Here is a 55,518-nt window from a genome sequence, read left to right as displayed (position 1 = left end):
CTCGCGGCCGACCTGCTCACCAGCGATGTCGACGAGCGCGACCAGCAGTTCACCACCGGCGAGCGCACGACCGAGGGCTTCTACCGCATCCGCCCCGGCATCGAGTCGGTCATCAGCCGAGGCCTCGCATTCGCGCCGTACGCCGATCTGCTGTGGGTCGAGACGGGAGAACCCGACATCGAGCTGGCACGTGAGTTCGCCGCTGCGATCCATGCCGAGTTCCCGGGCAAGCTGCTCGCCTACAACTGCTCACCGAGCTTCAACTGGAAGCGTCACCTGTCGGACGCCGAGATCGCGACGTTCCAGCAGGAGCTGGCTGACCTGGGCTACAAATTCCAGTTCATCACGCTCGCCGGCTTCCACGCCCTGAACCACTCGATGTTCGACCTCGCCCGCGGCTACGCCGATCGCGCCATGAGCGCGTACGTCGAGCTGCAGGAGGCCGAGTTCGCCGCGGAGGCGAACGGCTACACCGCCACCAAGCACCAGCGCGAGGCGGGCACCGGCTACTTCGACGTCATCTCTACCGCGCTCAACCCCGACAGCGCGACCCTCGCCCTCGCCGGCTCCACCGAAGCCGCGCAGTTCCACTGAGCCACTTGTGAAGGACACACGATCATGACCACTCCCACCGCTCCCCCGACCACCAGCCCGACCACGGCTCCGATCCAGACCACGCAGCAGGGTCCGGCAATCGCGGTCACCGGTCCGCTGCGCGACCGCTACGACGAGATCCTCACCCCCGAGGCGACCGCGTTCCTCACCGAGCTGCACCACCGGTTCGCCTCGCGCCGCCACGATCGGCTCGCCGACCGGATGCGCCGTCGGTTCGAGATCGGCAACGGCCACGACCCGCGCTTCCGCGACGACACCGCGCACATCCGCGCGGATGCCGACTGGCGGGTCGCAGGCGCGGGGCCGGGTCTCGAGGACCGCCGCGTCGAGATCACGGGTCCGACCGACCCGAAGATGACGATCAACGCACTGAACTCGGGTGCTCGCGTGTGGCTCGCCGACCAGGAGGATGCCACGAGTCCGACCTGGAAGAACGTCGTCGAGGGGCAGCTGTCGCTGCGCGACGCGATCCGCGGCGAGCTGTCCTTCCGCTCCCCCGAAGGCAAGGAGTACCACGTCACCGCCGAGCGCACACCGACGATCGTGATGCGTCCGCGTGGCTGGCATCTGCCGGAGAAGCACCTGCAGTTCACCGACCGCGCGGGGCGCCGCACGGCGGCATCCGGCTCGCTCGTCGACTTCGGCCTGTACTTCTTCCATAACGCGCAGGAGCTCATCGCGAACGGTCGGGGCCCCTACTTCTACATCGCGAAGATCGAGTCGAGCGAGGAGGCGAAGCTGTGGGACGACGTGTTCTCCTTCAGCGAGGAGTACATCGGCATCCCGCACGGCACCGTCCGCGCGACCGTGCTGATCGAGACCCTGCCCGCGGCCTTCGAGATGGACGAGATCCTCTACGAGCTGCGCGACCACTGCGCGGGTCTCAACGCCGGGCGCTGGGACTACATCTTCTCGATCATCAAGAACTACCGCGGCCGCGGCGCGCGTTTCGTGCTCCCCGACCGCAGCGAGGTCACGATGACGGTGCCGTTCATGCGGTCGTACACCGAGCTGCTCGTGCAGACCTGCCACAAGCGGGGCGCCTACGCGATCGGCGGCATGAGCGCCTTCATCCCGAACCGCCGCGACCCCGAGGTGACCGAGCGGGCGATCGAGAAGGTCTCCGCCGACAAGAAGCGCGAGGCCGGCGACGGCTTCGACGGCACGTGGGTCGCGCACCCCGATCTGATCCCCACAGCACTGGCCGAGTTCGACGCCGTGCTCGGCGACCACCCGAACCAGGTCGGCCGCCAGCGCCCCGAGGTCATGGTGACCGCGTCGCAGTTGCTCGACCTGCACATCGGGCGGCCGATCACCGCGCAGGGTGTGCGCGACAACGTGTCGGTGGCCATCCGCTACCTCGAGGCATGGCTGCGAGGGCTTGGCGCCGTGGCGATCGACAACCTGATGGAAGATGCCGCGACGGCGGAGATCAGCCGTTCGCAGGTGTGGCAGTGGATCCACCAGGACCGCTCCACCGAGGACGGCACCGCGATCACCGCCGACTACGTCGAGAGCCTGATCGCGGAGGTCCTCGGCGAGGTCGACCGGCACGACGGCGACAGGTTCGACGATGCCGCCTCGGTGTTCCGCGACGTCGCCCTGCAGGAGGAGTTCCCGGCGTTCCTCACGCTCGGCGCCTACAGCAGGTTCCTCGTCGAGGAGGCCTGAGACTCTGACGAGGAGCCCCTCGGCTGCCGATGGCGGCATCCGAGGGGCTCCTCGTGCGTGATGCGGAGGACCGCCGGAGCCCGCCGCCGCCAGCGGGCGTAGCCTGAGAACATGAGCGACGTGTGGTCCGACATCTCGTCCGAGTTCCTTCACCTCTACCCGCGAGGGCGCCGACTGATCGCGGTCGCCGGAGCGGATGCCGAGCGCTCGCGTCGAGCGGCGGACGACCTCGCGACGGCGCTGACCGCCGCCGGGCAGCACGTCGAGCGTGCGCACAGCACGGATGCCGATGAAGCGGCGTTGCGCGGCGACGTGATCGCTCCGTTCCGCGCCGGCTCCGATCCGGCGACGGTCCTGATCGTCTCGGGCCCGGCAGCGCTGCTCAGCCCGACGGCGAGGGGCCTCTGGAACTTCATCGTGTGGCAGCTCGCCGGTGATGAGTCCCCGCACTCGATCGCCGGCGCGATCGTCGACGTGACGGACCCGGCGGCTCCGACGCGGCGTTTCGCCGACTACTGCGCGCTGCCTTCCTCGTTCGGCGCGTGACGCCGAGGGGGATTCGCGGGTGCCCCGGTCTCCCCTGACCGAAGCACCCGCACGTCCACCCGCGCCCTCGCGCAGGTGGTCCGTCATGCCCGACGCTTTCGCGCCTGTCCCCCGAACTTCCGGACGGGCGATCCCGCCGCGTCCGGAAGCCGTGACGGCCGATGCGCCAGGAGCGGAGCTCCGTCGCGATCTGCCGTCATGGCCCGCCTGGGGACACGGGCAGGTTCAGGTTAGGAGCGGCTCCGACGATCCGGAAGCGCCGCAGGACGTTGCGTCACCCGGTGCGCTCGGCCCGGCACGCAGAACCCGCGTTGGCACCAGATTCGCGAACATGTGTCACTCTCTGTCGGGGTCGGCGAAGCAGCCGGACAGCACACGGCAGGCCCGCGCGGGCGCGCGCGTCGGTCCGCGACGGACAGCCCCGACCGGGTCGGCCCGATGGGCCGGCCTCGGTCAGGCGGTGGGGGCGGACTGCTCGTCGCTGAGCAGCATCGCCTCGGCGAGACGCGGCGGCTGCGTGCGGGCCGCGAGGCGGAAGGCACTGGGACTGTGCCCCACGTGCCGGGAGAACTGGGCCCGAAGCGCGGACGCGTCGGCGAAACCGGAGCGGGCTGCGACCGCCGCAAGGTCCTGCGGGGGCGTCGACAGCAGCTCTTCGCGCGCCGTCACGAGACGCCGACGCAGCAAGCGGTTCGCGGGGCTCTCGTCGGCACCTTCATACAGGCGGAACAGCTGGCGACGGCTGACGTGCAGGTCGGCGGCGAGCTCTGCGATGCCGAATGCCGGATCACGATGCCGCCGCTCGATGATGCGCCCCGCCTCCGCGCGGAACTCACTCGTCCGGCTGGTCTCGCCGTCGCCGGGGAACTGTCGGAAGAGCCCTCGCACGAGCGCGATCAGCGCCGCCTCGGTGCCGGCGAGCGCCCCCTGACCCTGATCCGGATCCTGCGCCCACTCGAACAGCATCCGCGCGAGTGAGGCTCCCGCTGCCCGGGTGAGTGGGGTGTCCGGGAACATGTCGGCCCCTCGAGCGAGGACGTGCCGATAGCCGGGGAGGGCCGCCACGGGAACGACGACCCCGGTCGAGTTGGTGACCCCGAACTGCTCGACGGCCGATGGGCCCAGGCTCGACATGAAGCCGACGCGGCCGACGCCCATGGCCTGCACCCCCGCCGCGGTGTTCAGGCGCTGCCCGCCCTGCTGCACCATCCCGACGATGATGATGTCCTCGCCCTCGGCGATCGCTCGCTCGTAGCTCACGGTGTGCGCCGTCTCGAGGGTGCTGTAGAGCATGGTCGAGCCGATGGACCTGCGAAGCAGCGCCGCCTCGAACGCATCCGGGTCGTCGGCCTTCATCGCGCCGAAGTTCGACAGCTGCAGCATGCCGATTCGACCGTCGAGGCGAATGACCTGCTCGGAGAACCACGAGGGAAACGCGAACGCCTCGGCGCCTCCGATCGATGACGACCACAGTCCACCCGAGAGCCGGGCGAGCCAGCCGGCCAACTCCGCGTCGTCGATCATTCGCCCCATCGCAACCCCCAGCGGAAGCCCGCCGCGTGCGCATCGGCTGCTCCGTCCCCGCCCTCACCCTAGGTTCGCGCCAGGAGCCATGCAATATACGTTGCGTGCGGCCGCGACAGCGGCGCGCCGCCAGCCGTCGTGCGTGTCAGCGGAACGACGCAGCCACCGAGTTGCGGTGATAGTCGAACACGATGCTGGTCCTGGTCGAGGCGACGCTGCTCTGGGCCGACAGATGCTCGAGCACGAACTCGCGCATCTCCGATGAGTCGGCCACCGCGATGTGCAGCAGGAAGTCGTCATCCCCGCCGAGGAAGAAGACCTGGATCACCTGGGGGAGAGCGCGCACACGGTCGGCGAACTCGACGATGCTCTCGCGCCGAGCGCTAGGCCGAAGGCTCACTCCGATGATGGCCTGCAGGCCGGCGCCCAGCTTCCGCTCGTCGACGCTGGCATGGAAGCCGCTGATGACTCCGCGTTCGACGAGTGCGCGCAGACGCGCGTGCGCGGTCGACGGTGCGACTCCGAGGTGACCCGCGAGCTCGGCGTTCGTCATCCGACCGTCCGCGCTCAGCAGCTGTACGATCCTCGCGTCGATGGCGTCGAGAGCCGGTGCCCGAAGGGTGTTCGGCTGAGGGGTTTCGGGTGACGTCTCCATGCGAACGATTATGCAGGAATCACCCCAAGCGCGAATCTTCTTCAGGCATTCTGTCGAATGATCGAAGTTTCTGCGATTCTGAAATGCACTCACGCAACCGTCACTTGGAGGATCGATGAAGATCGGCGTGCCGACCGAGGTCAAGAACAACGAGAACCGCACCGCGCTCACCCCCGCAGGCGCAGACCGTCTGGTGCACGAGGGCCACCGCGTGCTCGTGCAGTCCGGAGCGGGCGTCGGTTCAGGCATCTCCGATGAGGCCTACCGGATAGCCGGTGCCGAGATCGTCGACACCGCCGAGGAGACCTGGGGCGAGGCGGAGCTGCTCATCAAGGTCAAGGAGCCGATCGCCCAGGAGTACGGGTTCCTGCGCTCGGATCTCACCCTCTTCACCTACCTGCATCTCGCCGCCGACCGAGCGCTGACCACGGCGCTCGTCGACGCGGGCACCACCGCCGTCGCCTACGAGACGGTGCAGCTGCCCGACCGCAGCCTCCCTCTGCTCGTGCCGATGAGCGAGATCGCGGGGCGCCTGTCCGTGACGATGGGATCCTACTCCCTCATGCGATCCGCAGGAGGACGGGGCGTGCTCATGGGAGGCATCGCGGGCGCCCCGCGCGCCAAGACCGTCGTGATCGGCGGCGGTGTCGCCGGTGAGCACGCGGCCGCGAACGCGCTCGGGCTCGGATCACAGGTGACCGTCATCGACATCTCGCTGCCGCGACTCCGCGAGCTCGAGCACCGCTACGGCGGTGCTCTGCAGACTCGCGCGTCGAGCCGGTACGACATCGCCGAAGAGCTCGCGACGGCCGACCTGGTCATCGGATCCGTGCTCATCCCCGGGGCTGCGGCGCCGAAGCTCGTGACCGACGACATGGTCGCGACCATGAAGCCCGGATCCGTGCTGGTCGACATCGCCATCGACCAGGGCGGATGCTTCGAAGGCTCGCGCCCCACGACGCACGACGACCCGACGTTCGCAGTGCACGACTCCATCTACTACTGCGTCGCGAACATGCCGGGCGCAGTGCCCGAGACGGCCACGCGCGCACTGACCAACGCCACGCTCCCCTATGTCTCGGCGATCGCCGGCAAGGGGTGGGAGCGTGCAGCAGCCGACGACGCCGCACTGGCCCAGGGCCTCAACGTCCAGGGCGGCCGCATCACCCTGGATGCCGTCGCGCGCGCGCACGGCATGCACACCGCCTGAGCGGAGAGCATCAGCACGAAAAAACCGTGATTCTTGACGACCATTCACCCGTCATCGGCGGGGTCGACCCGGGTACGCTCGTAGTCGTGACCGAACGCGCTCCTCTCTCCCGCAAGCTCTCCGCCATCGCCGAATCCGCGACCCTCAAGGTCGACGCCAAGGCCAAGGCGCTCAAGGCCGAAGGCAAGCCGATCATCTCGTACGCCGCCGGCGAGCCCGATTTCGCGACCCCGCAGTTCATCGTCGACGCGGCCGCCGAGGCGCTCGCCGATCCCGCCAGCTACCGGTACACCCCGGCTCCGGGCCTGCCCGCGCTGCGCGAGGCGATCGCCGCGAAGACGCTGCGTGACTCCGGCCTCGAGGTCTCGCCGAGCCAGGTCATCGTGACCAACGGCGGCAAGCAGTCGGTCTACCAGGCGTTCCAGGCCGTGGTGAACCCGGGCGACGAAGTGCTTCTGCCTGCGCCGTACTGGACGACCTACCCCGAGGCGATCCGTCTTGCGGACGGCACGCCGGTCGAGGTCTTCGCGGGCGCCGATCAGGACTACAAGGTCACCGTCGACCAGCTCGAGGCCGCACGCACCGAGCGCACGACCGCGCTCGTGTTCGTGTCGCCCTCCAACCCCACCGGATCCGTGTACACGGCCGAGGAGACGGCGGCGATCGGCGAGTGGGCACTCGAGCACGGCATCTGGGTCATCTCCGACGAGATCTACCAGAACCTCACCTATGAGGGCGTCAAGGCGACCTCCATCGTCGAGGCCGTGCCCGCGGTGGCGGGGCAGACGATCCTCGTCAACGGCGTCGCGAAGACCTACGCCATGACCGGCTGGCGCGTGGGCTGGATGGTCGGACCGGCGGATGCCATCAAGGTCGCCGCGAACCTGCAGTCCCACCTGTCGAGCAACGTCAACAACGTCGCACAGAAGGCGGCGATCGCTGCCCTCAACGGGCCCCAGACCGAAGCCGAGCAGTTCCGCGAGGCGTTCGACCGCCGCCGCCGCCTCATCGTGTCCGAACTGTCGAAGATCGACGGACTCGTGGTGCCGAACCCGCTGGGCGCCTTCTACGTCTACCCCGACGTGCAGGGTCTGCTCGGACGCACGTGGGGCGGCAAGACGCCGACGACCTCGCTCGAGCTCGCCGACCTCATCCTCGAGCAGGCCGAGGTGGCCGTCGTCCCGGGCGAGGCATTCGGTCCCTCCGGGTACATCCGCATGTCGTACGCGCTCGGCGACGACCAGCTCCTCGAGGGTGTGCAGCGACTGCAGCGTCTGTTCGCCTGAGGCCGGTCTGCGACGAGATCAGTCCTCGTCGTGGAAGCCGATCAGCCAGCGGATGCCGTAGCGGTCGGTGACGGTGCCGTCGTAGTCACCCCACACGCGCTTCTGCAGGGCGTCGGTCACTCGGCCGTGCTCTGACAGCCGGTCGAACCAGCTCGTCAGCGTCGACGCGTCGGCGGTGCCGAGCAGAGAGAGGAACATCCCGCTCATCTGCACGGCATCGTCGTCCGCGCCGGCATCCGCTCCCGCCAGTTCGACCGGTCCTGAGAGCTGCCCGTGGGCGACCGCATCGGCCGGACCGTCTGCACGACCCGCACTGGCATAGTCGACGAGCTGAAGCTCTCCTCCGAAGACGTCACGGTAGTGCTCCAGCGCTTCGGCCGCGTTTCCGGGAAACAGCAGGTACGGGATCAGTCCGCTCATGCCGCGAGTGTACGGCGAACGGGCGACGTTGTCAGGCGGGCGCGGGCTCGCTGCGTCGCGACTCAGAGCTCGACGCCGAGCAGCACGGGCTCCGGCTGCAGCACGAGACCGAACTCCGAATGGACGCGGCTCTGGATGAATCGTGCGAGCTCCGAGACCTCGGCCGCTGTCGCCCCGCCCCGGTTGGTGAGGGCGAGCGCGTGCTTCGTCGAGACCGAGGCGCGCGAGCGCGGCAGCTTGAACCCCTTGCGGATTCCGGCCTGCTCGATCAGCCACGCTGCGCTCACCTTGACGTCGGGGGCCTCCGGCTTGGCGGGAGGGACATACCCGTCGTACGAGGCGAGCGGGATCACCGTGACGGTATCCAGATCCGGGGTCACCGGCCACCGCGGGCACTCGGGCGGCAGAGCACGGGCCACGACCTCCGGCACGATCGCGTTCTGGAAGAACGAGCCGACGCCATGGGTGTCCGGATCGTTCTCGTCGAGCAGCATCCCCTTCGAGGCGCGGGTGGCGAGGATCCGCTCGCGCACCCAGGTCAGCGGCACCGGGGCGTCGGAGTCCAGACCCAGCGCCCTCCTGAGCTGCTCGCCGCGCACCACCCGCTCGTCAGCGACGAGAAGGTCGACCGTGACCGACAGGATGACGGCCCGACGCTGCGGCACGCTGCCGTAGTGATGCTTGAGCACGGAAGTGCGGAAACCGAGCCCCAGTTCGGATGCCGGCACCACCGACACCTCGCCGGTGGCCTCGTCGATCAGCTCGACCTCGACCAGGGTCTCCTGGATCTCCTGCCCGTACGCCCCGATGTTCTGCACGGGTGAGGCGCCGACGGTGCCCGGGATGCCGCTCATCGCCTCGAGACCGGCGTAACCGTGCTCGACCGCATAGGCGACGAGTTCGTCCCAGCCATGCCCCGCCTGCACACGCAGCCTGATGCGTCCCGCGTGCGGCGAGGGCAGCTCCTCGATGCCGCGGGTGAGGACGCGGATGACCGTCCCCTCGAACGACTCGTCGCCGATGAACAGGTTGGATCCTCCGCCCAGCACGAACCACTCGTCGCCGCGTGACCATACATCGGTGAGCGCGTCGATCAGCTCCGCCGTGGTCGATGCCTCGAGCATGCGCTCCGGGGCGCCTCCCGTGCGCAGGGTCGTGAGAGTCGCGAGCCTCAGCGGCTCGACCTCGTGCACAGCGCCGCCCATCAGGAGGCGACGCGCAGCTGCGCCTTGACGAGGACCGTCGTCTCAGCGAACGTGACCTTGAGATCGATCCGAGTCGACTCGTCGTCGACGGCACCGACGGTCGCGATGACGTGGAGGTCCGCTCCCTCGGTCGGGTGCACCACGACCGGCTTGGTGAAGCGCACGCCGTAGTCGAGAATCCGCGTTCCCGGTTCGAGAGCCGCGACGACCACCGACGACGCGATGCCCATCGTGAGCATGCCGTGCGCGAGCACTCCCGGCAGACCCACCTCGGCGGCGATGTCGTCCCGGTAGTGGATCGGATTGAAGTCACCCGATGCTCCTGCGTACCGCACGAGCGATTCGCGGGTGAGATGGACGGTGCGCTCCGCGACGACGTCTCCGACAGCGAACGGCATCACTCGGCTCCTTCTTCCGCGCCGACCAGCAGCACGCTGGTGGCGGTGACGACGTGCTCGCCGTCGGCATCCGTGATCTCGGCCGCGCTGGTGATCATGGCGTTGCCGCCCATCATGCGGATGCCGGTCACGCGCAGTCGACCTGTGAGCTCGTCACCCGCGACGATGGGGCGCGAGTACGCGAACTTCTGCTCGGCGTGGATCGTGCGCGCCAGGACGATGCCGGAGTCCGGTTCGGCGAGGAGCTGCTGGAGAGTGTGGTCCTGGATGACCATCGCGAACGTCGGGGGCGCGACGACGTCGGCGAAACCGGCTGCGCGAGCCGCCTCGACGTCGGTGTGCTGCGGTGCATCGGCGAAGACGGCACGCGCGAACTCACGCACCTTCTCACGGCCGACGAGGTAGGGGGACGTCGGCGGGAACTCCCGGCCGACCAGATCTTGGTTGACTGCCACCCCTCGATCCTACTTTCTCGGTCATGGGGCACGGTGCCCGCAAGCCGGAACTAAGGGCGTTCAGTCCTTCTTCGTGCGCCCCTTGATCGCCTTCATCGCCATCTGCACCGCGATCACCACGAGGTATGCCGCGAACAGCATGTTGCCCACCGTGGGGTCGATCAGAGTGGCCAGCCAGGCTCCGAGCGCGGTGGTCGTGCAGGCGGAGACCCCGACGATCGCCGCGGCGACGAGATCGACGTTGTGATTGCGCAGGTTGCCGATGGTGCCCGAGATCGCGGTCGGGATCATCATGAGCAGCGACGTGCCCTTGGCCACGAGGTCGCTCGTGCCGAATGCGAGCATCAGCACGGGCACCACGATCACGCCCCCGCCGACACCGATCAGACCGGCGAGGACTCCGGTGCCGACTCCGACCGCGAGCAGCGCGAGCCCGTTGAGCAGCTCCAGCTCGAACTCGGCATCGCGCGAAGGGACGACCAGGAACAGGCTCACGATCACGATCACCAGGAAGCCGACGAAGAACCAGCGCAGCACCGTCTGCGAGATCTTCGGCAGCAGTCGCGTGCCGATCTGCGCACCCACCACGGCGCCTGCCGCCAGGATGAGAGCGGGGATCCACGCCACCGCTCCGTTGATCGCGTAGGAGATCACGCCCACCGTCGCCGTCGGGACGATCGCGGCGAGCGACGTGCCGGCGCCGAGACGCTGATTGAAATGCAGGAAGAGCACGAGCAGCGGAACGATCACTGTGCCGCCGCCGACGCCGAAGAGGCCGGAGAGGAGGCCTGCGATCAGGCCGATTCCGATGAATGCCGTATAGGCGCGAGGCCCTCTGCTCGGGGTCTCTGCATCGCTCACCGGATCAGCCTACTCTCCGCCGCACTGGCACCTCGGTCATGTGTCCTCCATACTCCTGGGACCGGGTCTCCTCCTGTGCGACACTGGATCGCATCAGACGGCGTCGTCGATGACCCGGATCGAAGGAGATCTCATGGTGCGCAGTTCCTATCCCGATGTCGAGATCCCCGCGGTCTCGATCCACCAGTTCCTCTTCGGAGACGTCGAGGAAGACCGTCTCGACGCGGTCGCCCTCGTCGACGGAGTCAGCGGCGCCACCACGACCTACCGTCAGCTGATCGCCCAGATCGACCTCTTCGCGGGCGCGCTCGCAGCGCGAGGGGTGGACGTCGGGACGAAGGTCGGGGTCCTCTGTCCCAACATCCCCGCCTTCGCGACGGTCTTCCACGGCATCCTGCGGGCAGGAGCGACGGCGACCACGATCAACTCCCTGTACACGGCCGAGGAGATCGCGAACCAGCTGACCGATGCCGAGGCGACGTGGCTGATCACCGTCTCGCCGCTGCTGCCGGGCGCGAAGGCCGCCGCGGACGCCGTCGGACTCGCCGACGACCACGTGATCGTCCTCGACGGCGCCGAGGGGCATCCATCGCTGCCTGCCCTGCTCGGCGAGGGTCGCCCCGCTCCCGAAGTGAGCTTCGACCCGGCGACGCATCTCGCCGTACTCCCCTACTCCTCGGGAACGACCGGCCGGCCCAAGGGCGTCATGCTGACCCACCGCAACCTGATCGCGAACGTCAGCCAGTGCCGCTCGACGATCTCTCTCGGTGACGACGACCGAGTACTCGCCGTCCTGCCGTTCTTCCACATCTACGGGATGACGGTGCTGCTGAACTTCGCGCTGCGCCAGCGCGCGGCTCTGGTCACGATGCCGAAGTTCGACCTGACGGAGTTCCTCCGGGTCGTACAGGAGCACCGGACGAGCTGGGTCTTCATCGCGCCGCCGATCGCCGTCGCGCTCGCGAAGCATCCGCTCATCGATCAGTACGACACCTCCGCGATCAAGGTCATCTTCTCGGGGCTGCTCCGCTCGACGGCGCTCTCGCATCCGCAGTGGCCGATCGGCTGGGGTGCACGGTCTGTCAGGGCTACGGAATGACGGAGACGAGCCCGGTCACGCACGCGATCCCGTACGACCGCCCGGACATCGACCGCTCGTCCGTGGGGATGCTGCTCGCGAACACGGAGGCGCGTCTCGTCGCGGAGGACGGCTCCGATGTCACTGCGCCGGCCGAGGGCGCCAGCGAACCCGGCGAGCTCCTGATCCGCGGTCCCCAGGTGATGGCCGGATACCTCAACCGGCCGGATGCGACGGCCGAGATGCTCGACAGCGACGGCTGGCTTCACACCGGCGACGTCGCGACGGTGACGCACGACGGCATCTTCCGGATCGTCGACCGTCTCAAGGAGCTCATCAAGTACAAGGGCTACCAGGTCGCGCCGGCCGTGCTCGAGGCGGTCCTGCTCGAGCATCCGGCCATCGCCGATGCGGCCGTGATCGGCGTGCCCGACGCGGATGGGCAGGAGGTGCCCAAGGCGTTCGTGGTCGCGCAGCAGGGAACAGACCTCGACGCGGATGCGGTGATGGCGCACGTCGCCGCCCATGTCGCGCCTCATGAGAAGGTGAGGCAGGTCGAGTTCATCGACGCCATTCCCAAGTCGGCATCCGGCAAGATCCTGCGCAAGGATCTGCGCGCACGCTGAGTCCAGGCGCCGGATACACGAAGAAGCCCGCCGTCCCTCACGGGGCGGCGGGCTTCTTCGAGTGAGCGAGGTGCTTACTCGGACTTCTTCTCGACAGCGTCCTCGGCGGCAGCCTCGGCTGCCTCACCCTCGGCCTGCGACTCGGCGCCGGCCTCGACGGTCTCGTCTGCCGGAGCCTCCTCGACGGGAGCCTCCTCAGCGGGAGCCTCCTCGACGACCTCGGCCGGCTTCTCAGCCTTGGCAGCCTTCTTGGTGGACTTCGCCTTGGGGGTGACGGGCTCGAGAACGAGCTCGATCACTGCCATGGGGGCGTTGTCACCCTTGCGGTTGCCGACCTTCGTGATGCGGGTGTAGCCACCCTCACGGTCTGCGACCAGCGGTGCGATCTCGGCGAAGAGCGTGTGCACGACGCTCTTGTCGCCGATGACCGAGAGAACGCGACGACGAGCGTGCAGGTCTCCGCGCTTGGCGAAGGTGATCAGGCGCTCGGCGAGCGGACGCAGGCGCTTGGCCTTGGTCTCGGTCGTCTTGATCGACTTGTGGGTGTACAGAGCCGCCGCGAGGTTGGCAAGCAGCAGGCGCTCGTGTGCGGGGCCGCCTCCGAGGCGGGGACCCTTAGTGGGCTTGGGCATAATCGTCTAACTCCTGGTCAGAAAGGTCGGGTATCAGAAGGACTCGTCTTCGCTGCCGCCGTAGAAGTGGGCGCCGTCGAAACCGGGCACCGAATCCTTGAGCGACAGACCGAGCGAGATGAGCTTGTCGCGCACCTCGTCGACCGACTTCTGGCCGAAATTGCGGATGTTCATGAGCTGCGTCTCCGACAGGGCGACGAGCTCGGAAACAGTGTTGATGCCCTCACGCTTCAGGCAGTTGTACGAGCGGACGGAGAGGTCGAGGTCCTCGATCGGCATCGACAGCTCGCTGGAGTTCACTGCCTCCACCGGTGCCGGGCCGATCTCGATGCCCTCAGCCTCGACGTTCAGCTCGCGGGCGAGACCGAACAGCTCGGTGAGCGTCTTCGCAGCCGAAGCGACGGCGTCGCGGGGGCTGATGGCGGACTTGGTCTCGACGTCGAGGACGAGCTTGTCGAAGTCGGTGCGCTCACCCGCACGGGTGGCGTCGACGCGGTAGCTGACCTTGAGCACCGGCGAGTAGATCGAGTCGATCGGGATCTGACCGGCCTCGGCATACTCGTTGCGGTTCTGCGTCGCCGAGACGTAGCCGCGGCCACGCTCGATCGTGAGCTCGAGCTCGAACTTCGCCGTCTCGTTGAGCGTCGCGATGACGAGCTCGGGGTTCTGGACCTCGACACCGGCCGGAGCCGAGATGTCAGCGGCGGTCACTTCGCCCGAACCGGTCTTGCGCAGGTAAGCGGTGATGGGCTCGTCGCGCTCCGACGAGACCACGAGCTGCTTGATGTTGAGGATGATCTCGGTGACATCCTCCTTCACGCCGGGGATGGTGCTGAACTCGTGCAGCACGCCGTCGATGCGAACGCTGGTGACCGCGGCGCCGGGGATCGACGACAGCAGGCTGCGACGAAGCGCGTTGCCGATCGTGTATCCGAAGCCGGGCTCCAGAGGCTCGATGATGAACCGGCTACGGTTCTCGACGATCTTTTCCTCGGTCAGTGTGGGACGCTGTGCAATAAGCACTCTGTGTTCCTTTCGATCACATGCCCGCTATATGACATGTGGTGGGGTGAGGTCTTGAGTTTTGGGAGTCGATGCCCGCGCTGGCGGGCGTCGAGCCGCTCGGACCCGAAGGACCGAGCGGCTCAACAAGCCGGATCAGACGCGGCGGCGCTTCGGCGGGCGGCAGCCGTTGTGCGCCTGCGGCGTGACGTCCTGGATCGAGCCGACCTCGAGGCCGGCGGCCGTCAGCGAACGGATCGCGGTCTCGCGACCCGAGCCCGGTCCCTTGACGAAGACGTCGACCTTCTTGACGCCGTGCTCCTGCGCCTGGCGGGCGGCCGACTCGGCAGCCATTCCAGCGGCGTAGGGCGTCGACTTGCGCGAGCCCTTGAAGCCCACGCCACCCGACGATGCCCAGCTGATGACAGCGCCGGACGGGTCGGTGATCGAGACGATCGTGTTGTTGAACGTCGACTTGATGTGGGCGTGGCCCAGCGCGATGTTCTTCTTTTCCTTGCGGCGCGGCTTGCGCGCGGCGGCCTTGGGTGCAGCCATGAAAGTGTTCTCCTAGTCCCTGGGGCCGCGCTTAGCGGGCCTTCTTCTTGCCTGCGACGGTGCGCTTCGGGCCCTTGCGGGTACGGGCGTTGGTCTTGGTGCGCTGACCACGGACCGGGAGGCCACGACGGTGGCGGATGCCCTCGTAGGAGCCGATCTCGACCTTGCGGCGGATGTCTGCGGCGACCTCGCGGCGCAGGTCACCCTCCACCTTGTAGTTGCCTTCGATGTAGTCGCGGAGGGCGATCAGCTGGTCATCGCTGAGGTCCTTCACGCGGATGCTCTCGTCGATCTCCGTAGCCTTGAGGATCTCGACCGAGCGGGTACGGCCGACGCCGTAGATGTAGGTAAGGGCGATCACCACGCGCTTATCGCGCGGGATGTCAACGCCGGCAAGACGTGCCATGCGGTTCTCCTGAGTGTTGTGGAGGTGTGGAGCAGGATCGGTGCTCGGGCCTCCGCCCCGAGGTGTCCCCCACTCGCGTGGGATCTGATCCTGCCGTTGTGTGTATTGAGTTGTGAGTCAGATCCGAAGAGTCCGTCGGCATCGCCGACGGGCGCTCAGCCCTGGCGCTGCTTGTGGCGCGGGTTGCTCTTGCAGATGACCATGACGCGGCCGTGACGGCGGATCACCTTGCAGTGATCGCACATGGGCTTGACGCTGGGGTTGACCTTCATGATGTGTCCTATTCGCTGTCTTCACCGGGCAGGCTGAGTGCCTGGGGTGTTACTTCTCGACCGATCAGCGGTAGCGGTAGACGATTCGTCCGCGGGTCAGGTCGTAGGGGCTGAGCTCCACGACCACACGGTCTTCGGGGATGATGCGGATGTAGTTCTGCCGCATCTTGCCTGAGATCGTTGCAAGGACCTTGTGTCCGTTGGAGAGCTCAACGCGGAACATCGCGTTGGGCAGAGCCTCGGAGATCACGCCCTCGATCTCGATGACACCGTCTTTCTTAGCCATAGCCTCGCTGACGCTTCTGCAGACCGGTCGATCTGCGGTGGGTGATTGGATTGCGATACCTCTGCCGATTCAGACACGCCGAATCAAGGCGCAAGGCACCAAGGATCTATGTTATCCGACAACGGGAGTTCCGGCAACCTGAGCAGAATGCCGGAACTCCCGTTGATCGGACCAGACGGGATCAGCCGAGGATCTTGGCGAACTCCGCCTCGATCTCGCTGTTCTCGATGCGGTTCCCGTTGACCTCGACGGTCGGGGTTCCGGTGATCTCATGCGCCTTCGTCTGCGAGTCGGCGAACTTGTTGTAGGTGCCGTCGGCGATGCAGTCAGCCGCGGCGCCCGCCCCGGCCTGCTCGGCGAGCGCGCTCAGCTCCTCGACGCTGAGACCGGCCGAGTTCTCCTCCGGCTGGTTCGCGAAGAGCAGGTTGAAGTAGTCGAGAGTCGAGTCGGGAGCCTCGGCGGCGACGCAGTACATCGAGCCGGCCGACAACGAGGAGTACTCCCCCGTCGTCGAATAGCGGTTGAGGATCGACACCGGGTGGATGTTCAGCGTGATCTTGTCGTCGGCGGCTGCCGCCTGCAGCTGCTCGCCGTAGACGTCCTCGAACTGCCCGCAGACGGGGCACATGAAGTCGACGTAGGTGTCGATCTCGTCCTCGCCCGACCCGAACGAGATGGCGCCGGTCTCCTCGTTCACGATCGAGCTCTGCGGGGCCGTGCCCGGGGAGGTCGCCTGGTTGTTCAGGAACACGACGACGAAGGCCAGAACGGCCAGCACGACCACCACTGCCGCCGAGACGCCGATCACGAACCAGTTGGTGTTGCTCTTCGCGGCTGCCATTGCTTTCCGTTTCTGTCGCGGTCCGCCCATGGCGGACCGGGCTTGAAGTCCTCGGGCGCACGCGCACCCATACACCCATTGTGCCCGGAGAAACCTATGCGCACGTTGTGATCGAGCGCTGGATCGCCGATCGCGCCGTGACCGACAGCGCCGGCTTCAGGCGATCGGGGTCGGCGTCACGCCGAACGGGGCGAGACCGGCCGCTCCCCCGTCTGCCGCGGTCAGCACCCAGATCCCGTCCGCGTGCAGCGCGACGCTGTGCTCCCAGTGCGAGCCGTCGGTGCCGTCGACCGTCGAGACGGTCCAGTCGTCGTCCTCGACGAAGGTCTCGTCGCTGCCGGCCGTGACCATGGGCTCAATCGCCAGCACGAGACCGGGCTTGACCTCGGCGCCCGGGTCGGGCGTGCGGTAGTTGAAGACGCTGGGCGCCTCGTGCATCTTGCGTCCGATGCCGTGGCCGACGTACTCGCGCAGGATGCCGTACGTCTCGCCGGAGGCGGCTGACGGGCCCTGTGCCTCGATGTATCCCTGGATCGCGGCTCCGATGTCACCGAGGTGCGAAGCGGACGCCATGGCGGCGATCCCCGCCCACATCGAGCCCTCCGTGACCCGTGAGAGCTCCTCGCGCCGGGCGACCAGCTCGGGGCGCGTCTCATCAGGGACGACGACGGTGATGGCGCTGTCGCCGTTCCACCCCTGGAACTGCGCGCCGCAGTCGATCGAGACGATGTCGCCTGCCTGAAGGACCCTCTCACCCGGGATGCCGTGGACGACCTCTTCGTTCACCGAGATGCAGGTGGTGTGCCGGTATCCGCGAACGAGCTGGAAGTTCGATTCCGCGCCACGGGCGAGGATCACACGGTTCGCTTCGGCGTCGAGCTCGAGAGTCGTGACACCGGGTCGTATCAGCGGGCGCACGGCGTCGAGCGCAGCCGCCGTGATGAGACCGGGCTCCACCATCGCACGCAGCTGAGCCGCGCTCTTGTAGATCGACTTGCGGAACATCGTTCGGTGATCAGGCCGCGAGGCGCAGACCGCGTGCGGTCAGCGCCGCGAACACGCGCTCGGTGATCTCGTCGAGCGAGCCCACGCCGTCGATGCGGTCGACGATCCCACGGGGGCCGTAGACCTCGAGGATCGGGGCCGTCTCGTGCTCGTAGATGTCGAGACGGTGTGCGATCGCCTCATCCGTGTCATCCGAGCGACCCTGCTCCGCTGCACGGAGCTTGAGACGCTCGATGCTCTCTTCGCGCGGGACGTCGAGCAGGATGACGGCGTCGAGGGACTCCCCCCGGGCACCGAGGAACGCGTCGAGGTGCTCGACCTGCGCGGCATTGCGGGGGTATCCGTCGAGCAGGAAGCCCTTGGCTGCATCGTCCTGCGAGAGGCGATCGCGAACGATCTCGCTGGTGAGCTCGTCGGGAACGAGATCGCCCTTGTCGAGGATCGCCGTGACCTGCTGGCCGAGCGGCGTGCCCTCCTTGATGTTCGCGCGGAAGATGTCGCCCGTCGAGACGACCGGGATGCCGTAGGACTCTGCGATGCGGACGCCCTGCGTGCCCTTCCCCGAGCCCTGCGGACCGACGATGAGGAGACGAGCTGATCGAGTCATCGGAGGAGCCCTTCGTAGTGTCGCTGCTGCAGCTGTGCGTCGATCTGCTTGACCGTCTCGAGACCGACACCCACGATGATGAGGATCGATGCGCCGCCGAACGGGAAGTTCTGGTTGGCGCCGACGGTGGCGAGAGCGATGAGCGGGATCAGCGCGATGAGGCCGAGGTAGATCGACCCGGGCAGCGTGATGCGCGTGAGCACGTAGTCGAGGTACTCGGCGGTCGGACGACCGGCACGGATGCCGGGGATGAACCCGCCGTACTTCTTCATGTTGTCGGCGACCTCGACCGGGTTGAAGGTGATCGCGACGTAGAAGTACGTGAAGCCGATGATCAGCAGGAAGTACACGGCCATGTAGATCGGGCTGTTGCCGGTCGTGAAGTTCGCGCTGATCCAGGTGACCCACGCTGCCGGCTCGGAGCCGTCCTGCGGGGTGTTGAACTGTGCGATGAGCGCCGGGATGTACAGCAGCGACGAGGCGAAGATCACGGGGATCACACCGGCCATGTTGACCTTGATCGGAATGTACGTGTTGGTGCCGCCGTAGGTGCGGCGACCGACCATGCGCTTGGCGTACTGCACCGGGATGCGGCGCTGGGACTGCTCGACGAAGACGACGAGGCCCATGACGATGATTCCCACCAGAAGCACCAGGAGGAAGACCTCGAAGCCCTTGCTCTCCCAGATGAGCCACATGGCTCCGGGGAACGTGGCGGCGATCGAGGTGAAGATGAGCAGCGACATGCCGTTGCCGATACCGCGCTCGGTGACGAGCTCTGCGAACCACATGATGAGGCCCGTGCCGGCGGTCATCGCCATGATGATGAGCAGCTGCGCCCACCACACGTCGTTGGTGAGGAGGTTCTGGCACGCGGCGATGTCGGTGGTGCCGAAGAGCTGACCGCTGCGGGCCACCGTGACCAGCGTCGTCGACTGCAGCAGTGCGAGGGCGATGGTGAGGTAGCGCGTGTACTGGGTCAGACGGGCCTGGCCGGCCTGGCCCTCTTTGTGTAGAGCCTCGAAGTGAGGGATGACCACGCGAAGGAGCTGGGTGATGATCGTCGCGGTGATGTACGGCATCACGCCGAGGGCGAAGATCGAGAGCTGGAGGAGCGCGCCACCCGAGAACAGGTTGACGAGTCCGAGGAGTCCCTCCGTCCCGGAGTTCAGCGCGAGGCACTCCTCGACGTTCGGGAAGTTCACGAACGGAGCAGGCACATTCGAGCCAAGCCGGTAGATGGCGACGATGGCGAGGGTGAAACCGATCTTCCGACGCAGGTCGGGCGTGCGGAAGATCCGCGCGATGGCGCTAAACAAGGACGTCCTCCTGAAAGGTTGCCGATCCCTGAAGGACGGCTGAAAGAACAGGCTAACCCATAAGAGGGGCCGGAGAATCTCCGACCCCTCTCATGAAGTGGTTACTTGACGGATCCGCCAGCCGCCACGATCTTCTGCTCGGCGGAACCCGAGACCTTGTCGACCGCGACGGTGAGCTTCACGGCGATGTCGCCGTCTCCGAGAACCTTGACCTTCTCGTTCTTGCGAACGGCACCCTTGGCGACCAGGTCGCTGATGGTGACGTCGCCACCTGTGGGGTACAGCTCCGCGAGCTTCTCCAGGTTCACGACCTGGTACTCGACGCGGAACGGGTTCTTGAACCCGCGCAGCTTCGGGGTGCGCATGTGCAGAGGCATCTGCCCACCCTCGAACCCGACGCGAACGGTGTTGCGAGCCTTCGTGCCCTTGGTACCGCGACCCGCGGTCTTACCCTTGGAGCCCTCACCGCGACCGACACGGGTCTTCGCGGTGTTGGATCCGGGGACCGGACGCAGGTGGTGCACCTTCAGCACGCCGGGGCGGGATGCCGGAGCATCCTTCTTCGGCGCAGCCTTCTTGGCGGCCGGCTTCTTGACGGCGTCGGCCTTGGCCTCGGTCGCCTTCGCCGGTGCCTTCTTGGCGGCGGGCTTCTTCTCGGCTGCGGCCTTGGGAGCGGCAGCCTTCTTCGGGGCCTTCTCGGCGCCTGCGGCTTCGTTCTTCTCAGCCATTAGTCGATCTCCTCAACCTTGACGAGGTGGGCGACGGTCTTGACGTAACCGCGCGTCTGCGCGTCGTCGGGGCGAACGGTGCTGTCACCGATTCGCTTCAGACCGAGGCTGCGCAGCGTGTCACGCTGGTTCTGCTTCTCGCTCACCTTGGACTTGACCTGCGTGACCTTCAGGCGCGCAGCCATCAGGCACCTACCTTCTGTGCGGCGATGGCGTCAGCCTCCGCACGGACGAGACGCGCGGGTGCGACCTGGTCGAACTCGAGGCCACGACGTGCGGCGACCGCACGGGGCTCCTCGAGCATCTTCAGGGCCGTCACCGTCGCGTGCACGATGTTGATCGTGTTCGACGAGCCGAGCGACTTCGACAGCACGTCGTGGATGCCGGCGCACTCGAGCACGGCGCGAACCGGACCACCGGCGATGACACCGGTACCGGCAGCGGCCGGACGAAGCAGGACGACGCCTGCTGCGGCCTCACCCTGCACGGGGTGCGGGATGGTGCTGCCGACGCGCGGAACGCGGAAGAAGTTGCGCTTGGCCTCTTCGACACCCTTCGAGATCGCCAGAGGGACCTCGCGGGCCTTGCCGTAGCCGACGCCCACCAGACCGTTGCCGTCGCCGACGACCACGAGAGCGGTGAAGCTGAAGCGACGACCACCCTTCACGACCTTCGAGACGCGGTTGATGGTGACCACGCGCTCGAGGAACTGGTTGTCCCCACGGTCGCGGGAGTTGCGGTCACGGCCACCCTGGTTGCGGTCGCTACGGCCGCCACGGCGGTTGTCGCGCTGAGACGGCTCTGCCTGCGTGGTGCCGGTGGCAGTCTCGGAAGTGGCAGCTGCCGCTTCGGTCACTTCGTTCTCCTTGTTGTCACTCACAGTGCCAGACCCCCTTCGCGGGCGCCGTCGGCGATGGCGGCGACACGACCGGCGTAGCGGTTTCCGCCACGGTCGAACACTGCCTCGGAAACGCCGGCAGACTTCGCACGCTCGGCGAGAAGCTCGCCGACCTTGCGGGCCTTGGCGGTCTTGTCACCCTCGAGCGAACGCAGGTCGGTCTCGAGCGTCGATGCCGACGCGACGGTGTGACCCTTGCTGTCGTCGACAAGCTGCACGAAGACGTGGCGAGCCGAGCGGTTGACGACGAGACGCGGACGCGCCTCGGTGCCGACGACCTTCTTGCGAAGGCGGGCATGACGACGCGCGCGGGCGTCAGACTTTGACTTGAGAGCCATGGTTACTTACCACTCTTTCCGGCCTTGCGACGCACGACCTCGCCGGCGTAACGCACGCCCTTGCCCTTGTACGGCTCGGGCTTGCGGATCTTGCGGATGTTCGCAGCTGCCTCGCCGACAGCCTGCTTGTCGATACCACTGACGGTGAGCTTGTTGGTGCCCTCGACCGTGAGCGTGATACCGGCGGGCGGGTCGATGAGGACCGGGTGCGAGAAGCCGAGGGCGAACTCGACCGAGCTGCCCTTCTGAGCGACACGGTAACCGGTTCCGACGACCTCGAGACCCTTGGTGTAGCCCTGGGTCACGCCGATGATGTTGTTGTTGATGAGCGTGCGGGTCAGGCCGTGAAGCGACCGGGACTCACGCTCGTCGTCGGGACGGGTGACGAGAACCTGGTTCTCCTCGACCGCGACCTCGATGGGCTTGGCGACCGTCAGGGTGAGCTCACCCTTGGGGCCCTTCACCGCGACCTCACGGCCGTCGACCGAGATGGTCACGCCCGCGGGAACGTCGATGGGAAGTCGTCCAATACGCGACATTTTCGATTACCACACGTAGGCGAGAACTTCTCCGCCCACGCCCTTCTGCTCTGCCTGACGGTCAGTGAGGAGACCGGAGGAGGTGGACAGGATGGCCACGCCGAGTCCGCCGAGGACCCTGGGCAGCTCGGTGGACTTCGCGTAGACGCGGAGGCCGGGCTTCGACACGCGCTTGATGCCCGCGATCGAACGCTCACGGTTGGGGCCGTACTTCAGCTGCAGGGTGAGGTTCGATCCGACGCGAGCGTCAGTCGTCTCCCATCCAGCGATGTAGCCCTCCTGCTGGAGGATCTCGGCGATGTGCGTCTTGAGCTTGCTCGACGGCAGGGTCACGGAGTCGTGATGCGCCGAGTTCGCGTTGCGCAGACGGGTCAGCAGATCTGCGACCGGGTCTGTCATTGTCATTGTTGTTTTCCTTTGTTCATGAGGTTCCGGCTGCCGTTACACGACAGACGGCCTGCGATGACACGCAATCTTCAATTGTACGGGATCGGGCGGGGCGCTGTGCGCCCCGCCCGAAACCGCTTACGCCTGGGCGTCTTCCGTACGGAAGGGGAAGCCGAGGTGACGAAGAAGCGCGCGACCTTCGTCGTCCGTCTTCGCGGTGGTGACGACGGTGATGTCGAAACCGCGAACCCGGTCGATCTTGTCCTGATCGATCTCGTGGAACACGCTCTGCTCCTGGAGACCGAAGGTGTAGTTGCCGTTTCCGTCGAACTGCTTGCCCGAGAGGCCGCGGAAGTCGCGGATACGGGGCAGAGCGAGCGAGACGAGACGGTCCAGGAACTCCCACGCACGGTCACCGCGGAGGGTGACGTGTGCGCCGATGGCCTGGCCCTCGCGCAGCTTGAACTGCGCGATCGACTTGCGAGCCTTCGTGACGAGCGGCTTCTGACCGGTGATCTTGGTGAGATCGTCGATCGCGCCGTCGATCACCTTGCTGTCGCGGGCCGCTTCACCGACACCGGTGTTCACGACGACCTTGACCAGACCGGGGATCTGCATCACGTTGGTGTAGCCGAACTCATCCTGCAGCTTCTGCTGGATCTCGGCCTTGTACTTCGCCTTCAGGCGGGGCTGGATCTTGCCAGCCACCGCAGCGTCGGTGGTTGCCATCAGAGGTCCTTACCTGACTTCTTCGCGTACCGCACACGGACGGTGCGCTTGACGCCGTCCTTGGTCTGCTCCTCGACCCGGTGGCCGACCTTGGTCGGCTTCTTGGTCGAGGGGTCGACGAGTGCGACGTTCGAGATGTGGATGGAGGCCTCGACAGTCTCGAGGCCGCCCGTCTTGGTGCCACGCTGCGTCTGTCCGACGCGCGTGTGCTTGGTGACGTAGTTCACGCCTTCGACGATGACGCGGTTCTTGTCGGACAGGATCTCGAGGACCTTGCCCTGCTTGCCGCGGTCGCCGCCACGCTCCTGCGTGGCTCCGGTGATGACCTGAACCAGGTCACCCTTCTTGATCTTCGCCATGACTTAAATAACCTCCGGCGCCAGCGAGACGATCTTCATGAACTTCTTGTCACGAAGCTCGCGACCGACCGGTCCGAAGATACGGGTGCCGCGGGGCTCCCCGTCGTTCTTCAGGATCACGGCGGCGTTCTCGTCGAACTTGATGTACGAGCCGTCGGGACGACGCGTGGACTTGACCGTGCGGACGATGACGGCCTTGACCACATCGCCCTTCTTGACGTTGCCGCCGGGGATCGCGTCCTTGACGGTCGCGACGATCGTGTCACCGAGTCCGGCGTAACGACGGCGCGAGCCGCCGAGCACACGGATGGTGAGCAGTTCCTTCGCGCCGGTGTTGTCGGCGACCTTGAGGCGGGATTCCTGCTGGATCACTTGGCCTTCTCCAGAATCTCCACCAGACGCCAGCGCTTCGTGGCGCTGAGCGGGCGGGTCTCGTTGATCAGGACGAGGTCGCCGATGCCGGCGGAGTTCGCCTCATCGTGCGCCTTGACCTTCGAGGTGCGGCGGATGACCTTGCCGTAAAGCGGGTGCTTCACGCGATCCTCGACCTCGACCACGATGGTCTTGTCCATCTTGTCGCTGATGACGTAGCCACGACGCGACTTGCGGTACCCACGGGCATCCGCATCGCGAACATCGTGCTCTGCGTGCTCAGCCTCGACGGCAGCTTCCTTCTTGGTGGCCATCACTCAGCCTCTTCCTTCACGGCGTCGTCAGCGGAGTCCGCCTTCTTCGCCTTCGACTTGGTCGCCTTCTTGGCCGGAGCCTCGACCGGAGCGGGCGTCGCACGGATGCCCAGCTCGCGCTCGCGGATCACGGTGTACAGGCGCGCGATGTCGCGCTTGACGGCGCGGATGCGGCCGTGGCTCTCCAGCTGGCCGGTGGCCGACTGGAAACGGAGGTTGAACAGCTCCTCCTTGGCCTTACGCAGCTCCTCAACGAGGCGCTGGTCTTCGAACGTGTCGAGCTCTGCCGGAGCGAGCTCCTTGGTGCCGATCGCCATTACGCGTCGCCCTCCTCGCGCTTGATGATGCGTGCCTTCAGCGGCAGCTTGTGGATTGCTCGGGTGAGGGCCTCGCGAGCGAGCTCCTCATTGACGCCTGCGACCTCGAAGAGGACGCGACCCGGCTTGACGTTGGCGACCCACCACTCGGGGGAACCCTTACCGGAACCCATGCGGGTCTCGGCAGGCTTCTTGGTGAGGGGGCGGTCGGGGTAGATGTTGATCCACACCTTTCCACCACGCTTGATGTGACGCGTCATCGCGATACGAGCGGACTCGATCTGACGGTTGGTCACGTAAGCGGGGGTGAGGGCCTGGATGCCGAAGTCGCCGAAGGAGACCTTCGTGCCACCGGTGGCCTGGCCATCACGCTTGGGGTGATGCTGCTTGCGGTACTTGACCTTGCGGGGAATAAGCATCAGGCAGACGCTCCTTCTGCGACAGGGGCCTCGTTGCGCGGCGCGCGGCGGCGGTCGCCACCACGGTCGTCACGACGGGACTTCGGGGCGTTGGCCTGCTCGCGAGCAAGCTCCTTGTTGGTCAGGTCACCCTTGTAGATCCAGACCTTCACGCCGATGCGGCCGAAGGTGGTCTTCGCCTCGTAGAAGCCGTAGTCGATGTTCGCGCGCAGCGTGTGCAGCGGCACACGACCCTCGCGGTAGAACTCCGAGCGGCTCATCTCGGCGCCGCCGAGGCGGCCGGAGACCTGGATGCGGATGCCCTTGGCGCCAGCGCGCTGCGCGCCCTGGAGACCCTTGCGCATCGCACGACGGAACGCCACGCGAGCAGACAGCTGCTCGGCGATGCCCTGTGCGACGAGCTGAGCGTCAGCCTCGGGGTTCTTGACCTCGAGGATGTTCAGCTGGATCTGCTTGCCCGAGAGCTTCTCGAGGTCGCCGCGGATGCGCTCGGCCTCGGCGCCACGACGACCGATCACGATGCCCGGACGGGCGGTGTGGATGTCGACGCGGACGCGGTCACGGGTGCGCTCGATCTCGATGTTCGAGACACCGGCACGGTCGAGCTGCGTCTTCAGCAGGTTGCGGATCTTGATGTCCTCGGCGACGTAGTCGGCGTAACGCTGACCCGGCTTCGTCGAGTCCGAGAACCAACGCGACACGTGGTCCGTGGTGATGCCGAGGCGGAAGCCGTACGGGTTTACTTTCTGTCCCATTACTTGCTCGCCTTCTTGTTGCTGTCGCTTGCAGCGGCCGGAGCCGCCTCAGGCGTCGAGAGCACGACCGTGATGTGGCTCGTGCGCTTCTTGATCTGGAAAGCGCGACCCTGTGCACGAGGCTGGAAACGCTTGAGCGTCGTCCCCTCGTCTACGTAGGCGTTAGCCACGTACAGGTCCTGCTCGTCGAGGTACTCGCCGTCACGATCCGCCTTGACCTGTGCGTTGGCCATGGCCGACGCGACAAGCTTGTAGATCGGCTCACTGGCGCTCTGCTGTGCGAACTTCAGGATCGCCAGAGCCTCCTGGGCCTGCTTGCCCTTGATGAGCGCGACGACACGACGAGCCTTCTGAGGGGTCACGCGGATGTGTCGCACGCGTGCGATGGACTCCACCATTTCTCTCTCCTCTATCGCCACCGCGTCAGCGGCGGCGGCCCTTCTTGTCGTCCTTCTCGTGGCCGCGGAAGGTGCGGGTGGGCGCGAACTCGCCCAGTTTGTGGCCGACCATGGTCTCGGACACAAACACGGGGATGTGCTTGCGACCGTCGTGGACCGCGATCGTGTGACCCAGCATGGCCGGGATGATCATGGACCGGCGAGACCAGGTCTTGATGACGTTCTTGGTGCCGGCTTCGTTCTGCACGACCACCTTGCGAAGCAGGTGATCGTCGACGAAGGGGCCCTTCTTAAGACTGCGAGGCATCTTCTCTTACTCCTACTTACGCTTCTTGCCGGCGTTACGACGACGCACGATGTACTTGTCGCTTTCCTTGTTGGCGTGACGGGTGCGACCCTCAGCCTGGCCCCACGGGGAGACGGGGTGACGTCCACCGGACGTCTTGCCCTCACCACCACCGTGCGGGTGGTCGACCGGGTTCATCGCGACACCACGGACGGTCGGGCGGACGCCCTTCCAGCGCATGCGGCCGGCCTTGCCCCAGTTGATGTTCGACTGCTCGGCGTTGCCGACCTCGCCGATGGTCGCGCGGCAGCGCGCATCGACGTTGCGGATCTCGCCCGAGGGCAGACGCAGCTGGGCGAAGTTGCCATCCTTGGCCACGAGACGGACGGATGCACCGGCCGAACGTGCCATCTTCGCGCCGCCACCGGGACGGAGCTCGATCGCGTGGATGACGGTACCCGTCGGGATGTTCTTCAGCGGGAGGTTGTTGCCCGGCTTGATGTCGGCACCAGCACCCGACTCGACGACGTCGCCCTGCTTCAGCTTCGCCGGCGCGAGGATGTAGCGCTTCTCACCGTCGAAGTAGTGCAGCAGCGCGATGCGTGCCGTGCGGTTGGGGTCGTACTCGATGTGAGCGACGCGGGCGTCGACGCCGTCCTTGTCATTGCGACGGAAGTCGATGACACGGTACTGGCGCTTGTGGCCACCACCGATGTGACGGGTCGTGATGCGGCCCTGGTTGTTGCGACCACCGGTCTTCGAGAGCGGGCGCAGCAGCGACTTCTCCGGCGTCGATCGGGTGATCTCGGCGAAGTCAGCCACCGACGAGCCGCGACGGCCCGGGGTCGTGGGCTTGTACTTGCGAATAGCCATTATTGTCCTTATCCCCCGGATCAGCCGATTGCCGTGAAGATGTCGATGGTGCCCGACTTCAGGGTCACGATGGCGCGCTTGGTGTCCTTGCGCTTGCCGGTGCCGAAGCGGGTGCGACGAGCCTTGCCGACGCGGTTGAGGGTGTTGACCCCTGCGACCTTGACGCCGAAGATCTTCTCGATGGCGAGCTTGATCTCGGTCTTCGAAGCGCGCGGGTCCACGAGGAAGGTGTACTTACCCTCGTCGATGAGACCGTAGCTCTTCTCGGACACGACCGGCTTCAGGATGACGTCGCGCGGGTCCTTGTTCAGGGCCGTCTGGAGAACAGATGCCTGCTCGCTCATGCGGAGACCTCCTGGTTGGCGCCGGACTTCGAGGCGATGAAGCCCTCGATCGCGGCCTGGGTGAAGACGATGTCGTCGGAGACGAGAACGTCGTAGGCGTTGAGCTGGTCGAACGTCAGAACGTGAACGTTGCTGAGGTTGCGGATGCTCTTGAGCGCGAGCTCGTCGTTGCGCACGATGACGACCAGGACGTTCTTCGACGTGGCGACCTGCGAGAGGAAGCTCACGGCTGCCTTCGTCGAGGGGGCGCCATCGGTGCCGAACGTGTCGATCACGTGCAGACGGTCCCCGCGGAAGCGATCGCTGAGTGCACCACGGAGGGCTGCGGCGATCATCTTCTTGGGGGTGCGCTGCGAGTAGTCGCGCGGCTTGGGGCCGTGCACGATTCCACCACCGGTCATGTGCGGCGCGCGGATCGAGCCCTGACGGGCGTTACCCGTGCCCTTCTGCTTGAAGGGCTTGCGGCCTGCACCCGAGACCTCACCGCGACGCTTGGTCGAGTGGGTTCCCTGGCGAGCCGCCGCGAGCTGCGCGACGACGACCTGGTGGATGAGCGGGATGTTCGTCTTGGCGTCGAACAGTTCGGCGGGAAGCTCGATCGAGCCAGCCTTCTTGCCGTCTGCCTTGAGGACGTCAAGCGCGAGAGTGGAGTCAGCCATGATCAGGCACCCTTCACTGCGTTGCGGACGTAGACGATGCGACCACGAGCACCGGGGACGGCGCCCTTGACGAGCAGCAGACCCTTCTCGATGTCGACGGCGTGCACCGTGAGGTTGAGGACGGTCACGCGCTCGCCACCCATACGGCCGGCCATGCGCATGCCCTTGAAGACGCGGCTCGGGGTCGACGATGCGCCGATGGAGCCGGGCTTGCGGTGGTTGCGGTGCGAACCGTGCGAAGCCGAGACGCCCTTGAAGTTGTGACGCTTCATGACACCGGCGAAGCCCTTGCCCTTGCTCGTGCCGACGACGTCGACGAGCTGACCGGCTTCGAACGTGCCGTCGACCGTGAGCTCCTGGCCCAGCGAGTAGTCAGCGGCATCCGCGGTGCGGATCTCGGTGACGTGACGACGCGGCGTGACGCCGGCGGCCTCGAAGTGGGCGGTCAGCGGCTTGTTCACCTTGCGCGGGTCGATCTGGCCGTACGCGATCTGCACGGCGTTGTAGCCGTCCTTCTCGGGGGTACGGATCTGCGTGACCACGTTCGAGGCGAGCTCGATGACGGTGACGGGAACGAGCTTGCCGTTCTCGTTCCACACCTGGGTCATGCCGAGCTTGGTGCCGAGCATGCCCTTGGAAATCTTGGAGTTGATGTCAACCATGTCCGACCTCAGAGCTTGATCTCGATGTTGACATCGGCAGGCAGGTCGAGACGCATCAGCGAGTCGACAGCCTTCGGCGTCGGGTCGACGATGTCGATCAGACGCTTGTGGGTGCGCATCTCGAAGTGCTCGCGGCTGTCCTTGTACTTGTGGGGCGACCGGATGACGCACACGACGTTCTTCTCGGTCGGAAGGGGCACGGGGCCGACGACTGTTGCGCCCGCACGGGTCACGGTGTCGACGATCTTGCGTGCGGACGTGTCGATGACCTCGTGGTCATACGACTTCAGGCGAATGCGGATCTTCTGTCCCGCCATTGTCTGCTCTCTCTCTTTAAGCGTCTTACCGACCTGGGCCGGGTGACCCAGGGGCATTGGACGCACGTCGGCGCTGTTCGCGCCTCGGCACTCGAACGGCTCTCGCGAGTCGATCTGCTGCACCACTGTTCTGCTGTCATCCCGCACGCCTCGGCGAGCGGATGTCCGACCTCCGCCGCGCACGGCGAAGCCCTCGTGATGAAGATGTCGGGATCGTTCTGCCACCCGCGGCCTAGGTCCCTGCGCGTCTGCGCCGCCTATGCACTGTCGTGATGGTGATCCGGCTGACGCTGAGCGCGCCGGAATGTCGAACCTGTCTATTCTGCCACGGCCGATTTCACTTACGCAAACCCGGGCGTGTCGCAGTCGCTGAGCATCCCCTGAGTGCGCACCCCAGCCGTCGGATCGGCGCCTCTGATCGACGCCGCCGACGACCCCTCAGCGCGCTGAGGAGAGCGGGGCGAGGCATCCCCATGCCTCGCCCCGCTTGGGGAGGGCGTTCAGTGCGAGGGGGCACACCGAACGCGAGGACTCCGGCGTGAAGGGACGCCGGGTTCCTCGACCGAGGGCGCGGCGAAGAGACCGCCGCGCGGGCGGGAAGACGTCTGAGCGCACAGAGTGCGCGCGTCGCACGATGATCCCCAAAATCGTTATCCCCAGTTTGACGCGGCGAACCGCGTGAATTCGGGAGGTCGAACCCCTTCGACATCCCTGATCGCAAGTTCCCCAGGCGATCGACACCCATTCTACGCGGACGCCGCGACGAAACGCGATACCGACGGGCGGAATACTTCGTGGCGGACGCAGAAGAGCGGCGACTCCCCCGATGGAGGAATCGCCGCTCCGGAGCTCAGCGGCTCGGGCTCACTCGTTGCCGACGGCCTTGTCAGCGCTGTCGCGGATCTCGTCGATCTTGTCAGCCGCGCCGGGTGCGAGCTTCTTGGCGAAGTCGGCGACGCCGTCGAGCACCTTGTCGCTGATGTCCTCGGCCTGCTCGCTCTTCACCGCCTCGGCGATCTTGTCCTTGTTCTGCTCGTACAGATCCTTGCCCTTGTTGACGGTGTCATCGATACCCATGCAGTCCCCCTTGTGTGCGATCAGTGCGTCGGGTCCCCGACGCACGTTCATTCTGCATGCATCGGGTTGTCGGCGGAAGACATCCGCGCGGCGAGGTCGTCGCCGGCGAGGGTGTCCGCCCTAGGACTGCCAATAGTTCTTCTTGAACACGACCTGCTGCACCCTGATACCGGAATTGAGTGCGCGGATGTCGGCGTACAGCCGCAACGGCCCGGATAGGAAGTAGGGCAGCGTGTAGAGACCGTATGTCAAGGAGTCCGCTGCGGTCGCCTTCGTCGCCGGGACCTCGAGCATCGGCTGAGGTGTCGTGCTCACGACGGCTCCGCTCGTGTTCAACGTCTGCGCCACGACGCGCACCTGGAATCCTTTGGTGACCCCGGTCGCCGCGAGATACAGCGACAGGTCTCCCGTCTCCTTGATGGTCGCGCTGCTCTCGGCCAGCCAGAATGCCCCGGGAGCCACGGGGATACGAGCCCACGCTCCCTCGGGCAGGACAGCGTTCCATGACAGTGTGGATGACTTATGGGTGGGCACAGGATCCTCCGCTGGGGGCTGGTAGGGCCCGGTTTCGACGTAGTTCTCGAAGTCGACCGAGTTGGTGAATCCCAGCTGGGACGGCGTGCCGCCGATCCAGAGGGAGACGTGGACGTGGGGGCCGTAACCGGCGTCGCTGCCGAAACCGGACGCGCCCGAGTATGCGATCACCTGTCCGCGTGCGACACGTGCTCCCAAGGGAACCGCGCTCGACTGCAGGTGGAGATAGCGGATGTAGTTGCCGTCATCCGCTCGGAGCGCCAGATAGCGTCCGGTCGCCGTCGTCGTGGAATCCTTCCGATCGACGATGACCCCATTGGCAGCCGCCCGGATCTCCGTGCCGGTGATCACCGCGTAGTCGGTCCCCGGCTCGCCCGATGGCGGATTCCGGTTCTTATGTCCCTGCCAGGAGCTCGAGATGCGGACATCGCCGCAGGGCCGGAGGTAGGTTCCCGCCGCGGTCGCGCTGAGCCCCGGGGAGAACAGATCCCAGCCGATGGCGGACGCACCGATCGCCGTGCCCGCAGCCATGAGCATCACGCGCCGGGAGAAGATCGGCTGTGCTGGCGGGCTGGTCGAGGGCTCGGCATCCCCCGCGTCGCACACTAGCGATCGCCGCCTTCGTTCTCGCCGCGGATCAGGTTCTCGATCTGCTCTTCGGGCAGAGGCTCGAGCGATGCCGACGACATGCCGAGCTCGGGCGCGGTGCGCGAGCCGCCGATCGTGCACTGGGCCTGCGCTTCCATGCCCGCAGCCTGCGCGGGCACCAGCACGAGCCATTCGGGCGACACCAGTCGCTGCTCGATGCGGGTGTCCTCGATCGCGAACGCGACATCGGCGGGAAAGGCCGAGAGGGTCGCGTCGATGCAGATCTGCGCCAGTTCAGCGCCGGCGAACCCGCCGAAGCCGTCGGGGGTGGCGCTCGGCTCGGGAGTCCTCGGCGATTCAGTGGGCTCGCTCGTGGCCGACGGGGTGGCGTCGGGCACCGTCGTGGCGGTGGAGGTGGGCGCCGGGCTCGACGCGCCTGGCAGCGCGGCACAGCCCGAGGCGCCGCCGACCAGGATGACAGCCAGAGCACTCGCGGCGACACGCCAGACAAGGGGGGATCTCATGATTCTGAATGTACCGAGCGATACGGCCGAGCCCGGGATACGACTCGGACAGTCGCGGCGAATGTCGTCGATGGGACGTCAGTGCGCCGTCGCGCCGGGGGCGACCACAGTGCGGACCGTGCGGAACAGGATGATGAGGTCCTGCATGAGCGACCAGTTCTCGACGTAGTACAGGTCGAGGCGGATGGTCTCCTCCCACGACAGCGACGAGCGTCCGCTCACCTGCCACAACCCGCTCATGCCGGGTTTGACGAGCAGGCGGCGATGCGCGAAGTCATCGTAGAGCTCCACCTCCGAGGCGCGCTGAGGGCGGGGGCCCACGAGGCTCATGTGCCCGAAGAACACGTTGACCAGCTGGGGCAGCTCGTCGATGGAGTGTCTGCGGAAGAAACGTCCCACCCTGGTGATGCGCGGGTCGTCGTTGATCTTGAACAGCGGCGTCCCGGCGTCGCCCTGCAGATCGAGCAGGGTCGCCAGCTGATCGTCGGCGTCGGCCACCATCGATCGGAACTTGAGCATCCCGAAGGTGCGACCTCCCCGGCCGATCCGCTCCTGGTGGAAGAAGATGCTCCCGGGTCCGTCGATGCGGATCGCGATGGCCGCGATGAGGAAGACCGGCGACAGGATGACGAGCAGCAGCGAGGATCCGACGATGTCGAAGGCACGCTTGAGGAATCGCTTCGCTCCCTCCATGCGGGGGAAGTCGACATGCACGAGGGGCAGACCGGCGACGGGGGTCGCGTGCATGCGCGGCCCGGCGATGTCCGTGAGCACGGGGGCCATGATGAGCTGGATGTCGCGGTCTGACACCGAGTACCCGAGGCGACGCATCGTGAGCGGATCGAGGTCGTCGGAACCTACGATGATCAGGGCGTCGAAGCGCACCTCGTCGAGCACCTTCTCGACGTGCGCGATGTCGCCGAGCACCTCGAAGCCCGAGATGTCGTCCGCGGAGGTGCGCTCGGTGATCACGCCGACGATCTCGTATCCGCTGCTCTTGGCGCGCCGGATCTCCCGAGCGACCAGGGCGACCTTGGACGGTTCTCCGATCACCACCGCCCTGTGCAGGTACTGGCCCGTCTTCTGCCGTCCACGCAGCCACTGCCGGCACATCCAGCGCGACAGCAGGAGGAGCACCAGACCGAGCGGGAAGACGATCGCGACGAGCGCCCGCGACAGCTCCATCCCGAGGAAGAAGGCGATCGCCACCGTGACGGCGAAGGCACCGATCGACGCGTTGACGATGCGACGGTACTCGTCGGCTCCGTGCCCGACCGTGTGGCGATCACGGGAATCGGCGACGTCGAGCGCGATCAGCCAGAGGATGCCGATCACTGCCAGCACCAGGAGGTACGACACTCGCGGGCCTCCCGGCCAGGAGACGCCCGTCAAGAGCCCGGGGAGCACGATGATCGCCGAGATGATCAGCGCGAGCAGCACGACGATGACGTCGTTGTAGAAGAGCCGACTCGCGTAGAGGCGGGTCCAGGCTGCCCGCCGCGGCTTCTTCACGCGGACCGAGGCTGTGCTGCTGGTCGCCTGCACGGGGCCGGAGACACCGCGGTCGAGTTGATCGACGACGATCCTCACCCCCTGGACTGCGCTGACGTCAGACCCGAGCAAGTATATCGGTCTGCGTGCGCTCCGCGACGGAGACCGGATCAGCCTGCACAGCCGTCTGTGACGACGGGCTTCTCTCCTCGGACCATGGGATTGGTCTGCACCTTGAGCGGCCCGTAGTCGCCGTCCGGCCCGACGAACGTCGCTGCGACATCGACCGAATCACCCGGGTCGAACCATGCCTCGAATGCGACGACGGGTCGACCGAGATCGTCGATGTCGCGATGCATCACCGACACCTCGTCGCCGTTCACCGTCGCGTCCGCCAGCGTGGTCCCCGGAGGGCCGTAGATGTAGATCCAATCCCGGAAGCGCGCGCCGAAGGTCATGCTCTGCACATAGCGGGGCAGCGCCTCGGCCTGCCTCTGCGTCAGGGGCAGCGTGAGAGAGGCTGTGGCGGTGAACGTCGCGGTATCCGCTTCGCAGGTCGCCGTGGCCGTCGTCGCGGTCTCGGTGAAGTAGTCGATCTTCGATCCGTTGCTGTTGTTGAAGTAGATGCCCACAGTGGTCGTGTCGGAGTTCTCCGTCGGAAGCACGCCGCTGATCCGAGCGCCTTCGATGGCGTCGGCGACCTGCTCGTCGTCGCTCCAGGCGAGAACGCTGCCCTGCGAGGCGCTCTCGTTGATCGCCCACAGCATGTCCTTCAGATCGAAGTCGCCGGTGGCGACCGCGTCGAAGACCGCGGCAGCGGTGTCGGCGAAGAATCCATCGACGAGGTCCGGTTCCTTGTAGGAGTCCCAGCGACCGTAGACCTCGCTGAGCAGCAGCGACACGGCGTTGTCCTCGGCGAGCGTCTCGCCGGAGGCCAGCTCGATGGGACCGGTCGCCTTCAGGATCCGGGAGAGAGCGAGAGGGTCGATCGAGACGACGCCGGCGATCTCATCGTCGGCGATGTCGCGCTGCCACCATGCCCGCATGATCTTCGCCGCCGTCGGGAAGTCGGGACGGCTCATGCTCGTGTTGATGTGGTCGACCAGGTAACTCGTGTAGAGGTCGATGGCGCTCTGCGGCACATCGACGTCGACGGCGACGCCGTTCTGATAGTTGCCGCTGTCGCCCTGCGCGCCGATGGAGATCTTTCCCTCGTCGACGCGAACGAGCGTCTGCGCCGCAGCGCTGCCGCCGAGGGCGAGGGTCTCGGCGTTGTTCTGGAAGACGAGGAGGTAGTTGCGCTCGCCGTCGCCCCCGAGCATGTCAGGGAGGACGGCGATCACCGGTGCGGCCGCCGACATCACCTCGTCGACCTCTTCGACTCCGTTGCGCACCATCGACACGAGGAAGGGGGACTGTGAGACGGAGTCCAGCCCCTCTGCGAGTTCGGTGATGCGCTGCGCCTGATCGTCTGTCGCGTGCAGCAGCCGTTCGGTGATCGATCCGGTGGAATCCTCGTCCCCCATCACAGGCAGGGCGACGCCGTTGACGAGCGCGTCGAGCGACTGCGCGGCGAGACGTACTCCCTTGAGGTTGTCGCCCGCAGCGGGGATCCACTCCATGAGCCACCACACCGGATCGGATGCCGCTGCGCCCGCACTTGCCGCGCTCTCGGCCAATTCCGGGAGCACGGCGTCGACGTCCGCGCCGCCGTCTTGGATCTGCCCGATGAGCTCCTGACTCCTGATGAGTCCGTCCTTCACGGTGATCGCCCGGAGTCCGACCCAGCACACCGCGAGGAGGAACGCGATGACGACGAGAGCGACGATCACCCAGACGCGGCGCCGTCGGCTCTGACGGCCCGTTTTCTGTTCGTCGATGCTCTGCGCATCCTGACGACCTGCGCTCATGGACGGCGAACCTTTCGTGCTGGGCGGATCTGCTGGAGTATATCGGCGGCGGCTGGAGTCAACACGAGCGCACCTACTCCGCCGACGCCGAGGCCGACGCCGAGGAGATGAAGACGGGAGAGGCGCCGAGAGTCACCGTGACCTCGCCGTCCTCCGGCTCGACCGAACGGGTCAGGCCGGTCATGTCCGTGACGGTCAGAGGCACGTCCGACGCGAAGGTGCGCTCGACATCGCCCTGCGCCGACCAGGCGATGCGGGTCTCGTCATCTCCCGATCCGAAGACCTCGACCGTGGTCGAATCGTCCGATTCATCGGTCGTGTACGCCTTGTCGCGCAGCTGAGTGATCATCAGAGCCTGGGCGAAGCCACCCGCCTTCGGTGCGAGAGCGACCACGTTCTCGCGCGGGGCGTTCTCGTAGAGTCCGAAGTTCGCCTCGCCCGCTGCGGGATCGGGCGTGTCGTTCACGAGGTCGTACCAGAAGTACTTCTCGACGCCGTTCGCGAAGGCCAGCGCCTGGTTGCGGACCATCATCTGGCCCTGCTCGAGCGCGGAGACACCGTCGTAGTGCGTCGGGAAGCCCATCTCCGTGACCCACACCGGCCGAGTCTCCCCCGCGACCTCCTGCATGTCGGCGTACGACTGCTGCACGGTGCCGGCGATCAGATCGGCATCGCGGTCGATCCACGACTCGTACGGGTGGTAACTCGCAGCATCGGTCACGGCCATCCCGCCCGCCTGCCAGAACCCGCGGAACCACTCGCTGTCGTAGAGGGCCGTGGATCCTGTGACGATCGGGAGCTCGGGGTATGCCGTGCTGACCTGATCGCGGACGGACTGCGCGATCGGTACGTAGCACGCGGGGGCGGGTCCGCAGGCCGTGTCGTTCTCGCGGTGGTTGAACTCGTTGAGCACCTCGAGCCCGACGAGGTCGAACCTGTCTGCGACGGCCTTCGCATAGGCGCCGTACGCCTGGATCGCCGCCTCATTGCCCGGCGCCTTCCTCGCGCCGTAGAGCCGGTTGCCGTAGACGACGAGACCCAGCAGCTTCACGTCGTTGGCGTGCATGCGCTCGAACTCGCGCACGTAGTTCTCGTCCCAGACGTACTGGCCTGCGACCTTCTCGTTCCGCTCCCACGAGATGTCGTTGCGCACCTCGGCGAAGCCGAGGGCAGCCGCGAGCGACCCGGTGCCGAGGAACGCCTCCTTCTCGACGTGGGAGCCCACTCCGAATCGGCCGTCCTGCGCCACGGTGAAGCCCTCGGCGTCGATCACGGCGACGTCGGTCTGGATCTGGCGTCCCGAGGAGTCCTTCACGGCAACCGTGTAGTGGCCCTGCGGCACCCCCGTCAGCGGCAGCGCCGACAGCGGCCCGCTCGACGAGGACTCGCCGGTGATCGGATCGCCGCCGGCTGTCGAGGTCGCGCTCCACTGCACGGCCCCCTCGGGGAGCGAGACGGCGAGCAGCGCGGACTGGCCGGTCATGACGAGCGAGTCGTTCACGATGCCGGCGGGGGTCTGCACCGCCTCGAAAGAGCCATTCGGCACGAGGTTGTCTCCGCCGTCCGCAGTGATCGACACGTCGTCGATGCCGAACCCTCGCACAGCACCGGAGAGAACCACGTCGACCGACGAGGTCGCGGCCTGATCCGCCGCTGTCGTGAAGGGGAATTCGATGGTCTGCCATTCCGCATCGAGCTCGGGCAGTTCGAAGCTCTGTCCCGCCGCGTTCAGGCGGACACCGGTCTCGACCTCGTCGTCCGCTAGCACGCGCACGGCGACGCTCAGGGTGTACTCGGTGTCAGGAGCGAGCGCGACCGGCGCGGACGCGGCGACGATGTCGGGGTCGTCGGCTGGGGCGTCCACTCGCAGCGAGGCGGCTCCCTGCGCCGCGTCTCCGACTTCGGGGAGCACGGTGCCGACCACGGTGCGGTCGGCGAGGGTCCACCCGTCGATCGACGCACGCGCGACATTCGTGACGGGCACCTCGGCCGGCGGATCGGTCACGACCGGTGTCGGAGAGGCTTCGGGCGATGACTCTGCCTGCGGCTGAGGCTGCTGTCCGGCGATCACCATCGCCGTCGCGGCGCCTCCTCCGACAAGGAGCACGGCGACCGCGCTCGCGATGATGATCGTCTTTTTCGTCGCGCGCAGAGCCATCATGTCCTTCCCCCGGGTATATGCTCCCAACATATCGGGTCGAGTCTGGACGAACCTGACAGCCGTCGCGGCCCCGCACGCGGAACTTCCCTAGACTCGACGCATGCGTGCCGAGGCTTCATCGAGACTCCGCGCCGCTGTGCACCCTGGGGCGAGGGCGGCGCGGTGAGCGGAGTGCTGGTGCACGAATGGCTCGCACCGCGGGGCGGCTCCGAGAACGTCTTCGAGGCGCTGAACGAGGTGTTCCCGGACGCCGCGCGGTATTGCCTGTGGAACGAGAGCGACGGCCGATTCGTCGTCGACGGCGAGACCTGGCTCGCTCGCACGCCGCTGCGCGGACACAAGGCCGCAGCCGTCCCGCTGATGCCTCTCGCCTGGCGGGCCCTCCCGCGCGTGGATGCCGACTGGATCCTCACGAGTTCGCATCTCTTCGCGCACCATGCGAGGTTCGCGGGCTCTGCGCGGGATGCTCCGAAGCTCGTGTACGCGCACACTCCGGCGCGATACATCTGGAACCCCGAGCTCGATCTGCGCGGCGACACGCTCGCTGCCCGAGCCGCGGCGAAAGTGCTCAAGGGGGTCGATCGCAAGCGCGCTCAGGAACCGGTGGCGATCGCCGCCAACAGCGTGTTCGTGCAGAGGCGCATAGCCCAGGCATGGCATCGCGAGAGCACGGTGATCCACCCGCCCGTCGACGTAGCAGGCTTCGCCCGTCCGCCCGCGCCGGACGAACGCGATGAGCGCGTCCTCGCGGCGCTGCCTGAGACATTCCTTCTCGGCTTCTCACGGTTGATCCCCTACAAGCGGCTGGATCTGGTGATCGAGGCCGGGATCGCCGCCGACGTGCCCGTCGTGCTGGCAGGATCGGGATCGGACGAGGCTCGCCTGCGTTCGATCGCCGAAGAGCGCGCGCCCGGTCGTGTCTTCTTCGTCGCGTCACCGGGGGCGGAGCTCTATCGCGCTCTGCTGCAGAGGTGCATCGCCCTCGTGTTCCCGGCGGTGGAGGACTTCGGCATCGTCCCGGTCGAGGCCATGGCGGCAGGCAAGCCGGTGATCGCCGCGGCCGTCGGCGGCACCGCGGAGACGATCGTCGAGGGCAGCACCGGTGCGTTCGTCGAGCACTGGTCGCGCGACGAGCTGCGCAGCGCGGTCGACGTGGTGGCCGGCCTGTCAGCCGATGCCTGTCGTGCGCAGGCGCAGAGGTTCTCGGAAGCGGTCTTCGCCGACCGCATCAGAGAATGGGTGACCGAATCGGTCGACGACGCACGCCTGCCTGAGACGAGGAGCGCGTGACGCTCCTCGTCGACGACCGCTACCGCGGCACGCACGGCATCGGCCGATACGCCTCGGAAGTGCTCCCCCGGCTGACCCTGCCCTGGGAACCACTTGGCCTGGGCGGCACTCCGTTCTCGGGGGTCGACGCCTTCCGTTCGGTGGGACCGGCGGCGGCGCACGACGCTCTCGTCTATTCCCCCGGCTACGGCGCGCTCCTTCGCAGCAGACGACAGCTCCTCACGCTGCACGATCTCATCCAACTGAGCAGTCCGGGACTCGACCGCTGGAAGTTCGCCGCCTACTATTCAGGCCCGGTACGTGCCGTCGTGCGCCGGGCCGGCCTCGTGCTCACCGTGTCCGAGACGTCCGCCAGAGCCATTCGCTCGTGGGTGGACGACGACGACGTCGAGATCGTCAACGCGGGCAATGGATGCTCCGAGGCCTTCCGTCCGCCAGAAGGCGCGCTGCAGCGGTCCGACCCCTACATCCTGTTCGTCGGAAACGGCCGTGCACACAAGAATCTCGATGTGGTCCTCGACGCTCTGAGCGCCGCACGCGACGTGCGCCTCGTTGCCGTCGTCCCTGAGCGCGAGGTCGCGGAGCTGACCGCCAGGGCGACGCAACGGCACGTCGACGCCAGAGTGCGCTGGGTGAGCAACCTCGGTGACGAGGAGCTCGCCGACCTCTATCGCGGCGCCTCATCGACCGTGATGCCCTCGACGCTCGAAGGGTTCGGGCTGCCCGCCTTGGAATCGATCCGCTGCGGCACGCCGGTCGTGTACTGGGCCGGATGCGAAGCAGTCGCGGAGATCGTGGGATACCGCGGTCGTGCGGTGGCCTCCGCCGACGACGCTCACGAGTGGGCCAGCGCCCTGACGGAGGCCGTGTCCGACGAACGCCGGGTCGATCCCCCCGAAGGCTATGACTGGGACCGTACCGCGGGGATCATCTCGGCGACGATCACCCGGATGCTCGACTGACTAGACGCTGCGACTCGGAACCGTCCGGAGGAACTGCTCGAGCGAGTCCGTCTTGCGCTCCCACGACGCGGACGATGCGAGGGCGCCACCGGAACGGTTCGGCGACGGGTGCGCCAGCGCGCGTTCGAGCGCAGCATCCGCGTCTCGGTCATCGGTGTAGACCTCGATGCCGAGGTCGGATGATGCGCCGATGCCGGGCGTCTCGCGCGCCAGGACTGCCAGCCCGGCTGCGAGGTACTCATAGAGCTTCATCGGGCTGCGCCCCGCGTTGAGCGGGCTGTCGGAGAGCGGGAGGAGACCGACGCGCGCCGTGTGCAGCAGGCTCGGTACGTCGGCGTACGGAACGGGCCCCACGATCTCGACATTCGCCGGCAGGGCTCGGGGCGGGCGTGCATCGGGCCCCGCGATGACGAACTCGACGTCCGGCCGAGCCAGAGCCCAGCCCTCGATGCGCTCCCAATCGAATCGGCCGTCGAGCGCTCCGACATACACGCAGCGGGCGCCGCGGGGACTCGCATCAGCGCGCGGCGGTGCGAATCGAGCGGATTCCGCCCCGTTGGCCAGTATCAGCGAGGGCACGTGGAGGTCGCCGAGCCCGCGCAGCACTTCGTCGGAGGTGGCGATCACACCGTCGGCATGGTCGAGAATTCGTCGCTGCAGGGCGTGCTTCACCCCGCCGGGGTAGAGGTCGGTCGGTCGATAGATCACGCGGCTCGAGAGCGACCGTACGGATGAGTCCCAGAGCAGCGGCTGATCGATGAGCACCGCATCGAACGCCGCATCGACTCCCTCGCGTTGCAGCATCCGAGCGACGGTCGGCACCGCCAGAGGCCTCGGCAGGACGGTGCGCGGGACGATCTGCAGCACGCCGTCCCGGTCTCGCTCGGCTCCGCGAGGGATGCCGGTGAGGCGCGACGAGTTCACCCGCCCGGTCAGCCGATGCACGAGGGAGATCGGAGTGCTCACGTGGACGACATCGACCCCGCGGTCGGACAGCACTCGGGCGTAGTGGTGGCTGCCGACCCGGAAGACCCCGAACGGATGGCTGTGCGAGAGGAAGAGGATCCGCCCGGTCGGGGTGCCGGTGCGCGATGAGGTGCCGGTCATGCTCGCGTCCTGCGGATGCCGTCTCGGATCGTCCGCTGAACGCGCTCGAGATGCGCCGCCGCAACGCGCACTCGTTCCGAGACCTCTGCCGCGCGTTCCGGAGTCGGACAGAGGGCCTCCCCCAGGCGGGTCGGGTCGCCGGCGGAGTCGATGGAGAGGCCGTGCAGACCGATCGCCGCGAAGGCCTTCGCGATCTTCTGGGTGGGGCTCGGCACGAGCTCGACGGGGATCGCCCCGCTCAGCGCGGCGAGCACCAGCACGTGCATGCGGTCGCTGACCACGACCTGCGCAGTGTCGTATCGCTGCCGAAGTCGTTCCTCCTGCACGACGGGATCGGTGTCGCCCCAGGCCTCGAACTCGCCGCCGAGCAGGCGTGCGAGCTCACGTGCTCTGCTCTCGTCCTCACGCACCTGGACCACGGTTCGGATCGAGAGACCGGCGAGCTCGGCAGCCTCGCGCACCGCAGCCACCCAGGCGGCGTCCGGCAGTGGACGAGCACCGCGGAGGCTCACCAGCAGCTCGGAGCGATCGCTCCACGGGAGTCCGTCGCGCACACCGGCCGAGAATCCGATGTCGGGTGCGAGCGTGCCGCAGCGCGCGATCGCGAGCGTCGATTCGTCGCGCCACAGTGCCACCTGCGACAGGCGGGCCGCCGCCCGATGGATGGCGAGAGACGGCGATGACGGCGCGCGGATTCCCCGCGGCGGCCGGATGACGACGCCTCCCTTGAGGCGGACGATGAGCGTCTCAGCCAGGAATACCAGTTCTCTGAGCTCGTTGCCCCGATCGAGGGGGATCTCCCCAGCCTCGAAGACCAGAACGGGGCGACGCGGCGCGATGAGGAGAAGCCAGAGCCAGCGCGGCACCGACTTCTTCGAGCGCAGCACGACGGCATCTCCCGGCAGATCCAGCTGTCGCAGCCAGACATCGGGAGCGTCCCCGACATAAGCGACCAGTTGGTCGCTCGTTCCCGATGCCCATCTCAGCGTCTCCCGGCGGATCAGCGCATCGCCGATGTTGCCGGCGGGCCCGGTGAGAGAGACGAAGGTGCGGGTTGCGCGGGGCGCTCTGGACGAGAGTGGAACCAGGCGGCGCATGAGGTAAATCCAGTCGCTCAGGGGATGATCGTTCCGGTTCCGGGCTCCGAGCCCGTGTCGGTTCCGGGTTCGGTCGGCGGCGTCGTCTCCCCGGGAGGCGGCTCGGTGGGCTGCTCCACCGGCGGCTCCGGCTCGACGGGCGCGACCGGTTCAGCCGGGGCGCTGGGCTCCGGGGCGGGGGCCTGCGACGGGCGTCGGATCGGAGTGGTGTTCTCCTCTTCCGGTTCTTCCGGCAGCACGCGCGTGACGGTCACGGGCGCGCTGACTCGCACGCCGTCCTCGTTCTCGGCGGTCACGGTGTAGACCACGGCCTCCGACGCGCAGGAGAAGGGCACGGCCCGGTCGGTGAGGTTGCCGGGCAGGGCTGCGGCGATCGGCAGTTCGAGCGCATCGACCTGCGTCTCTCCCGCCGCGATCGCGACGCTCTCCGCGTCCTCGATCTGCCAGCTCAGCAGCACCTGTCCGTCGTCGGCCTCTTCGGAGGCGCATTCGACGGCGGCCGTGTTCGCGGTGAAGCTCGTGATCACCGGAACCGCCGCGGGGGTGGTCTGCTCGGGCGTCGGACGGGCCGACGGCTCAGCATCGACCGGGGCCGCCACGCTGCTGAGCGTGCCAATGATGGCACCGGCGGCCACCGCGAGCAGCACGGCGACGCCGGAGAGCACCATCAGCAGCACGCTGCGCTTCCTCGTGCGCTTCTCGAGACGACGATGGCGCTCTCGGCGGGCACGCGCACGCGGCTCCCCGGCACCGGAGGAGAGTGTCGCGGCAACCGGCATTGCACTCGTCGAACGAGAGTCCGTCTGCTGATCGACGGACGAGGCGTCGAAACCCACGGCGATCGGAGCGTTCTTCGTCGCCGGCTTCGGCGCCGAAGCCGCGCCGACCGCGTTGGCTCCCGGATTCTTCGTCCACGCGACGTACTCGTCGATGACGTCGTCGGTGGGTCCGTCGGCGATCAGCTCGCCCTTGTGCACCCAGAGAACGCGCTCGCAGGTCTCCTTCAACGAGCCGACCGAGTGACTGACGATCATCACCAGACCCGCGCTCTGGCGCAGCTCGTTGATGCGCTTCTCGCTCTTGGTCCGGAATCGTCGGTCGCCCACGGCGAGAGCCTCGTCGATCAGGAGGATCGAGTGCGCCTTCGCCGACGCGATCGCGAATCGCAAACGCGCAGCCATACCCGAGGAGTACGTGCGCATGGGGTGGTAGATGAAGTCGTTGAGCTCTGCGAAGTCGGCGATCTCGTCGACGTGCTCCGCGGCTTCCTCAGGGGTGAAGCCCATCGCCAACAGACCGAGGCGGATGTTGTTCTCGCCCGAGAGCTCGGGCACGAGTGCCGCGTTCACACCGAGGAGCACCGGACGCTCGCGCGCGAAGATCCGCCCCTCCGAGGGCGGGATGAGGCCGGTCATGGCCCGGAAGAGCGTCGACTTGCCCGAGCCGTTGTGCCCGACGACGCCGATCGACTCGCCCTCTGTGGCCGTGAAGCTCACTCCTCGCAGCGCGGGGACGGTCTGCAGGTCTCGTCCGCCTTTCAGCGAGCGCAGGCTGAACATCGATTCGCGGGTGGTCATCCGCTTGCCCGACGCGTAGACGCGGTAGTTGATGTGCACATCGTCGGCCACGATCATGGCGCGAGGCGCTTGATCGGCGACCGCGGGTTTCTGTCCGGGGAGAAGGAGATCAGTCACTGAGGCCGTATTTCGGTTCGGCTTGCCAGAAGTAGATCACGCCGCCGACGAGCAGCACCAGCGCCCAGATCGGAGCGGCGATCCATGCGAGCAGTGGAGCGGTGTACCCCTCGAGCAGCACATCGCGCGCGATGGCGATGAACTCATAGATCGGGTTGAGATGCACGATCGTGAGCAGTGTCGGGTAGTCGGCGAGCGCTCCGTCAACGTCGAAGAAGATGCCACTGGCGTAGAACAGCACTCGAGTCACGATCGGGATCAGCTGCTGTACATCTCTCGTGCGCACCGAGATCCGAGCGACGACGAGAGCCACCCCGAAGTTGAAGACGCCCATGACCGCGATGACCGGGATGATCAGCAACCATGACCAGGAGATCGGCTCGCCGAGGATGAGCAGAAGGACGCCGAGCAGCAGGATGACCGGGATCATCCTCATCGCCTGCTCGACGATCACGGACAGCGGGAGCAGGACTCGAGGGAAGCCGAAGCTCTGCACGAGTTTGCTGTTGCTGGTGATCGCCTTCGAGCCGTTGCCGAAACATCCCGTGAAGAACTCGAAGACGAAGACCCCGACGATGAGGAACTGCACGAAGTTCTCGGGGCGGGCGGCGCCCGAGAGGATGAAGTGGAAGATCACTCCATACGTGATTGCGAGCGAGAGCGGTTTGAGGACGATCCACAGCACACCGAGGCGATTCGGCAGCAGACCCGAGATCAGCCGGCTGCCTGCCAGCCGCACGGCGAAGGCGCGAAGCCGCCACGTCTCCGCCAGATAGTCACGCAGTCGAGGACGGGTTCCCACCTCGGTCAGACCGGCGGTCGCGGGCACAGCCATCGCTCCCATTCGGAATCCTCTACCTCTCTACCCCGATGCGCAGCGAGTCGGCACCCGGGGCAACATATCGGATCATGCTACCTCACCACCCGAGAGAGTCCTCGAACGCGACGCTCAGTCGCGGCCGTAGATGTCGCGCGTGTAGATCTTGTGGGCGACGTCGTCGAGCGCATCGGTGGAGCGGTTGGCGATGATGACGTCGGCCCTGGACTTGAACTCGTCGAGATCGCGCACGACCTCGGAATGGAAGAACTCGTCTTCCTCGAGCGAAGGCTCGTACACGACGACCTCGACGCCCTTCGCCTTGATGCGCTTCATGATGCCCTGGATCGACGATGCGCGGAAGTTGTCCGATCCCGACTTCATGACGAGGCGGTAGACGCCGACGGTCTTCGGCTCGCGAGCGAGGATGTCGGTGGCGACGAAGTCCTTGCGGGTGCTGTTCGCATCGACGATCGCCGCGATCAGGTTCTGAGGCACCTTCGAGTAGTTCGCCAGCAGCTGCTTGGTGTCCTTCGGCAGGCAGTACCCGCCGTAGCCGAAGGAGGGGTTGTTGTAGTGCGAACCGATTCGCGGGTCGAGTCCCACGCCCTCGATGATCTGCTTCGTGTCGAGCCCGTGCACCACCGCGTAGGTGTCGAGCTCGTTGAAGTACGCCACACGCAGTGCCAAATAGGTGTTGGCGAAGAGCTTGATCGCCTCAGCCTCAGTGGACTCGGTGAGCAGCACCGGCACATCGGTGGCGATCGCACCTTCGAGCAGAAGCGCGGCGAAGGCCTCTCCGACAGGCCCGCGGTCGCCGACGACGATGCGCGACGGATAGAGGTTGTCGTGCAAGGCACGCCCCTCCCGCAGGAACTCCGGCGAGAAGACGATCGACGCCTGCGGATGAGCCGCGTTCATGCGGGCGGTGAATCCCACCGGCACTGTCGACTTGATCACGATCGCGGCGTCAGGGTTCACGGCGAGCACGGTGTCGATGACGCTTTCGACCGACGAGGTGTCGAAGTAGTTGGTGACCTCGTCGTAGTTCGTCGGCGTGGCCACGACGACGAAGTCGGCATCGCGGTAGGCCGCGTCCGTGTCGGTCGTCGCCGTGAGGTTCAGCTCATGCGTGGCGAGATAGTCCTCGAGCTCGACGTCGACGATGGGCGAGATGCGGCGGCTGAGCAGCTCGACCTTCGCCGGATCGATGTCGACGGCGAACACCTCGTGGTGCTGGGCGAGGATGACGGCGTTGGACAGGCCGACGTATCCGGTCCCGGCGATGGCGATCTTCATGCCCTCAGGCTATCCCGGCCCGCGGATAGACTCGTGCGCGATGACACCGCGCCCTCTGCTCTCCATCGTCATGCCGGTCTCGGATGACGACGCGACTGTCGCGACGGCTCTCGAGAGCGCGCTCGCGCAGAGCCTCGTCGACATCGAGATCATCTGTGTCGACGATGCCTCGACCGACGGCACCGCCGAGGTCCTCGAGCAGTTCCGACGACGCGACCCGCGCGTCCGCGTCGTGCGCCACGAACGCAACCTGTCCGCCTTCCAGGCTCGCCGAACGGGAGTTCTCGCGGCGAGCGCCGACCATGTGATGTTCCTCGACGGCGACGATGAGCTGGTCCCGGATGCCGCCGCGATCGCTGTCGCGAAGGCCGAGGCGACCGATGCGGACATCGTCGGGTTCGGTGTCACGGTGGTCGAGCGCGACGGCCGCACCGGCAGCCCGTACGAGGTGCGCCTCCAGCCGCCGCAGCAGTCACTCGCCGGCGACGAGGTGCTGCGCTCCCTCTTCCCCGTGGGGAGACCCGCCCAGGGCCAGCTCTGGCGGTTCCTCTTCCGCACCGGCGTGCTGCGCGAGGCGTACTCTCTGGTTCCCGACGACCTCGTGCTGCCGCGCATCAACGATCTGCCTCTCCTCTTCCTCGCGGCGGCGCTCGCCACGAGCTACGCGGCCGTCCCCGACAAGCTCTACCGCTATCACTTCGGTCGCGGCGGCAGCGGGCACCGGGTCGACACCCTGGAACGCGCCCAGTTCTACACCGGGGCGATCCGCTCGGTCGATGCGATCGGTTCAGCTGTCGATGCCCTCGCCGCCGATCGGACGGATGCGAGCCTCATCCGAGACACCTACGCGTCGGTGCGCTCCTCGATCATCGGCTACGTCTGCTTCCAGTTGGTCGAACACAGCGATGACGGCATGCTCGACACCGCTCTCACCCATCTGCACACGGTCGCCAGCGCTGCGGACATCATCCATGCCGCCGCGCGTTTCTACCCCGCGACCCTCAGGGCTCTCCGATTCCACACGACGTGGCAGGGGCTGCCTGACCGGCCCGCGCACAGCATCCTGCTCGTCACGTCGACCCTGCGCACCGGCGGTGTCTCGGCCGTGCTCACCTCGCAGGCGCGATACCTGCACGACGCGGGCTACCGCGTGACCGTCGTCGCACGCAACGGCGGCAGCGACGCGACCGTTCTTCCCGCCGGCATCCCGTTCGTCGAGCTGACCTCGCGTCAGCTGTCCGATCAGCTCGCGCAGTGGGCCGAGATCTGTCGCGCCCATGAGGTCGACGTGGTCATCGACCACCAACTGCTCTACACCGACACCTGGCCCGAGTTCGCGCTCGTCGCGCGAGCCGAGGGAGCCGCGACGATCGGCTGGCTGCACAACTTCGTCGCGCGACCCGTCTACGACGGCAACGACCGGCTCAGCCTGATCGAACGCTGCAGTCCGGCGCTCGCCCAGCTCATCACACTGTCACCCCTCGATGTCGCCTATTTCCGCCTGCGCGGCATCGATCATGTGGCTTATCTGCCCAATCCCCCGTCTCCGCTGATGCTCGAGTCGCCGGTTCGACCGTCGACGAAGACACCGCCGTCCGACCGGCTCGAACTGGTGTGGTGGGGGCGACTCGAGCAGCGGACCAAGCAGGTGCGCGAGCTCGTCGAGGTCGGCGTGCAGCTGCGTGCTCTGGGAGTGCCCTTCTCACTGCGGATCATCGGCCCCGACTGGGATGACGTCACCGCGAAGAGACTGAATGCCCTCGCGCGTCGTCGCGGTGTCGGAGATGCCGTCGTCGCCGTCGGGCCCCTGCGAGGGGCCGCCCTGGTCGCCGCGATCGACTCCGCGGATGCTTTCGTCTCGACGAGCATCATCGAGGGGTACCAGCTCACGATCGCCGAGGCCCAGGCGCGTGGGCTGCCGGTGTTCATGTACGAGCTCCCGTGGCTGACGCTCGTGCAGAACAACCGGGGTGTCGTCGCCGTGCCACAGGGAGATGCGCGCGGTCTCGCCGCTCGGCTCGCCGAGACGCTCGCCGACCCGGAACACTACGCCCAGCTGTCGCTCGCTTCGTCGGGCGCCGCGTCCCGGGCTCTCGATGACGACTTCGCTCAGCTGTATCGCGAACTTGTCACCGGCACGCTCCCGCCGACGTATTCGCCCGAGCCGACGCTCGATGACGCCCGGCAGCTGCTCGGCCTGCTGGTGTTCTTCGCGCAGCGCGCCGAGGGCCGCTCCGTCACCTCCGCCGCGTCGTCGACCTGGGGCCAGCGCGCGTGGCAGTCGGCGGCGCCGCTCGGCCGCGCGACCCTGCGACGCATCCCCGGACTGCAGCCGCTCGCGTACCGTGCGAAGGGGTGGCTCGGCGCGCGCTGAGGCTCGAGTCGGCGCTAGGCCACTGCGTCCATCGCCGCGTGGATCCGCGCGGTCAGGAGCGCGATCTCCCCGCGGGCGGCCTGCACCGCCGGCGCGAGCGAGGGCAGGCGGGACTCGAAACGCGTCGCGAAGTCGCCGAACTGCTCGTACCGACCGACGAGGTCGCCGAGTCCCACCGCGGCCAGCAGGCGGGAGATCTTGTGGGGGTCGCTGCCCGAACCGATCGGATACGCACCCTCTGTCGCGCCGATGATGAGCCCATGCGCGCGGTCGCTGATGACAGCGAGCGACTGCCGGTACACCCCGCGCACGTACTCGTCGAGCACATCGTGTCTCATGCTCGACGGCATCACGTATTCGCCGCCGAGCGCCTCCGCGAGCCGGACCGCTCGGGGCGCGTCACGCGCCACCTGCGCGACGGTGACGATCCGCATCTGGGTCGCAGCCGCGAACGCGCGCACGTCCGCGAGCCACTGCTCACCCGGCCACGCCCGGTCGAAGCGCATCGTCACAGCGATGAGCCGTCGATCCGCGGCAGGCGCCCACTCGTCGACTGCTGTCCCCTCCGAGTACGCCCAGTCCGGGGCGAACTCGCCGAATCCCGCGGCGTCGCGAGAACCTCGGTCACGCCACGACATCACCGAGGCGTCGCGCATGACGGGGTCGAAAGCGACGCCCTGCAACCTGTCGACGTTCTTGATGCCGATGCCCGCGAAGATCAGCGCGCCGCCCGCGTCGAGCACGCGCGCGCACTCGGCCGCGTGCGCGGGATCGGGGAAGTGGCCCGTGCGCGGGTTGATCTCACCGGCGTTGAACGCTCGCACCCGCCGAGGGGTCGCTGACTCGATCTCCGCCCACTGCCCCCGCGCACTGTAATAGGTGACGTCCGGTGCGGTCTCGAAACCCGCGGCGAAGTCGCTCGTCGCCTCACCGAGATAGACGTGCACATGCCGCCGCGGTCCTCGTAGAGCATCGAGATACGCGAGCCGCAGGGCGGAGTCGCCGAGATTGTCATCCTGCCCGCTGAGCTGGGCGAAGACGTGCTGGGTTGGTTTCACAATCACTGCACCCCACTATATGGTGGCTCTGTGTTCTCCGTGCCCCTCCCCAGGACCGGAGCAGCGACTGAACCGGGCGCGACCGAGGCTTCCGTTCCGACGGTGCTCGTCACCTCGCGTCCCCCTCGATTTCGCGTGGCCTACGTCGATCAGCTCGTCGGCGACGATTCAGAGGGCAAGGCCCCGAAAGGCGTCGTCCTCGAGTACCGCACCGACCCATTCCGGGCGCATGGCGTGGACGTGATCCACCTGACGGACATCACCACCGTCCTCGGCGATCGTCGCACTCACGAGCGTGGTCGCATGCGCCGTGCGAAGCGCTTCACGAAGTTCCTCCGGCGCCGAGGTATCGCGCTCGTCCGCACGGCCCACAGCGAGGAAGCGAGTCACGAGACCTCGCGCGCGGAAGCGATCGTCGACGGCGCGGCAGTGACCGTGCTCTCGTTGCACCCGATGATCGCCGCAGACGGACGGCAGACACAGGTGGTCGGCCACAGCCACCTTCGTGACCGCTTCCTGGGCTTCCCCTCGGATGAGTCCGTGACAGGGCGTGTGCTGGTCACGGCGCTCACCACCCTGGATCCGACGTGCCGCACGGTCCCCACGGTGTTCGGGGTCGCCGACCTGCCTGGGTGGACGCTGCGCATCGCGGGCAAGACGCCCGCTGATCACGAGCGCCTCTATGCGGGCGCCCTCGCGGATCTCATCGGGACGGTGTCGCTGCGCGACGAGCTGCTCTCGGATGCAGCATCCGTCTCCGAGGTGAGCCAGGCTGAGATCGTCCTCGTCACCGCCCCCGAGACCTATGACGCACAGTGCATCCTCATGCTCGCTCTGTCGTTGGATCGACCTGTGCTCGTCGAGGACACCCCGCAGACACGGTTGCTGGCCGAGGAGGTCGGCGCTACCTGGGTGCGGCGCCACACAGGTCCGTTGACCGCGCAGTCGCTCGAAACAGCTCTCGCCGCTCTCCGAGCGGATCCCCCCACCGGCAGGCCGAACCTCGATCTGCGCGCGCCCAACCTGATCAGCGCCCACTACGGCGCGGTGTACCGCACCGCAGCCGCGACCCGCTGACGCGCCCTCTCATGCCGACGACTTCGACTCCCCTCGTCTCCTTCATCGTGCCTGCCGACGCAGACGCGGACTCCGTCACGCTCAGCCTCCGGTCGTGTCTGGCGCAATCCCTCGCTCGGATAGAGATCGTGTGCGTCGTTCCCACCGGAACGGGGCTCGCCGCGGCGGACGTGTCGTCCGACCGGCGCGTCGTCGCGATCACGCAGCCCTCGGGTTCGAGCCGGGCGCAGCTGCGTCGGGCGGGCGTCGACGCGGCCAGTGCGCCCTTCGTGCTGCTGCTCGACCCCGGAGACACCGTCCGACGCGGCACGGCGACGCGCCTTCATCGCCGTGCGGAGGAATCACGGGCGCAGCTCGTCGGATTCGGCGCAGCGACCTCGACAGGCCGCCACGGCGTGAAGCGCGCGGCAGAAACGGGCCCTCTCCGCGGTCCCGACATCCTCCGGGCTCTCGTCCCTCGAGACACCGTCGCTGATCTGACGGTGACGCGTCATCTGTTCCAGACTCCTCTGCTGCGGCGAGCCTACGAGGTGCACTCGGCCGACTCCGGCCCGCTCCTCGATGACCGTGCGATCGTGCTGCTCGCCTTCGCATACGCCGCGTCCCTCGCGTCGGTCCGCACGGTGGAGTACGTGCACGGGGTCGGCCGCCGCCGCGTCCCGGGCGACGCCGAGCGCCTCGAACGTGCGATCCATCGCATCCAGGCCTTCACGGCGATCGAGGCGACCGTCCGTGACCTGTCGCGCCACAGCGCGGATCCCGAGCCGCTGCTCGAGGGATACACCGCGGGCCGCCTCACCGCGATCGCCGAGGCGCTCGACGTCGTCGCCGCCCTGCCCACCGAGATGCGGGGCCCCGCTCATGAGCGGCTCCGGGCATGCGCCGATGCTCTCGACCTCCTCGCCGCCGCCGTCGCCTTCGCCCCCGCTGCGATCCCCTCGCTCATCGCCCACGGAGAACGCCTCGAACTCGGCAGCGGTCCCGTGCGCAGCATCCTGCTGACGACAAACGTGCTGACAACAGGCGGGGTGTCCGGCGTTCTGCTCACGCAGGCGCGGTTCCTGCTCGCAGCCGGGTATCGGGTGACGATCGCCACGCACCGCCCCGGCAGCGCGGAAGCGCTCGTTCCTGAGGGCGCGACGCTGGTTCAGCTAACGGGCGTGAGTGCGCGTCAGCGCGTGACGCAGTGGGCGGCGCTCTGCCGTCGCTTCGGCGTCGACGTGGTCGTCGATCACCGCATCCTCTATTCGCGCGACTGGCCGTCCTACGCTCTCGCGGCGCGCTCCGCAGGGGCGTCGACCATCGGCTGGATCCACAATTTCGCCGGCCGTCCCACGTACAACGGCAACGACCTGCAGACGCTGTTGCAGACCCATATGCCGGCGCTCGCGCACCTCGTCGTGCTCTCTCCGCTCGATGTGGCGTTCTGGAAGCTGCGGGGCGTCGGTCATGTGAGCTACATCCCGAACCCTCCGTCACCCTTCCTCCTGTCTCTGGGCGACACCCCCGGCGCGAAGCCGGCGCCGCGGGGCCGTCGACTGGAGCTCGTCTGGTGGGGTCGACTCGAAGAGCACACCAAGAAGGTCACACAGCTCGTCGAGGTCGCTGCGGCGCTGCAGCGCCTGGGGACCGACTTCCGCCTGCGGATCGTCGGACCGGACTGGGCCGACATGAGCGCAGACCGTCTCCTGGCTCTCGCGGCGACTCGCGGTGTCGCCGAGCGCGTGGAGCCCATCGGTCCTCGGCACGGAGCCGAGCTCCTCGAAGTGATCGACTCGTCCGACCTGTTCGTGAACACGAGCATCATCGAGGGCTATCCGCTGACCCTGCCCGAGGCGCAGTCGCGGGGTCTTCCGATCGCGATGTACGACCTGCCCTGGCTTCCGCTCACCAACGGCAATGCGGGTGTCGTCAGCACCCCGCAGCAGAATCCTGAAGCCCTCGCCGATGCGATCGCCGACATCGCGTCCGATCCGCAGAGATACGAGGCGATGTCCCGCGCCTCGATCGAGGCCGCCGGTGTCGCGACGTCGCACGACTTCGCCGAGCTGTACGAGCGGCTGCTGCGCGGGGATCTTCCAGCGCAGCTGTCGCCGGAGCCATCGATCGACGACGGACGCAAGGTGCTCGATCTGCTCGTCTTCTTCGCGGAGCGGAGCACCCCGCCTCCGCGTCCCGCGCCGGATCGCCCGACGGCCATCGACGACGCCGCACTCCGTCCCCGCTCGACGCCGCGCTCACTCGGCGCACGCATCGAGCGCACACTGACGCCCCTCGGCCGTCGGGTCGTCGACGCGGCCCCGTGGTTGCGCCCCGGGGCGAACAAGATCAAGCGCGTGCTGCTGCGCCGATAGCGAGAGATCACATGCACGCGACGCCCCTCGTCTCGATAGTCGTCCCCGTCTTCAATGATGCGGACGTGATCGCCGGCGCGCTCGACAGCTGTCTGCGGCAGACCCTCGCGGCGATCGAGGTCATCGTGGTCGACGATGCGTCGACGGATGGAACTGCCTCCGTCGTCGAGCGATACAGTGCGAAGGATCCGCGGGTGCGGCTCATCCGGCAGGAGCAGAACGCGTCGGCGTATCAGGCTCGTCGTGTCGGCATCCTCGCGGCGAGCGCCGATCATCTGCTGTTCCTCGACGGCGACGACGAGCTCGCAGACACCGCAGCCGAGACAGCGCTCGAGAAGGCGACGCAGACCGGCGCGGATCTCGTGCAGTTCGGAGTGGAGGTCGTGCGTCCGGACGGACGCACCGGCGGGGCGTTCGAGGGACGCCTGCAACCGAAGCACGCGACGCTCGGCGGAGGCGATGTGCTGCCCCAGCTCTTCCCGCTGGACCGACCGGCCCAGGGGCAGCTGTGGCGGTACCTGTTCCGAACTCGCCTCCTGGTCGACGCGTACGCCCTCATGCCCGCAGACCTGGTTCTGCCGAGGGTCAACGACCTGCCGATCTCCTTCCTCGCCGCGGCGCTGGCCGCCCGTCTCGAACCGATCCCGGACCGCCTGTACCGCTATCACTTCGGGCGCGGCCGGAGCGGTCAGAAGGTGCGCGACCTCGAGACAGCGTCCTTCTACGCGAGCGCCATCCGATCCATCGACTCGATCGAGCCCGCCGTTCGGCGGCTCGCCATCGCCAGCACCGACCCCGATGCGGTCCTCGCCACCTATGCATCCGTGCGCCGGGCGCTCATCGGATACACCACGCACTACCTCGCACAGCACACACGTGCGGATCTGCGGAGCGCAGTATTCGACGACCTCTACACGCGAGCCTCCGCGCGCGACATCGTGCAGTCCACCGCCCTGCACGGACCCGAGAGCATCGACACGCTCGCCGCTCACGGCGACGCGATCGAGGTCGAGGCTCGGCCAGTGCGCAGCGTGGTGCTCGCCACGAACCATCTGCGCACCGGAGGAATCTCGGGCGTCGTGATATCGCAGGCACGCGTGCTGCAGGAATCGGGCTTCCGGGTTACGATCGTGGCGCGCGAAGGAGGCAGCGATCTCTCCGGGCTTCCCCACGGAGTCGGCTTCGTCGAACTCTCCGCGGACTCGCTCGCCGTCGCGCTCGAGGAGTGGGCCGAGGTCTGTGCGCAGCACGACGTGGATCTCGTCCTCGACCACCAATGGCAGTACTCCGCGACATGGCATGCCTTCGCCCTCGCCGCGCGCGCGGAGGGGGTCCCGACCATCGGCTGGTCGCACAACTTCGCGGGTCGATCGCTGCTGCTCGGTCTCGATCGACTCGAATCCGCCCCGCGATACTTCGCGCTGCTCTCGCACCTCGTCGTGCTCTCGCCACTCGACGTCGCGTTCTGGAAGCTGCGCGGGATGCCGCGTGTGTCCTTCCTGCCCAATCCACCGTCGTCGAATCTGCTCACTGCCGGAGTCAAGACGGAGCCGAGACGCGCACCCGCCGGGCGCCGAGTCGAGCTCGTCTGGTGGGGTCGTCTGCAACAGCGCACCAAGAGAGTCAGCGAGCTGATCGACGTCGCGGAGCACCTCGAGCGGATGGGCGTCGATTTCCGGCTCAGGATCATCGGCCCCGACTGGCGCGACATGACGGCCTCCCAACTGAACGGAATGGCGAAGGCTCGTGGTCTCGCAGAGCGTGTCGAGGCGGTGGGACCGCTTCACGGCCTCGCCCTCAGCGCGGCGATCGACTCGGCTGACCTCTTCGTGAACACCAGCATCATCGAGGGCTACCCGCTCACGATCCCCGAGGCACAGGCGAGGGGCCTGCCCGTCGCTATGTACGAGTTGCCGTGGTTAGCCGTGACCCGTGGGAACGACGGCGTCGTGACGGCGGCGTGGGGGAATGCCGGGGAACTCGCCCGACGGATAGCCGAGATCGTGACCGATCCGTCGCGCTACACACGCATGTCGAACGGGTCGCTGGTCGCGGCTGAACGCGAACTGTCCCACGACTTCCCCACGTTGTACCGCGGACTGGTCGACGGAACTCTGCCGACCGAGCTGTCACCGGAGCCGACTGTCGACGACGTGCGACGGATCGTCGACCTTTCGATCATGCTCGCCGAACAGCATGCGGCGACGCGCTCTTCTCGGAGCATGAACATGGGCAACGGAGGCGGAGACTCTGCGAGCGGCCGCCGGGGCACACTCGCACAGCGCGTGACTCGCAGGATGATTCCGGCGGCTCGGGCCGTGCTCGCGCGTGCGCCGTGGCTGAGACCGGGCGTCGAGCGCGTGCGGCGTGCGATCACCTCCGCTTAGGAGCGGACGACATCGAATAGCATCAGACAAAACGCCATATCAGGGGGAATCGCAGGTGTCGGTAGCAGGACTGAAGAAGACGGCGCGGGCTCAGTACATCGAGGCACGCCGCGTGTACGCCACGAGCGCCTTGCTCAGGAGCGGGATATTCGACCATTCCTACTACTCGGAGATCGCTCAGCTGACGGGGCGGACGCCGCGGCAGGCGATGCAGCACTATCTCGCTCACGGGATCGGCTCGGGGCTGTCCCCACACCCGCTGATCGAGATCGAATTCCTTCCCGCGAGCGTCCGCAGCGCGACCCGCGCGCGAGACGGGGTCGCGACGTTGCTCAGCTACCTGCGCAGCCCGAACGCGCGGACACATGCCTGGGGGCCGTTGTTCGATCCGCGCGTCACAGACGAAGACCCGCTCGATCTGATCTCCCGCCTCCGCCCCGATCAGCTTCTCCCGGTGCCCGAAGGTCTCGCCGGCGCAGTCCCGACTTTCGGCGAGGCCCGCCGAGCGGCCGTCGACTTCGCGAAGGATCACCGGCAGCAGATGGCCG

At 67.2% G+C, this 55,518-nt stretch carries 61 protein-coding genes and 1 pseudogene (2 of these 62 running past the window's edge); 13 read left to right on the top strand and 49 right to left on the bottom strand.

Annotation, left to right across the window (positions count from 1 at the left end; translation table 11 throughout):
* From aceA to ACZZZQ_RS12380, 3 genes are all read left to right on the top strand, one after another.
* Positions 1-594 carry the final stretch of an isocitrate lyase gene (gene aceA / locus ACZZZQ_RS12390; RefSeq protein WP_053097459.1) on the top strand. It extends 732 nt beyond the left edge of the window, so 594 of the gene's 1,326 nt are visible here — the last part of the coding sequence; its start codon lies off the left edge, out of view; it ends in the stop codon at positions 592-594.
* Positions 595-618: 24 nt separating this feature from the next.
* Positions 619-2,286 carry a malate synthase A gene (aceB, locus tag ACZZZQ_RS12385; RefSeq protein ID WP_463507673.1) on the top strand — a complete coding sequence of 556 codons (1,668 nt, stop codon included), beginning with the start codon at positions 619-621 and terminating at the stop codon, positions 2,284-2,286.
* Between the two features lie 111 nt (positions 2,287-2,397).
* Positions 2,398-2,832 (top strand): hypothetical protein, encoded by a 435-nt coding sequence (locus ACZZZQ_RS12380; RefSeq protein WP_295100798.1) that lies wholly within the window; start codon positions 2,398-2,400, stop codon positions 2,830-2,832.
* A 453-nt stretch (positions 2,833-3,285) separates the two neighbouring features.
* Here the strand turns inward: ACZZZQ_RS12380 and ACZZZQ_RS12375 are convergent, their stop codons facing one another.
* Positions 3,286-4,356, bottom strand: coding sequence for an AraC family transcriptional regulator (locus ACZZZQ_RS12375; RefSeq protein ID WP_372983960.1), 1,071 nt, complete (start codon positions 4,354-4,356; stop codon positions 3,286-3,288).
* Between the two features lie 145 nt (positions 4,357-4,501).
* Positions 4,502-5,011 (bottom strand): Lrp/AsnC family transcriptional regulator, encoded by a 510-nt coding sequence (locus ACZZZQ_RS12370; RefSeq protein WP_053097462.1) that lies wholly within the window; start codon positions 5,009-5,011, stop codon positions 4,502-4,504.
* 115 nt (positions 5,012-5,126) lie between these two features.
* On the opposite strand from ACZZZQ_RS12370, the gene ald reads away from it, so the two are divergent.
* A complete protein-coding gene (ald, locus tag ACZZZQ_RS12365) occupies positions 5,127-6,221 on the top strand; it encodes an alanine dehydrogenase (RefSeq protein WP_053097463.1) in 1,095 nt (364 codons plus the stop codon).
* 86 nt (positions 6,222-6,307) lie between these two features.
* On the top strand, positions 6,308-7,507 hold the full coding sequence (locus ACZZZQ_RS12360) for a pyridoxal phosphate-dependent aminotransferase (RefSeq protein ID WP_053099212.1): 1,200 nt from the start codon (positions 6,308-6,310) through the stop codon (positions 7,505-7,507).
* Between the two features lie 18 nt (positions 7,508-7,525).
* On the opposite strand, the gene ACZZZQ_RS12355 is transcribed toward ACZZZQ_RS12360, so the two are convergent.
* The 5 genes from ACZZZQ_RS12355 to ACZZZQ_RS12335 form a co-directional block, all read right to left on the bottom strand.
* Entirely contained in the window at positions 7,526-7,927 is a 402-nt protein-coding gene (locus tag ACZZZQ_RS12355; RefSeq protein ID WP_230100390.1) for a VOC family protein, read from the bottom strand.
* A 62-nt stretch (positions 7,928-7,989) separates the two neighbouring features.
* Positions 7,990-9,132 (bottom strand): UDP-N-acetylmuramate dehydrogenase, encoded by a 1,143-nt coding sequence (locus ACZZZQ_RS12350; protein ID WP_400341787.1) that lies wholly within the window; start codon positions 9,130-9,132, stop codon positions 7,990-7,992.
* Positions 9,132-9,530 (bottom strand): MaoC/PaaZ C-terminal domain-containing protein, encoded by a 399-nt coding sequence (locus ACZZZQ_RS12345; RefSeq protein ID WP_056279756.1) that lies wholly within the window; start codon positions 9,528-9,530, stop codon positions 9,132-9,134. Before ACZZZQ_RS12345 ends, ACZZZQ_RS12350 begins: the two co-directional genes overlap by 1 nt.
* Positions 9,530-9,985, bottom strand: a complete 456-nt coding sequence (locus ACZZZQ_RS12340) for an FAS1-like dehydratase domain-containing protein (RefSeq protein ID WP_056279753.1) — start codon at positions 9,983-9,985, stop codon at positions 9,530-9,532. The genes ACZZZQ_RS12345 and ACZZZQ_RS12340 overlap by 1 nt, the downstream gene beginning before the upstream one ends.
* 60 nt (positions 9,986-10,045) lie before the next feature.
* Positions 10,046-10,846, bottom strand: coding sequence for a sulfite exporter TauE/SafE family protein (locus tag ACZZZQ_RS12335; RefSeq protein WP_463507672.1), 801 nt, complete (start codon positions 10,844-10,846; stop codon positions 10,046-10,048).
* Between the two features lie 133 nt (positions 10,847-10,979).
* Here ACZZZQ_RS12335 and ACZZZQ_RS12330 point away from each other — a divergent pair.
* Positions 10,980-12,550, top strand: a pseudogene (locus tag ACZZZQ_RS12330) (AMP-binding protein).
* A gap of 74 nt (positions 12,551-12,624) precedes the next feature.
* On the opposite strand, the gene rplQ reads toward ACZZZQ_RS12330, so the two are convergent.
* The 36 genes from rplQ to ACZZZQ_RS12150 form a co-directional block, all read right to left on the bottom strand.
* On the bottom strand, positions 12,625-13,182 hold the full coding sequence (rplQ, locus tag ACZZZQ_RS12325) for a 50S ribosomal protein L17 (protein ID WP_053097470.1): 558 nt from the start codon (positions 13,180-13,182) through the stop codon (positions 12,625-12,627).
* A gap of 33 nt (positions 13,183-13,215) precedes the next feature.
* On the bottom strand, positions 13,216-14,205 hold the full coding sequence (locus ACZZZQ_RS12320) for a DNA-directed RNA polymerase subunit alpha (RefSeq protein WP_042538798.1): 990 nt from the start codon (positions 14,203-14,205) through the stop codon (positions 13,216-13,218).
* 135 nt (positions 14,206-14,340) lie between these two features.
* The gene (gene rpsK, locus ACZZZQ_RS12315) at positions 14,341-14,739 is read right to left on the bottom strand and encodes a 30S ribosomal protein S11 (protein WP_045253826.1); all 399 of its coding nucleotides are present in this window, start codon (positions 14,737-14,739) and stop codon (positions 14,341-14,343) included.
* A 31-nt stretch (positions 14,740-14,770) separates the two neighbouring features.
* Positions 14,771-15,145: a 30S ribosomal protein S13 gene (gene rpsM, locus ACZZZQ_RS12310; RefSeq protein WP_047524098.1), complete on the bottom strand. Its 375-nt coding sequence runs from the start codon at positions 15,143-15,145 to the stop codon at positions 14,771-14,773.
* Positions 15,146-15,300: 155 nt separating this feature from the next.
* Positions 15,301-15,417: a 50S ribosomal protein L36 gene (gene rpmJ / locus ACZZZQ_RS12305; protein ID WP_033106073.1), complete on the bottom strand. Its 117-nt coding sequence runs from the start codon at positions 15,415-15,417 to the stop codon at positions 15,301-15,303.
* A gap of 64 nt (positions 15,418-15,481) precedes the next feature.
* Positions 15,482-15,703: a translation initiation factor IF-1 gene (gene infA, locus ACZZZQ_RS12300; protein WP_017201569.1), complete on the bottom strand. Its 222-nt coding sequence runs from the start codon at positions 15,701-15,703 to the stop codon at positions 15,482-15,484.
* A 181-nt stretch (positions 15,704-15,884) separates the two neighbouring features.
* Complete coding sequence (locus ACZZZQ_RS12295; RefSeq protein WP_053097471.1) at positions 15,885-16,544, bottom strand: DsbA family protein; 660 nt, start codon at positions 16,542-16,544, stop codon at positions 15,885-15,887.
* A gap of 156 nt (positions 16,545-16,700) precedes the next feature.
* The gene (gene map / locus ACZZZQ_RS12290) at positions 16,701-17,549 is read right to left on the bottom strand and encodes a type I methionyl aminopeptidase (RefSeq protein ID WP_463507671.1); all 849 of its coding nucleotides are present in this window, start codon (positions 17,547-17,549) and stop codon (positions 16,701-16,703) included.
* Positions 17,550-17,559: 10 nt separating this feature from the next.
* A complete protein-coding gene (locus ACZZZQ_RS12285) occupies positions 17,560-18,156 on the bottom strand; it encodes an adenylate kinase (RefSeq protein WP_053097473.1) in 597 nt (198 codons plus the stop codon).
* On the bottom strand, positions 18,153-19,475 hold the full coding sequence (secY, locus tag ACZZZQ_RS12280) for a preprotein translocase subunit SecY (RefSeq protein WP_053097474.1): 1,323 nt from the start codon (positions 19,473-19,475) through the stop codon (positions 18,153-18,155). Before secY ends, ACZZZQ_RS12285 begins: the two co-directional genes overlap by 4 nt.
* 101 nt (positions 19,476-19,576) lie before the next feature.
* Positions 19,577-20,203, bottom strand: coding sequence for a 50S ribosomal protein L15 (rplO, locus tag ACZZZQ_RS12275; RefSeq protein WP_072591670.1), 627 nt, complete (start codon positions 20,201-20,203; stop codon positions 19,577-19,579).
* Positions 20,203-20,388 (bottom strand): 50S ribosomal protein L30, encoded by a 186-nt coding sequence (gene rpmD / locus ACZZZQ_RS12270; protein WP_042538783.1) that lies wholly within the window; start codon positions 20,386-20,388, stop codon positions 20,203-20,205. The genes rplO and rpmD overlap by 1 nt, the downstream gene beginning before the upstream one ends.
* On the bottom strand, positions 20,388-21,083 hold the full coding sequence (rpsE, locus tag ACZZZQ_RS12265) for a 30S ribosomal protein S5 (protein ID WP_072591671.1): 696 nt from the start codon (positions 21,081-21,083) through the stop codon (positions 20,388-20,390). Before rpsE ends, rpmD begins: the two co-directional genes overlap by 1 nt.
* On the bottom strand, positions 21,080-21,439 hold the full coding sequence (gene rplR / locus ACZZZQ_RS12260) for a 50S ribosomal protein L18 (RefSeq protein ID WP_053097476.1): 360 nt from the start codon (positions 21,437-21,439) through the stop codon (positions 21,080-21,082). Before rplR ends, rpsE begins: the two co-directional genes overlap by 4 nt.
* Before the next feature lie 2 nt (positions 21,440-21,441).
* Positions 21,442-21,978, bottom strand: coding sequence for a 50S ribosomal protein L6 (gene rplF / locus ACZZZQ_RS12255; RefSeq protein WP_053097477.1), 537 nt, complete (start codon positions 21,976-21,978; stop codon positions 21,442-21,444).
* Positions 21,979-21,984: 6 nt separating this feature from the next.
* A complete protein-coding gene (gene rpsH, locus ACZZZQ_RS12250) occupies positions 21,985-22,383 on the bottom strand; it encodes a 30S ribosomal protein S8 (protein WP_045253835.1) in 399 nt (132 codons plus the stop codon).
* 120 nt (positions 22,384-22,503) lie between these two features.
* Complete coding sequence (gene rplE / locus ACZZZQ_RS12245; RefSeq protein ID WP_053097478.1) at positions 22,504-23,094, bottom strand: 50S ribosomal protein L5; 591 nt, start codon at positions 23,092-23,094, stop codon at positions 22,504-22,506.
* Positions 23,094-23,453 (bottom strand): 50S ribosomal protein L24, encoded by a 360-nt coding sequence (gene rplX, locus ACZZZQ_RS12240; protein ID WP_045253837.1) that lies wholly within the window; start codon positions 23,451-23,453, stop codon positions 23,094-23,096. The genes rplE and rplX overlap by 1 nt, the downstream gene beginning before the upstream one ends.
* 3 nt (positions 23,454-23,456) lie before the next feature.
* On the bottom strand, positions 23,457-23,825 hold the full coding sequence (rplN, locus tag ACZZZQ_RS12235) for a 50S ribosomal protein L14 (protein ID WP_053097479.1): 369 nt from the start codon (positions 23,823-23,825) through the stop codon (positions 23,457-23,459).
* Complete coding sequence (rpsQ, locus tag ACZZZQ_RS12230) at positions 23,822-24,139, bottom strand: 30S ribosomal protein S17 (protein WP_053097480.1); 318 nt, start codon at positions 24,137-24,139, stop codon at positions 23,822-23,824. Before rpsQ ends, rplN begins: the two co-directional genes overlap by 4 nt.
* Positions 24,139-24,456 (bottom strand): 50S ribosomal protein L29, encoded by a 318-nt coding sequence (rpmC, locus tag ACZZZQ_RS12225; protein WP_017829202.1) that lies wholly within the window; start codon positions 24,454-24,456, stop codon positions 24,139-24,141. The genes rpsQ and rpmC overlap by 1 nt, the downstream gene beginning before the upstream one ends.
* Positions 24,456-24,875 (bottom strand): 50S ribosomal protein L16, encoded by a 420-nt coding sequence (rplP, locus tag ACZZZQ_RS12220; RefSeq protein ID WP_053097481.1) that lies wholly within the window; start codon positions 24,873-24,875, stop codon positions 24,456-24,458. The genes rpmC and rplP overlap by 1 nt, the downstream gene beginning before the upstream one ends.
* Positions 24,875-25,630 (bottom strand): 30S ribosomal protein S3, encoded by a 756-nt coding sequence (gene rpsC, locus ACZZZQ_RS12215; RefSeq protein ID WP_042538759.1) that lies wholly within the window; start codon positions 25,628-25,630, stop codon positions 24,875-24,877. Before rpsC ends, rplP begins: the two co-directional genes overlap by 1 nt.
* Positions 25,630-26,028, bottom strand: a complete 399-nt coding sequence (gene rplV, locus ACZZZQ_RS12210; RefSeq protein ID WP_053097482.1) for a 50S ribosomal protein L22 — start codon at positions 26,026-26,028, stop codon at positions 25,630-25,632. The genes rpsC and rplV overlap by 1 nt, the downstream gene beginning before the upstream one ends.
* 25 nt (positions 26,029-26,053) lie before the next feature.
* On the bottom strand, positions 26,054-26,335 hold the full coding sequence (gene rpsS, locus ACZZZQ_RS12205; RefSeq protein WP_017829205.1) for a 30S ribosomal protein S19: 282 nt from the start codon (positions 26,333-26,335) through the stop codon (positions 26,054-26,056).
* Between the two features lie 12 nt (positions 26,336-26,347).
* Positions 26,348-27,187, bottom strand: a complete 840-nt coding sequence (gene rplB / locus ACZZZQ_RS12200) for a 50S ribosomal protein L2 (protein ID WP_053097483.1) — start codon at positions 27,185-27,187, stop codon at positions 26,348-26,350.
* 20 nt (positions 27,188-27,207) lie between these two features.
* Positions 27,208-27,531, bottom strand: a complete 324-nt coding sequence (gene rplW / locus ACZZZQ_RS12195) for a 50S ribosomal protein L23 (RefSeq protein ID WP_053097484.1) — start codon at positions 27,529-27,531, stop codon at positions 27,208-27,210.
* The gene (gene rplD, locus ACZZZQ_RS12190; protein WP_053097485.1) at positions 27,528-28,190 is read right to left on the bottom strand and encodes a 50S ribosomal protein L4; all 663 of its coding nucleotides are present in this window, start codon (positions 28,188-28,190) and stop codon (positions 27,528-27,530) included. The genes rplW and rplD overlap by 4 nt, the downstream gene beginning before the upstream one ends.
* Before the next feature lie 2 nt (positions 28,191-28,192).
* Complete coding sequence (gene rplC / locus ACZZZQ_RS12185; protein WP_053097486.1) at positions 28,193-28,852, bottom strand: 50S ribosomal protein L3; 660 nt, start codon at positions 28,850-28,852, stop codon at positions 28,193-28,195.
* Between the two features lie 8 nt (positions 28,853-28,860).
* Positions 28,861-29,169, bottom strand: a complete 309-nt coding sequence (gene rpsJ, locus ACZZZQ_RS12180; RefSeq protein ID WP_017201594.1) for a 30S ribosomal protein S10 — start codon at positions 29,167-29,169, stop codon at positions 28,861-28,863.
* A gap of 864 nt (positions 29,170-30,033) precedes the next feature.
* The gene (locus tag ACZZZQ_RS12175; RefSeq protein WP_363361418.1) at positions 30,034-30,246 is read right to left on the bottom strand and encodes a hypothetical protein; all 213 of its coding nucleotides are present in this window, start codon (positions 30,244-30,246) and stop codon (positions 30,034-30,036) included.
* Positions 30,247-30,366: 120 nt separating this feature from the next.
* Positions 30,367-31,311: a M23 family metallopeptidase gene (locus tag ACZZZQ_RS12170; protein ID WP_463507670.1), complete on the bottom strand. Its 945-nt coding sequence runs from the start codon at positions 31,309-31,311 to the stop codon at positions 30,367-30,369.
* Positions 31,312-31,385: 74 nt separating this feature from the next.
* Entirely contained in the window at positions 31,386-31,892 is a 507-nt protein-coding gene (locus tag ACZZZQ_RS12165) for a hypothetical protein (RefSeq protein WP_463507669.1), read from the bottom strand.
* 78 nt (positions 31,893-31,970) lie between these two features.
* Positions 31,971-33,515 carry a sugar transferase gene (locus ACZZZQ_RS12160; RefSeq protein WP_463507668.1) on the bottom strand — a complete coding sequence of 515 codons (1,545 nt, stop codon included), beginning with the start codon at positions 33,513-33,515 and terminating at the stop codon, positions 31,971-31,973.
* A gap of 38 nt (positions 33,516-33,553) precedes the next feature.
* A complete protein-coding gene (locus ACZZZQ_RS12155; protein WP_463507667.1) occupies positions 33,554-35,293 on the bottom strand; it encodes a DUF4012 domain-containing protein in 1,740 nt (579 codons plus the stop codon).
* A gap of 73 nt (positions 35,294-35,366) precedes the next feature.
* Positions 35,367-37,454: a glycosyl hydrolase gene (locus tag ACZZZQ_RS12150; protein ID WP_463507666.1), complete on the bottom strand. Its 2,088-nt coding sequence runs from the start codon at positions 37,452-37,454 to the stop codon at positions 35,367-35,369.
* A gap of 162 nt (positions 37,455-37,616) precedes the next feature.
* Here ACZZZQ_RS12150 and ACZZZQ_RS12145 point away from each other — a divergent pair, with 162 nt between their 5' ends.
* Positions 37,617-38,744, top strand: coding sequence for a glycosyltransferase (locus tag ACZZZQ_RS12145; RefSeq protein WP_463507665.1), 1,128 nt, complete (start codon positions 37,617-37,619; stop codon positions 38,742-38,744).
* Positions 38,741-39,706 (top strand): glycosyltransferase family 4 protein, encoded by a 966-nt coding sequence (locus tag ACZZZQ_RS12140; protein WP_320490341.1) that lies wholly within the window; start codon positions 38,741-38,743, stop codon positions 39,704-39,706. The genes ACZZZQ_RS12145 and ACZZZQ_RS12140 overlap by 4 nt, the downstream gene beginning before the upstream one ends.
* On the opposite strand, the gene ACZZZQ_RS12135 is transcribed toward ACZZZQ_RS12140, so the two are convergent.
* The 5 genes from ACZZZQ_RS12135 to ACZZZQ_RS12115 all read right to left on the bottom strand — a co-directional run bounded on the left by ACZZZQ_RS12135 (position 39,707) and on the right by ACZZZQ_RS12115 (position 45,720).
* Positions 39,707-40,813: a glycosyltransferase family protein gene (locus ACZZZQ_RS12135; RefSeq protein WP_463507664.1), complete on the bottom strand. Its 1,107-nt coding sequence runs from the start codon at positions 40,811-40,813 to the stop codon at positions 39,707-39,709. It lies immediately after the preceding gene.
* Positions 40,810-41,910 (bottom strand): hypothetical protein, encoded by a 1,101-nt coding sequence (locus tag ACZZZQ_RS12130; protein ID WP_463507663.1) that lies wholly within the window; start codon positions 41,908-41,910, stop codon positions 40,810-40,812. Before ACZZZQ_RS12130 ends, ACZZZQ_RS12135 begins: the two co-directional genes overlap by 4 nt.
* 17 nt (positions 41,911-41,927) lie before the next feature.
* The gene (locus ACZZZQ_RS12125) at positions 41,928-43,544 is read right to left on the bottom strand and encodes an ABC transporter ATP-binding protein (protein WP_463507662.1); all 1,617 of its coding nucleotides are present in this window, start codon (positions 43,542-43,544) and stop codon (positions 41,928-41,930) included.
* 52 nt (positions 43,545-43,596) lie between these two features.
* A complete protein-coding gene (locus tag ACZZZQ_RS12120) occupies positions 43,597-44,448 on the bottom strand; it encodes an ABC transporter permease (protein WP_463507661.1) in 852 nt (283 codons plus the stop codon).
* Between the two features lie 105 nt (positions 44,449-44,553).
* The gene (locus ACZZZQ_RS12115) at positions 44,554-45,720 is read right to left on the bottom strand and encodes a nucleotide sugar dehydrogenase (protein WP_463507660.1); all 1,167 of its coding nucleotides are present in this window, start codon (positions 45,718-45,720) and stop codon (positions 44,554-44,556) included.
* 40 nt (positions 45,721-45,760) lie between these two features.
* On the opposite strand from ACZZZQ_RS12115, the gene ACZZZQ_RS12110 reads away from it, so the two are divergent.
* Positions 45,761-48,094 carry a glycosyltransferase gene (locus tag ACZZZQ_RS12110; protein ID WP_463507659.1) on the top strand — a complete coding sequence of 778 codons (2,334 nt, stop codon included), beginning with the start codon at positions 45,761-45,763 and terminating at the stop codon, positions 48,092-48,094.
* A gap of 14 nt (positions 48,095-48,108) precedes the next feature.
* On the opposite strand, the gene ACZZZQ_RS12105 is transcribed toward ACZZZQ_RS12110, so the two are convergent.
* Positions 48,109-49,158, bottom strand: a complete 1,050-nt coding sequence (locus tag ACZZZQ_RS12105) for a hypothetical protein (protein ID WP_463507658.1) — start codon at positions 49,156-49,158, stop codon at positions 48,109-48,111.
* Positions 49,159-49,287: 129 nt separating this feature from the next.
* On the opposite strand from ACZZZQ_RS12105, the gene ACZZZQ_RS12100 reads away from it, so the two are divergent.
* The 4 genes in view from ACZZZQ_RS12100 to ACZZZQ_RS12085 are tightly spaced (at most 55 nt apart) and all read left to right on the top strand, a layout consistent with a single transcriptional unit that may run on beyond the window.
* Positions 49,288-50,229, top strand: a complete 942-nt coding sequence (locus ACZZZQ_RS12100) for a hypothetical protein (protein ID WP_463507657.1) — start codon at positions 49,288-49,290, stop codon at positions 50,227-50,229.
* A gap of 11 nt (positions 50,230-50,240) precedes the next feature.
* Positions 50,241-52,583 (top strand): glycosyltransferase, encoded by a 2,343-nt coding sequence (locus ACZZZQ_RS12095; protein ID WP_463507656.1) that lies wholly within the window; start codon positions 50,241-50,243, stop codon positions 52,581-52,583.
* Between the two features lie 11 nt (positions 52,584-52,594).
* Positions 52,595-54,970, top strand: coding sequence for a glycosyltransferase (locus ACZZZQ_RS12090; RefSeq protein WP_463507655.1), 2,376 nt, complete (start codon positions 52,595-52,597; stop codon positions 54,968-54,970).
* Positions 54,971-55,025: 55 nt separating this feature from the next.
* A protein-coding gene (locus tag ACZZZQ_RS12085; RefSeq protein ID WP_463507654.1) for a glycosyltransferase crosses the window boundary here: on the top strand, positions 55,026-55,518 show its beginning. Its footprint extends 2,573 nt past the window's final position; only the first 493 of its 3,066 coding nucleotides appear in the window; its start codon is at positions 55,026-55,028; its stop codon lies beyond the right edge, outside the window.

It is taken from the genome of Microbacterium sp. AC132 (assembly GCF_979258525.1).
This window is presented reverse-complemented; position numbering and strand designations above follow the sequence as displayed.

Bases quoted from the DNA above. Each gene is read 5' to 3' on its own strand.
- aceB (WP_463507673.1), top strand. From the start codon at position 619: ATGACCACTCCCACCGCTCCCCCGACCACCAGCCCGACCACGGCTCCG.
- ACZZZQ_RS12380 (WP_295100798.1), top strand. From the start codon at position 2,398: ATGAGCGACGTGTGGTCCGACATCTCGTCCGAGTTCCTTCACCTCTAC.
- ACZZZQ_RS12375 (WP_372983960.1), bottom strand. From the start codon at position 4,356: ATGATCGACGACGCGGAGTTGGCCGGCTGGCTCGCCCGGCTCTCGGGT.
- ACZZZQ_RS12370 (WP_053097462.1), bottom strand. From the start codon at position 5,011: ATGGAGACGTCACCCGAAACCCCTCAGCCGAACACCCTTCGGGCACCG.
- ald (WP_053097463.1), top strand. From the start codon at position 5,127: ATGAAGATCGGCGTGCCGACCGAGGTCAAGAACAACGAGAACCGCACC.
- ACZZZQ_RS12355 (WP_230100390.1), bottom strand. From the start codon at position 7,927: ATGAGCGGACTGATCCCGTACCTGCTGTTTCCCGGAAACGCGGCCGAA.
- ACZZZQ_RS12350 (WP_400341787.1), bottom strand. From the start codon at position 9,132: ATGGGCGGCGCTGTGCACGAGGTCGAGCCGCTGAGGCTCGCGACTCTC.
- ACZZZQ_RS12345 (WP_056279756.1), bottom strand. From the start codon at position 9,530: ATGCCGTTCGCTGTCGGAGACGTCGTCGCGGAGCGCACCGTCCATCTC.
- rplQ (WP_053097470.1), bottom strand. From the start codon at position 13,182: ATGCCCAAGCCCACTAAGGGTCCCCGCCTCGGAGGCGGCCCCGCACAC.
- rpsK (WP_045253826.1), bottom strand. From the start codon at position 14,739: ATGGCTGCACCCAAGGCCGCCGCGCGCAAGCCGCGCCGCAAGGAAAAG.
- rpsM (WP_047524098.1), bottom strand. From the start codon at position 15,145: ATGGCACGTCTTGCCGGCGTTGACATCCCGCGCGATAAGCGCGTGGTG.
- rpmJ (WP_033106073.1), bottom strand. From the start codon at position 15,417: ATGAAGGTCAACCCCAGCGTCAAGCCCATGTGCGATCACTGCAAGGTG.
- infA (WP_017201569.1), bottom strand. From the start codon at position 15,703: ATGGCTAAGAAAGACGGTGTCATCGAGATCGAGGGCGTGATCTCCGAG.
- ACZZZQ_RS12295 (WP_053097471.1), bottom strand. From the start codon at position 16,544: ATGGCAGCCGCGAAGAGCAACACCAACTGGTTCGTGATCGGCGTCTCG.
- map (WP_463507671.1), bottom strand. From the start codon at position 17,549: ATGTTCCGCAAGTCGATCTACAAGAGCGCGGCTCAGCTGCGTGCGATG.
- ACZZZQ_RS12285 (WP_053097473.1), bottom strand. From the start codon at position 18,156: ATGACTCGATCAGCTCGTCTCCTCATCGTCGGTCCGCAGGGCTCGGGG.
- rplO (WP_072591670.1), bottom strand. From the start codon at position 20,203: ATGGCTGAGAAGAACGAAGCCGCAGGCGCCGAGAAGGCCCCGAAGAAG.
- rpmD (WP_042538783.1), bottom strand. From the start codon at position 20,388: ATGGCTGCGCGCCTGAAGGTCACGCAGGTCAAGTCCAAGGTGAGCGAG.
- rplR (WP_053097476.1), bottom strand. From the start codon at position 21,439: ATGGCTCTCAAGTCAAAGTCTGACGCCCGCGCGCGTCGTCATGCCCGC.
- rplF (WP_053097477.1), bottom strand. From the start codon at position 21,978: ATGTCGCGTATTGGACGACTTCCCATCGACGTTCCCGCGGGCGTGACC.
- rpsH (WP_045253835.1), bottom strand. From the start codon at position 22,383: ATGACAATGACAGACCCGGTCGCAGATCTGCTGACCCGTCTGCGCAAC.
- rplE (WP_053097478.1), bottom strand. From the start codon at position 23,094: ATGGCAACCACCGACGCTGCGGTGGCTGGCAAGATCCAGCCCCGCCTG.
- rplX (WP_045253837.1), bottom strand. From the start codon at position 23,453: ATGGCGAAGATCAAGAAGGGTGACCTGGTTCAGGTCATCACCGGAGCC.
- rpsQ (WP_053097480.1), bottom strand. From the start codon at position 24,139: ATGGCCACCAAGAAGGAAGCTGCCGTCGAGGCTGAGCACGCAGAGCAC.
- rpmC (WP_017829202.1), bottom strand. From the start codon at position 24,456: ATGGCGATCGGCACCAAGGAGCTCGCTCCGGCAGAGCTCGACACGTTC.
- rplP (WP_053097481.1), bottom strand. From the start codon at position 24,875: ATGCTTATTCCCCGCAAGGTCAAGTACCGCAAGCAGCATCACCCCAAG.
- rpsC (WP_042538759.1), bottom strand. From the start codon at position 25,630: ATGGGACAGAAAGTAAACCCGTACGGCTTCCGCCTCGGCATCACCACG.
- rplV (WP_053097482.1), bottom strand. From the start codon at position 26,028: ATGGTGGAGTCCATCGCACGCGTGCGACACATCCGCGTGACCCCTCAG.
- rpsS (WP_017829205.1), bottom strand. From the start codon at position 26,335: ATGCCTCGCAGTCTTAAGAAGGGCCCCTTCGTCGACGATCACCTGCTT.
- rplB (WP_053097483.1), bottom strand. From the start codon at position 27,187: ATGGCTATTCGCAAGTACAAGCCCACGACCCCGGGCCGTCGCGGCTCG.
- rplW (WP_053097484.1), bottom strand. From the start codon at position 27,531: ATGAGCGAGCAGGCATCTGTTCTCCAGACGGCCCTGAACAAGGACCCG.
- rplD (WP_053097485.1), bottom strand. From the start codon at position 28,190: ATGGCTGACTCCACTCTCGCGCTTGACGTCCTCAAGGCAGACGGCAAG.
- rplC (WP_053097486.1), bottom strand. From the start codon at position 28,852: ATGGTTGACATCAACTCCAAGATTTCCAAGGGCATGCTCGGCACCAAG.
- rpsJ (WP_017201594.1), bottom strand. From the start codon at position 29,169: ATGGCGGGACAGAAGATCCGCATTCGCCTGAAGTCGTATGACCACGAG.
- ACZZZQ_RS12175 (WP_363361418.1), bottom strand. From the start codon at position 30,246: ATGGGTATCGATGACACCGTCAACAAGGGCAAGGATCTGTACGAGCAG.
- ACZZZQ_RS12170 (WP_463507670.1), bottom strand. From the start codon at position 31,311: ATGGCTGCGGGCACGGCGATCGGTGCGTCCGCCATCGGCTGGGATCTG.
- ACZZZQ_RS12165 (WP_463507669.1), bottom strand. From the start codon at position 31,892: ATGAGATCCCCCCTTGTCTGGCGTGTCGCCGCGAGTGCTCTGGCTGTC.
- ACZZZQ_RS12155 (WP_463507667.1), bottom strand. From the start codon at position 35,293: ATGAGCGCAGGTCGTCAGGATGCGCAGAGCATCGACGAACAGAAAACG.
- ACZZZQ_RS12150 (WP_463507666.1), bottom strand. From the start codon at position 37,454: ATGATGGCTCTGCGCGCGACGAAAAAGACGATCATCATCGCGAGCGCG.
- ACZZZQ_RS12135 (WP_463507664.1), bottom strand. From the start codon at position 40,813: ATGACCGGCACCTCATCGCGCACCGGCACCCCGACCGGGCGGATCCTC.
- ACZZZQ_RS12130 (WP_463507663.1), bottom strand. From the start codon at position 41,910: ATGCGCCGCCTGGTTCCACTCTCGTCCAGAGCGCCCCGCGCAACCCGC.
- ACZZZQ_RS12125 (WP_463507662.1), bottom strand. From the start codon at position 43,544: ATGATCGTGGCCGACGATGTGCACATCAACTACCGCGTCTACGCGTCG.
- ACZZZQ_RS12120 (WP_463507661.1), bottom strand. From the start codon at position 44,448: ATGGGAGCGATGGCTGTGCCCGCGACCGCCGGTCTGACCGAGGTGGGA.
- ACZZZQ_RS12115 (WP_463507660.1), bottom strand. From the start codon at position 45,720: ATGAAGATCGCCATCGCCGGGACCGGATACGTCGGCCTGTCCAACGCC.
- ACZZZQ_RS12110 (WP_463507659.1), top strand. From the start codon at position 45,761: ATGACACCGCGCCCTCTGCTCTCCATCGTCATGCCGGTCTCGGATGAC.
- ACZZZQ_RS12095 (WP_463507656.1), top strand. From the start codon at position 50,241: ATGCCGACGACTTCGACTCCCCTCGTCTCCTTCATCGTGCCTGCCGAC.
- ACZZZQ_RS12090 (WP_463507655.1), top strand. From the start codon at position 52,595: ATGCACGCGACGCCCCTCGTCTCGATAGTCGTCCCCGTCTTCAATGAT.